We start from the raw sequence: 42084 nt of genomic DNA on the forward strand, positions 1-42084 counted from the left end.
AAACATGGTCGGTTACAGTCTAGCTATTTCCGGTATGGCTTGGATATGATTGCTAATGCTTATCAAAGAGCAGCTTTTAGCATAAGAGATTTTAAGCTCTGCCTTAAGATTTTAAATCGACCATTACAGGAGCTACTCAAATGAAAAAATCATCGTGTACAGAGAAAAAATAATTAAAAATTATGATGATTGAAACCAACCATGTCAAAAATCTTTGATCCTTATATATTACGATTTATCATAAAGGATCACATCATTAAAAAATTGGTAATCTCTAGAAAATTATAATGTCAAAAGTTGATTTAATCGAATGAGTAGGCCCCATAAATTATCTCTCGGGTTTAGATTTTTACCCCACCCATTTGCGCGCATTCATAAATAAGCGCATCCATGGTGAGTATTCAATATCCTTATTTTTCCAGTCTGCTGGATACCATGACATTTGGACTAATCTAAAAGTGCGCTCGGGATGTGGCATCATGATGGTGGCACGTCCATCAAGTGAAGTAAAGCTGGTAAAGCCGCCTTCCGAGCCATTTGGATTTAATGGGTAGTGCTCAGTTGGCTTGCTATGGCTGTCAATATAGCGCATTGCCGTTTGTTCATTGGCAATTAAATGCTTTAAGTCATCCTGGTGCTGATATTGAGCACGTCCTTCGCCATGAGAGACTACAATAGGCATTTTTAGGCCTTCCATATCTTCAAAGATAATCGATGGGGTTTTTAATACTTCAACCATCGATAAGCGTCCTTCGAATTGCTCAGAAAGATTGCGCACAAAACGTGGCCAGTGAGAGGCTCCTGGAATAATCCCTTTTAATTGAGATAGCATCTGACAGCCATTACACATGCCAACGGTAAAGGTGTCAGTGCGCGCAAAAAACTGGGCAAATTGCTCTAAAAGATTTGGATCAAATAAAATGGATTTTGCCCAACCACCACCGGCTCCCAAAACATCCCCATAAGAAAACCCCCCGCATGCGGCAAGACCCTTAAAGTCATTAAGATTAATACGCTTATGCTGTAAATCTGTCATATGCACATCAATAGCATCAAAGCCACTTAAGATAAAGGCTGCGGCCATTTCATTATTACTATTAACCCCTTGTTCACGTAAGATCGCTACCTTGGGTTTACTATCAAGATTTAGAAATGGGCTGACGATATTTTCTTTACAATTAAAGGATACTTGTGCAAAAAGACCATGATCGTTATGTCCATTAATCAGATCATATTCTTGATCAGCACACAGTGCATTATCACGCATGCGTTGAATCTGATATGATGTTTCAGACCAAAGTGTTTGCAGTTTAGCTCGTGTCATACAAAATATTTCATCAATATCGTAACTAATGGATAGCTTGGCATCATCCGTTGACGTATTAGGGCGCCCAATGGTATGTGCTTTTAACTGGAAGCTTGCAAGAACTTGCATTACGATGCTGCGATCGGTGTTTCTCACTTGAATAACAGCACCTAATTCTTCATTAAATAATGAGGCATGAATATCGTCACCAAGGCCATCAATATCAATATCCAGCCCACACTTGGCAGCAAACATCATCTCACATAAGGTAGTAAATAACCCACCATCTGAGCGGTCATGATAAGCGCAAATTTTATCATCTTTAACCAATTGATGAATGGCTGCAAAGAAGTTTTGTAGAAGCTCAGGCGCAATATCAGGTGTTTCATTGCCAAGCTCGTTATAGCTTTGTGCAAATGACGAGCCACCTAAACGATTTTTTCCCAAACCTAGGTCAATCAAAATAAGATCGGTCTCAAATGCTAAGCGTAATTGTGGTGTTAATGTGCGGCGAATATCTTGCACTGGAGCAAAAGCGGTAGCAACAAGAGAAACGGGAGAGGTAACGGATTTTTCTTGATTATCATCATGCCATTTTGTTTTCATCGATAACGAATCTTTACCTACCGGAATTGTTAAATCAAGAGGAGGACAAAATTCCATGCCAGCGGTTTTAACCATTTCATAGAGCCGGGCATCTTCACCAGGATGCGAGCATGCTGCCATCCAGTTGGCTGAAAGCTTGACATCGGATAAATGATAGATATAAGCTGCTGCTATATTGGTAATCGCTTCACCGATAGTGATTCTAGCAGCAGCAGCTGGGTTCATCATTGCCAGTAATGGGCGCTCACCCATTGCCATTGCTTCACCATGATAATCCGTAAAGCTTGTTGCAGTCACGGCAACGTCAGCTACAGGCACTTGCCATGGTCCGACCATTTGATCGCGTTGGGTCATACCACCAACTGTGCGGTCACCAATGGTAATTAAAAACTTCTTACTGCCAACGGCGGGCAAACGTAAAATACGCTCGGCTGCATCTTGTAAATCTATACCACTATAATCCCAGTTACTATAAGCATTGGCAGTCGTTGTCACGTTTTTTAATGTTTTTGGTGCTTTACCTAAAAGTAGTGATAGTGGCATATGAATCGGATCAATGACTGAATTTTCATCTTTTAAAATTAACACCTTTTCTTCAGTGGCTTCACCGACAATGCAATAAGGACAACGCTCGCGTTTGGCAATTTTATCAAATAGGACTAAGTCCTTCTCAGCAATCGCAAGTACATAGCGCTCTTGTGACTCATTACACCAGATCTCTAAGGGAGACAATCCTTTTTCAGCCACTTGAATTTTATTTAGATCAAAAACAGCACCGCGTTCACAATCAGCGACAAGCTCAGGTAATGCATTGGATAAACCACCAGCGCCAACATCGTGGATGCTAATGATTGGATTACTCAGTCCCATTGCCCAACAACTATCGATAACTTCTTGTGCGCGACGTTCAATCTCGGCATTATCACGTTGCACAGAGGCAAAGTCCAAATCTTCATGGGAGTGTCCTGTGTTCACCGAAGAAGCAGCACCACCACCAAGACCAATTAACATGCCCGGCCCGCCAAGCACAATAATCTTAGCACCTACAGGGATTTTACGCTTTTCAATATGTTCTTCTTTGATATTACCATAGCCACCTGCAATCATAATTGGCTTATGATATCCCCATACTTCGCCATTAACGTTTTGTTCAAAACTACGAAAATAACCACATAAGTTTGGACGTCCAAATTCATTGTTAAAAGCAGCGCTACCAAGAGGTGCTTCAATCATAATATCTAATGCTGAGGCAATGCGATTAGGCTTGCCATAAGGAATTTCCCATGGTTGGATATCATGAGGAATATTTAAGTTTGATACAGTATAACCGGTAAGTCCGGCCTTTGGTTTGGCACCACGACCAGTGGCACCTTCATCACGAATCTCACCACCGGCACCAGTGGCGGCTCCTGGATGAGGGGCGATGGCAGTTGGGTGATTATGTGTTTCAACTTTTATCTGAATATGAATCGGTTCGCGTTTGAAATGATAAAGTCCATTATCATTACGTTGTAAACGCTCAGCAGCGTAACCGGCAATGACTGCGGCATTGTCGTGATACGCTGAGAGGATGTTTTCTTTGTGATGTTCATAGGTGTTTTTGATCATGGGGAACAGCCCAAGCGGTTGTGCCTGATCATCAATAATCCAGTCAGCTTTGAAAATTTTATGCCGGCAATGCTCTGAATTAGTTTGTGCAAACATCATAAGCTCAACATCGTTTGGGTCGCGATTGAGCTTAACGAAACCATCATGTAAGTAATCAATTTCATCATCAGATAATGCTAAACCAAGCGCATGATTAATTTTCTCTAGTGCGCCACGGCCTTCACTTAACAATGGAATTGTTTGCAGTTTGCCTGCAGCATGGGTGCTGAGAAATGGATTGGTATCAGCAACCGAGAAACTAACTGTTTGCATCATACGATCATGCAATTTTGCAGCAAGCAAGTTTAAAGCATTTTGATCTAATATGTTTTGACTTTTTAAGTAATAAACAATGCCACGCTCAATACGCATAACTTTATTAAGTCCACAATTATGCGCGATATCCGTTGCTTTTGACGACCACGGTGAGATTGTGCCTAAGCGTGGTGTGATGATAATGGTTTGCCCTTGTTTAGAAGTAAGTTGCCCTTTATCACCATAATCTAACAGTGCTGAGAGCTTATTTAATTCATGATCGTTTAACACATCACTGTACTCAATAAAGTGAAGATATTCCGCTTGAACCGTTTCAATACGAGAATCAATTTCCTGTAATTTGGATAAGATTTTTTGTTGATCGAATAAAGATAATGCATCATTGCCAAAAAGTTGTAACATCTTACTACTCGTGCAGAAGGTTTTTGTGACCATATTCTGATAGATTTGCTGCAAGTTATAAAGTGTAAAATGTGATTTTATTCGCTCTTTGGATTGATAAACAAACAATAACTCTACGTGGTGATAATGAAAAAATAAGTTGTGCTATCTATTACCTTGTCCTTTGAGGGAGAGATTGTGTTTCATAAGCTGCGTGGGTGAAGGAGTTGAAACTCAACTTGTTTTTCAAGTTACAAGGCGATTATACGAAGGTGATTGCGGGAAATAATTACGCCAATTTATTTGAGTTTAAGTTGCTTTTTATAGATAATAGAGAGCTATCTATATAGCAAAATGTTGAAATAAGTATCTACTATGTTGATCCTGGGAAATTACCATCAGAACTATTTATTTTAATTCTATAAAACCTTTTTTATCAAAAAATTTTAATTCCAAGCTCAGGTTAAGTTAAATATATGGGGAGTCTAACAACATGAAAAGTGTAAATGTGAAATACATGCCTGAATTAGATCATTTAAGGCTATATGCAGCAATGATGATTTTATTTTTTCATTTGTTAGGTAGTAATAAGATTATTAACTATTTGCATTTAGATACAGGCGTACCTCTATTTTTCACACTAAGTGGTTTTTTATTCTTTGTTATAGCACGTACAAATGAAAAAGAAATTAACTACTGGAAGTTTATCTATAATCGTTTTTTGAGAATATACCCGATGATTATATTTTTATTCTTTATATCAATTGTATTAATGAAAAAGTTTACTGCTATTGACTATTTAAACCTTTTTGGATTAAATTTTTCCAATACTGAAAAAGTTTCTTGGATAGCTGGTGATTGGGGGTATCAATATTTATCATTTAACTGGTGGACAGTTGGTATTGAGTTTATTTTTTACCTTATATTTCCTTTTTTATACAAATTTTATAAGCTTTATGGGTTAAGGTTTTTAGTGCAATGTTTGCTTCTTATTCTACTGTTTAGGTATGGGCTATACTACAGCATGATAGCTGAGTATGGGTGGGAAAAATTAAGTATCCTATTAAATTATTCTGTATTTGGTAATTTTGACATTTTTATTGTAGGAATGATCGCTGGACATTTTTTTATAAAATATAAAAATTCTCATGTCTTTATTAGGCTTTTTGGCTCAAAAATATTGTGCGTAATTTACATAGCATGTATGTGGTTTTTCTTGATTTATTGTATTAACTATTTTGATCCCACTTCTTACCCAACTATCATTGGTATTTTGTGTTCATTTATGATTATATTTTATGTTAGTTCTTTCGCCTCAATTCAAAGTAGTTTGTTTAGCAAGACGATAGCTTTTCTTGGAAGTTTGAGCTTTTCTGTTTACTTACTACACTCATTTGTGAAAGATGCCTTGGTGTTCATAAATATTGAAGGTTGGGTTAGTAGTTATTTTAATATATCACTAACAACATCGGCTTTCTTAACTTGCTTATTAATATACATTCCAATTATTTTTATAGTTTCATACCTAACTTATAAGACAATAGAGGAGCCGTTTTTAAATATGAGGGTTAAGTATTTTAGGTAGAGCACTCATATAAATCAAAGTATGTGTGTCAAATTGAGCGTGGGCTTTAGCTTTTAATCTTATAAACCTTTTAGTATGATAGGCACATGCTCTATAAGTCCTTGCTGACATGTCTAATTTACCCTTTAAAACAAATATTGAAATTCAAGAATATTATCAAAATCTTTGTGCGGAAATTAACCGTTATAATTATGCTTATCATACTTTAGACGCACCTTTGGTAAGTGATCAAGTGTACGATAAGGCGTATCAAGCACTTGTTGATACAGAGTTGCAATATCAGGATATTTTAGATACCTCGTTATCACCAACGAAGCGTGTCGGCAGTAAGCCATTAACAGCCTTTGAAGTCATTGCCCATAAGGTGCCGATGTTGTCATTATCCAATGGCTTTGATGATGAGGATATTGCTGGGTTTTATAAGCGTTTAACGGAGCTTACACAAACGCATGAATTAAGTTTTGAATGTGAACCAAAGCTTGATGGCTTGGCAATTAGCATTCACTATAAAAATGGTCGCTTAGACTACGCTGTAACGCGTGGCGATGGGGTTGAGGGTGAAAAGGTGACTGAAAATGTCAAAACGATTCGTAATGTACCCTTACAGTTAAAAGGTGATGATCTGCCCAAAGAGATTGAAGTGCGTGGTGAAATCATCATTAATAAACAAGATTTCTTAGCACTTAACCAAGGGGCTGAAGCGCGCGATGAAAAAGTTTTTGCTAATCCCAGAAATGCTGCTGCTGGCAGTATTCGGCAGCTAGATTCGCGAATTGCTGCTAAGCGCAAACTAAAAATGTACGCTTATGGTATTGGTGCATATGATGGATTTACTTTACCACAAACGCAATATGAATTAATGCAACAATTAAAGCTCTGGGGATTTCAATTAACCGATGAGGTTGAAGTGGTTGATGGAGAAGAGGGCTTACTTGATTACTATCAACGTATGAGTCATAAGCGTGCTGATTTACCTTATGATATTGATGGTTTAGTCTATAAATTAAATCGATTGGATTTGCAAACCAAAGCGGGTTTTATTGCCAAAGCACCACGTTGGGCACTGGCGCATAAATTCCCAGCTGAAGAAGTCGAGTCAGAAATTTTAGCCGTTGATTTTCAAGTCGGACGCACGGGCGCGGTGACTCCGGTGGCAAGATTAAAGCCAGTTGCCGTAGGTGGCGTGATTGTTTCAAATGCGACATTACATAATCTTGATGAGATTAAGCGCAAAGATATTAAAGTCCATGATCGCGTGATTGTGCGCCGCGCCGGGGATGTGATCCCAGAGGTAGTGCATTCATTACCTGAATATCGTAATACCAATACAATACAAGAAATTGTGATGCCCAAAGTATGTCCAGTGTGCCAATCAAGTATTGAATATATTAACGACCAGGCAATTGCGCGTTGTATGGGGGGGTGGCATTGCCGGGCACAACGCAAAGAACGTATTAAACACTTTGCCTCGCGCAAGGCGATGGATATTGATGGGATGGGCGATAAAATCGTTGAGCAGTTAGTCGATAAAGAGATGATTAAAACGCCGGCTGATTTGTATGCATTGAGTTTACCCGTTCTAAGCCAGCTGGAGCGTATGGGGCGTAAGTCTTCATTAAATTTATTAGAGGCTTTAGAAAAAAGCAAAACCGTGGCATTACACCGTTTTATCTATGCTTTGGGTATTAAGGATATTGGTGAAGTGAGTGCTAAAGCACTTGCTAATTACTTTGGATCACTAGAGGCGATTAAAAATGCGACACTTGAGGAGCTGATATCGATTTATGATATCGGTGAAGTGATGGCAAATAATGTTAAAGCTTTTTGGCAGGATCCTTTAAATATCCAACTCGTTGACGCACTTATTGCTGAGGGTATTACGATTATTGATCCCAAGAAAATTGAGAATAAAGAAGTCAAAGCTGTAGTCGATAATCCTTTTTTTGGTAAAACCGTAGTGATTACTGGCAGTTTTGCACAATTCACACGTGATGAGCTTAAAGAAAGGCTTGAAGCACTAGGTGCTAAATGTAGTGGTAGTGTATCAAGCAAAACAGATTTTCTAATCGCAGGGGAAAAGGCCGGTTCCAAATTAGTTAAGGCGCAAGCGCTTAATATAAGAGTGATCAATGAAGATGAATTACAAATAAGCTGATCAAAATTTTGAGAAAATTAGGTGAAATTTTATGGAAAAAATGTACTGGAAGATATTTATCAAGCATTACAGCAGTGAGATATCCCCTCACCCGCATTGCTGCGCAATGCGACCTCTCCCACAAGGGGAGAGGTGATCAGATCATTACTTTGTTGCAAAGAAATTAGGACAATAATCGGCTTGAGAATTAAGTAAATATCTGTAAATTGACGTAATAAATAATGTGCACTAGTGGTTGGTATTGTAATGATTAAATTACATTTGTTTAGTTACCGTAGGTCACCTCTCCCCTTGTGGGAGAGGTCGGCAAGCTTTGCTTGACGGGTGAGGGGGTGAATATTAAAGCCTTTCAAAAACATTTAAAAACTTCACAAACCGATGCTGAGGCTACGTTATGGTATCATCTTAGAAATCGGCAATTGTCAGGATATAAGTTTAGGCGTCAAGTGATCATTGGATCTTATATTGTTGATTTTGTTTGTTTTAAAAAAAGATTGATTATTGAATGTGATGGCGCTCAGCACAATGAAATTGACAAGAAGACATATGATGCATCAAGATCAATGTATCTTTGTGAACAAGGGTATCGAGTCTTGCGTTTCTGGAATCATGACATACTAAAAGAGACGGAAAATGTATTGGAAGATATTTATCAAGCATTACAGCAGTGAGATATCCCCTCACCCGCATTGCTGCGCAATGCGACCTCTCCCACAAGGGGAGAGGTGATCAGGTCATTACTTTGTTGCAAAGAAGTTAGGACAATAATCAGCTTGAGAATTAAGTAAATATCTGTAAATTGACGTAAGAAATGATGTGTACTAATGGTTGGTGCTGTAATGATTAAATTATATTTGTCTAGTTATCGAGGTTTACCTCTCCCCTTGTGGGAGAGGTCGGCAAGCTTTGCTTGACGGGTGAGGGGGGTGAATATTAAAGCCTTTCAAAAACATTTAAAAACTTCACAAACCGATGCTGAGGCTACGTTATGGTATCATCTTAGAAATCGGCAATTGTCAGGATATAAGTTTAGGCGTCAAGTGATCATTGGATCTTATATTGTTGATTTTGTTTGTTTTGAAAAAAGATTGATTATTGAATGTGATGGCGCTCAGCACAATGAAATTGACAAGAAGACATATGGTGCATCAAGATCAATGTATCTTTGTGAACAAGGGTATTGAGTCTTGCGTTTCTGGAATCATGACATACTAAAAGAGACGGAAAATGTACTGGAAGATATTTATCAAGCATTACAGCAGTGAGATATCCCCTCACCCGCATTGCTGTGCAATGCGACCTCTCCCACAAGGGGAGAGGTAATTCGATCATTACGTTGTGGAATAAACTTAAGGTAATAAAAAATGAAAATCGCAATATTAGGAAATGGACAGCTCGCTCAGATGCTTATTGAGAGCGCTGAAGATTTGGATGTAAGTATTGACACGTATCCTTTACCAGTCATTGATCGCTATGGTAAGAGTACACCAGAGGAAATAAACCTTTGGCAGGAAAAGCTTCAGCACTATGATGTCGTAACTTATGAGAGTGAAAATATATCAGTTAATCTGTTGCAAGCAGTATCACAAAAAACACGTATCTTTCCAGCAATTAAAGTCTTAAGTGTTGCGCAAGATCGGTTGTTGGAGAAAGATAATTTTAAACAGCTTGAAATCAATACCAATAACTATATGCGTGTTGATTCTTTTTCTGAACTTCAAAAGGCTGCCAAATTATTGAGCTTACCGTTTATTATTAAAACCAGACGTTTTGGCTATGATGGCAAGGGGCAGTATGTTATTAAAACGTCTGAGTGTTTAGAAAAAGCGTGGGAAGCTTTGGGTGAGTATTCACTCATTGCTGAGAGCTTTGTGCCATTTGATTATGAAGTCTCACAGATTGCTTCACGTGATCAGTTTGGGCATATTGCCTTTTATCCTTTGGTTAGAAATGAGCATCGTGATGGCATTTTACGCGAAACACATGTATTGATTAAAAGGAATGAACTATGTCTTGACGCGCAAGAAGCGGTGAAACACTTGCTTGAGTATTTTGATTATGTGGGTACATTTGCGGTTGAGTTTTTTGTTAAAAATAATCAGCTTTTTGCGAATGAAATGGCGCCTCGAGTACATAATTCAGGGCATTGGTCAATCAATGGTGCCAATGTCAGTCAGTTTGAAAACCATATGCGTGCAATCAGTGGTGAAAGTGTTGTTGATATTAAAACTTTAGCACAACATATCTTAATGATTAATCTGATTGCTGAAGATGTGCCAGATATACAACTACCTGTTAATAGCTATGCCAAAAGTTATGGCAAGAGCTTAAGAGCGGGACGCAAGATGGGGCACATTAATATTGTTGATAATGAACTAGAAACATTTATCAATAGTGTTAAGATGATCTATCAAAATATTAAGGCAAAACCATGTTTGGAGGAGTTTTAAGTGTCAGATCAGCTAAATGTTACTTATTTTGCAGGAGGGTGCTTTTGGGGTGTCGAGCATTACTTTGTCAAAGAAAAAGGCGTTGTCAAAACGGCAGTTGGCTATATGGCGGGCAAAACGCTGAATCCTAATTATCATGATGTGAAAACAGGACAGACTGGGCATTTAGAAGTCGTTAAAATTGAATATGATCCCAGAGTTATTAGTTATGAGACATTAGTAAAACTCTTTTTTGAAATTCATGATCCCACACAGCGAGATGGTCAGGGTGTGGATATCGGTTCGCAATATTTAAGTGCTATTTTATATACAAAGGACATGGAAAAAACGACTTGCCAACAAGTAATTAATTACCTTGAAGCGCAAGGTTTAAAGATTGCAACACAATTAATGGATGCTGATCTTCATCAATTTTGGATGGCTGAAGATTACCATCAACAATATTTTAATAAACACACACACTTGCATGTCTGTCATCGGCGTGTAAAACGGTTTGATTAAGCTAAGTGAAAGTAAAGAAAAGTAAAAAAGAAAACGAGAAAGTATATGTTTGAAATAAGTGAAAATATCGAGAATTACTATGATTTAAGCCAAACAGTGCGCGAGAAAATGTGCATGATTGATGATATGGCAGATCAGTTGGGTGAACTTTTGGATTGGAACTTGACTGTTGATTTTCAAATTATCAATCATGACGATAAATCATCATTATATGCTGTATCGATTATTGCTGGAGAGTCGGATGATGATGAGGCGCCAGTGTTTTTCTCAACAGCATCGGCAGATGAGGCATTGATTCGTTTGCAGGTTTATTTGGAGTTAATGGAAAAATTTCAGATCAGTAATTTGGCAAGATCTGAAGAATATTATCAACAATCTTTGGATAGATTAGTGAATTACTATCATGACACTTGTGATGATTTATTACATCAAATTGTGCTGGAGAGCTTTTTTGAATTTAATGAAATATTAGCAGATAACTAAACGCAGAGAGGCATTGTATATAGTAATGATGTATCAATAAGTTGCACCAGCTAGCACCTCTCCCCTTGCGGGAGAGGTCGTGTGGCTTAAGCTGCACGGGTGAGGGGTATGCAGTCCAAATTTGAATTTGCTAATTCCTTCAATTGCACCTAAGCTTAAATCGCAAAAGGAATGGCAAGGATGATGGTGGTATGAAAAGATGGGTTGCTTTTTGTGTATTAATTATAGCTGTAATAAGTGCAAAGTTAGTTTATCCACAAGCGAATAGTTATCAGCAGCTTGAGTCACTTAAATCATGGTCTATGCAACAGCAAGAAAAGTGCAAAAAAGATCAAAGCCAAGAATTAATTACCTTATGTGCTTTGAATAGTTGGTTACCACAGATACTGAAATCGCAAATTGCACAATCTAATATAAGTCTAAATCTTAAAGCATACAATGAAAATAAGGCACAGCTTAAGTTATCTATTATTAAAGAAAATGAACCATATGCCACTATAGATCTACGCTTAGCGCAATTAGGTCTATTGCAACACCCTATGGATTGGCAAGCATATTTAAGGCCGTCAATCCTTCATAAGGGGGTGATTAAAATTTCCTATCCATTAATGATTTCTAGTCGTCAAATTGTTGATTTTATAGGAATGCCTGCAAATACACAGTTTACACAACAACAGTTAGAGAAAATATATCCCTCGCAATTAACGGCAATTCTTACAAAAGCACAACAAACAATAGATATTGATATAACGCTCGATATTGCGCAATTAGCACTTGTACACATGCATTTTGCGGCTCAGGTGGATGGTGTATTATCACTTGGTCCGTTATTATCAAACTTTACGGTGCAAGATTTATCAGATAGTCTTAAAAACAAAGTCTATCCCAGTGAGTTTACGTTGAATTTGACTAATACGGGACTTATTGAAGATATTATACATGAGCTATTAGGTGACCAGGCATTGGTATATTCACCGATACTATTGATGAATCTATCAGAGTATTTTACACAAATCGCTTTATTACAACGTGATCCACTATTTAAAAAAGGATTTATAAGTTTAGCTGATTTTATCCTATTACCCAGAAGTCTAAGTGTAAGGGCCGTGAATAACTATAAGCAGCGGCAAAGCGCTAGATTATGGCAAGATATGCTTGATTGGCTTAATTTTCATTATCAATGGTATATGTTAATGCTTAAGCAGCAAGAAGATAAAAATAGTGCACTGCAGCAAGAGATATTTAAGCTTAATGCCCAAAAAATCAAATATAAAAATAGAGTCTTAGATCTATTTAAGAAAGGCTTTTCTTATCAATTTTTCAGTAATGGTGTCGAAATAAAATAAGATAAAGTTCTTAAATATTACGCACATTGCTCGCAAAAAAATCAATATTCACTATGTTTACAATACTGCTTACTGCTGATTAGTAGTGAGATTGATGAGGAATTTGTTAAAACTTGGAAGTAAAAGAAGTAACAGTAAACGATAAAAGGTGATGATATGCTAGGAAGGTACCCCAAAAATCTATTTGCATTGGTTGCAATTAGTTTCGTTGTATTATTAAGTGCTTGTGGCGGTGGTGGAAGTTCATCAACTGCGGCTGTAGGTACACAGACCGTGAATTGCCCACAAGGGTCAACTTGCGCACCTGAGCAGGTGTCAATGGTTGAAGCACAATCATAATCAAGGAGGATACGATGAAAATCAAACGAGTAAATGTATATTATCTTGCGCTATTAATGGGGGTGTCTGTGTCGGCATCGTATGCTGTGCCGACATCAGGCGATTATGTGAATGATCTGCCTCAGACCTATACCAATAACTTCACGCAAGAGACGATGGATCAAATTAATGGTATTTTGTGCGTGTTTGCGCAAACGAATTACCCTGAGTTTACGAATCAAGGTGCGTATCTTTCTAAAGTTGATATGAACGCGTGCAACATGGGAGATGAGCGTGGTGATAACAGTGTACCAATTCTGTCGGATATTGTCGGGGAGTCAACGAATGTCAATGGTGTGCAAACGGTAACTTTCTGGATTGATGGTTTACAAGTTGGTGATGGTGATACGGTATTGATTGAAGGTAAATTAGTGGCAACAGAGACGCCAACGACACTTAATCCTTATGGTGTGTTTAGCTTAAACTATGTGTCTTATCCTTATGTTAATGGCGTATTAAATCGCACAACCCCGCAGTTTAGAGGATTTATTAGCGCCTCTGAGGCAATCAATGGGCGTGCCTTGGTGAAATACTTTGAAACAGAAGGCAATGGTAATAACAGTCGTAATGTTGCTTTAGCTTTTATTCAAACCGCTGAAAATACGGGTTATGGTCAGATTTCAAGTGTTTTTAATCAAAACTCAATGTTGGCAAAAATTGCTTTTAACAGCAGCCATTTAGAAAATCTGGTCACACGTGCAGATTTAACTAATGGTCAGGCTGAGATTTGTTATGATCGCAATAATTACACCACGAGTGTCTATCGCTATGGTTTATATAATCCTGATGGTAGTCGTGTCAATCGTAACTCTGGGGGCTTCCCTGTTGAAATAACAATTAATAATGAAACAAAGCGTGGTTGGTTGAGCTTTTATGGCTTGTGGCTGCCTGGTAACCCAACGGTTGTCGATGGCACGGCTGCCACGAAAAAAGACATGCAAACCGGAGCATCAACTGCTGGTACCATTGAAGTGGGCCCAGGAAGACTTGAGCTGCAAACCGCCCGTTCAATTACATTGGGTCAATTAGCAGGTACGCGTTTACGCCTACATGCACTTAATCAAAATCAAGCGACAGCGATTGTATTATGGAATTCAACGACTCAACAATTTGACAAAGTGGGAGAAGATAGTTGTAATCAAAATGGTTGTAGCTTCACACCAATTTCTCCTGCCGTAGTCATTTCCAACTCAGATTTACAAAACACTTATCTAGGTCAAAACTATAGTCTAAATGTATCCATTGACGGTGTTGGTGGCGGTGGATTTACCAATATTCCAATGCGTGATCAAAATAATCAAGTCGTGTTACCGACTAATAGTACACAGTTGGTGGTGTGGACAAATGCACTTGTTGCACCAACGGCTGCGGATGACACATTAACACTAAAATGCTATAACAATTGTCCAGTGTGGAATAATGGTTTAACACAATGGGAAACTAAATATCCAGCGTGGGATAGCTCAGGATCTCCTAATCTCTATTTAACCTATACAATTAATAAAAACATTCTTGCAACTAGTAATGCCTATACCTTATTAGATCCAAATGGAGTGCCCGTGACCTCAGAAACCGATAATTTATGGGTGGGTGAGATGATTCCAAGTACGGTTGTTATTGGTAATAATATTGATAGCTTATATAACGGCACGATTACTCAGAAATATACCTGGCAAAGTGGTCCGCAACCTTGGAATAAGTTTTATACTTTCAAAGCAACCAGTGATAACAGCATTAGTAGTTTTGAACCACCGATCAGCTTAACCTACAATGATGGTCAAGGTAGTCGCTTTATCGAATATGAATCCTTTGGGCATTTAAACAGTATTCCTGGTAAATGCTATAGCCGCTTAGATAATACCTTGCAGCCGCAATGTGGTGGTAATGATCAGATCTGGGTCCCTGATTATAATGTACCAACAGGGACAGAGCTTACACAAACGGCAAATGCCAATGTCAGCTACTTTGTGAAGCAGTTGGGCATTGCGCAAAACTTACTTCCTCTTGCAGCCGGTGCCGCAAGAGATGCATGTATCAGTGATCTACAAACATTAATTACCCAAGCAGGTACCGATAGCAATGTTACCTTGCCAACATTGAGTGATTGGGTTGATCCAAATATTGGTACGATGCCAAATGTCGGAGATATTCCTCGGGTAATTGCAGGTGTCACTCAACCGCAAGCATAGTTATTCTGCTTTAAGCGATCTAGTCAGTAGCGCATACGCCGTTGTGCGCATATCTTTGCTTTCATGCAGAATGCTATAGACTGCTTCAACGATCGGCATTGATACATTGTTTTTTTGTGCGAGTTTATAGACAGCATTTGCTGAAGCAATCCCCTCAACGATTTGTTTGACTTCTTCACAAGCCTCATTGATTGTTTTACCTTGACCGATAAGTACGCCAAAACGGCGATTACGCGATTGGTTATCAGTGCAAGTTAACAACAGATCACCAAGTCCGCTTAAGCCGTAAAAGGTTTCAAGCTTTCCACCTAGCGTTAGACCTAACTGAGTGAGCTCATTAAGTCCACGGGTGATTAGGCCCGCACGTGCATTAGCGCCAAAGCCAAGCCCATCAGAAATCCCACATGCAATGGCAAGTGCATTTTTGACGGCACCGCCGATTTCAGCACCAGTGACATCTGTTGAGGTATAACAGCGGAAATTGTCACTATTAAAAAGCATTTGAATATGGTTGGCATAATCACGATTTTTAGCAGCAGCTAAAACAGCAGTAGGTAAGCCTTTAGCAACCTCTTTAGCAAAACTAGGGCCTGTAATTAAACCAAAGGGGTTATCTTTTAAAATATCTTCAGCCATTTGATCTAATAGTTGATAACTACGGTGACAAAAGCCTTTTGTTGCTGAGATTATACCTTGTGTGCTTTTTAAATGTGGTTTGATTTCTTGTAAGGTCTTCACAAAGCCAATACTTGGTGTTGCGATTAAAATATCATCGCATTGGTGAAGAACACTTTGCCAATCGCTTATAGCAATTAGGTTTGTAGGGAAGGTAATATCAGGCAGGTAGTTGTGATTATGTTTATCATGAATCATCTGCATATTATGTGCTTTTTTCCACGAGTGGATATAAACCATATGTCCAACGCGTGCAAGTTGCAAAGCAAGAGCTGTACCCCAGGAACCTGCACCCATTACAAGAATCGTATTATTCATAAAAATATTAACTCCAATTGCTTATGCCAATGGCTTGATGCCAAGTAAGCGATCGCTTTCTTGATAGGCTTTATTGGCAAATTCACCCATCCAGTGTTTAACGTCATTAAATTGCTGACTAAATTCAATTTTCCCATCAGGTGATTTTAATTGCTCGACTTGCTTTAAAATTAATTGCGCATAATCATGAATACTCTTTAATCGCTCATGGTCAGAGGCGATAATATTGGCATATAAGTCGGCATCTTGGCTAAACAGACGCCCGATAATGTTAAGCTCCATTTTGTACACAGGACTTGAGATTGCCATGAGTTCTTCTAGGTGAATGTCATGTTGTTTTAAGAAAATTCCCATGCAAAATACTGAAAAATGTTCAATACCTTGGATAAATGTCATTGCTTGGTCATGTGCACTTGCGGTCATTTTTTTAAGTGTAAACCCTAAGGTGATCAGATCGTTAATAAACCATTGGTAATTTTGAGAGTCGCGCCCATCACAGTAAACAATAACTTGTTTATTGGCATTAGTGACTGTTGGCCCAAAGATTGGGTGGAGTCCAACAACAGCGCCACTATGTGCACTTAGCATTTTAGTCATTGGTGATGATTTAATACTTGTTAGATCAGCTAATATAGTTTCTGAGTCAATATAAGAAGATGCTTTCTCAATGATTTGATCAGTTAGTGCAATCGGCGTACTAATAATAACTATTTCCTGGTTTTTGAGAAGTGTGTTTGCATGTTCCCAATCTTGCTCATCAAAAAGGGTTATTTCATAATGTGTAAGTTGTGAGAGAAAAAACGCTAAACATTGCCCCATGGCACCATGGCCACCGATAATACATAGTCGACGTGTTTGTTTTTTTGTTATTTCTGTCATGGTTTTATACCTTTAACCATAATGTAATAGGTCCATCATTGGTGAGTGATACTTGCATATTGGCACCAAATTGTCCTTGTTGAATGTGCGTATATTTTTGCGTAATTCCAGCATAAAACTCATCAAATTTTTCTTTGGCAATATGTGGTGGACATGCTCCCGAAAAACTCGGACGTAAGCTGCGATCGGTATCGGCAGCCAGTGTGAATTGTGGTACAAGCAAAAGCGCACCATTGATATCAATAAGGCTTCTATTAAGCTTGCCATGATCATCTTCAAAAATGCGTTGATTTAAAAGCTTATGTGCCATCTTGTCATATTCTTTTTGCCCGTCTTTTTCTTCGATACAGATAAGTGCCATAATCCCTTGGGCAATATCGGCAATTTGAGTATTATAAACAGTAACAGATGCTTGAGTGACGCGTTGTATAAGACTTAGCATATTGCTGTATTATCAATTTCAAGTGTCACTAGCATATACCCATCACAACTCATTTTACAGAATTTTTTTGCGTTGTATTTTGCAGCTAAATTCTGCAAAACAATTTACGATGGGTATGGCGATTTTATGATGCGCTGTCATTACTCTTGTGCACTGGGAATGCAGGTTAGCACAAAGAATTGTGTTAACTAACTTCAGGATAAATGAAGCGGTTAGAAAAATTAGATTAATCCAGCTTCTTTGACGATATCGCGCTCATGACGTAATTCATCTAATGTTTTATTAAGCGCTTTTTTTCCAAAGTCATTTTGCGTAATACCTTCAATAACTTTGATTTCACCGTTTTTAACAATGCAAGGCACTGAGAAGATAAGGCCTTTATCTACGCCATATTCACCATTTGAAACTTTTGAAATTGAGACTGTTTCACCCGCTGGCGTGTCAAAAATAATGCCTCTAACACTGGTGATAACTGCATTAGCTGCGGAAGCTGCAGAAGATGCGCCACGTGCTTTAATAACAGCAGCGCCACGTTGTTGAATCATTGGTATAAATTCTTCTTCTAACCATTTGCGATCAGTAATGACATCAGTTGCCGGCTTGCCAGCAATCTCAGCATGTGCAAAATCAGGGAATTGTGTTGCTGAGTGGTTACCCCAAATTATCATTTTTTTCACTTCAGTGATATCAACACCAGCTTTGATTGCAAGCTGCTTGCGTGCACGGTTTTCATCAAGTGAAATCATTGCAAAGAAGCGATCATTAGGTACATTGTGCGCATTCATCATTGTAATTAATGCATTAGTATTACAAGGGTTACCAACGGCCAAAACGCGCACATCTTTAGCAGCATGCTTACTAATAGCTTCACCCATTGGTTTGAAAATCTTACCATTAACACCTAATAAGTCAGAACGCTCCATTCCGGCTTTGCGTGGAACTGCTCCAATCATCAATACCCAGTTCGCATCTTTAACCGCTTCATTGACATCTGCTGTACAAGTTACACTCTTTAGCAATGGAAATGCACAATCATCAAGCTCCATTTTGACACCTTGCAGTGTTGGCAATGCTTGCTCTAATTCCAATAAATTAAGATGTACATCAACATCTTTACCAAACATTTCACCCGCGGCGATTCTAAAAACAACCGCATAACCAATATTACCAGCCGCACCAGTTACGGTAACGCGTACACTTTTATTATTTGAACCATTTGACATGAATTATTTCTCCTTAATGATTTAGCCAGAAGGCCTCTTAGCATTTTACCCGCAAGATGATAACAATTTTGCCTGCTATGGAATAGGGGGCATTAGCATTATTTGTAGCATAAATTAAATTTATTTGCTCTCGTTATTTTGTTTGTAGAATTGATACACACGAACACCTGTTGTCCATAACACTAAAAGTGTGAAAATAATGCCGATGATCATGGCAAAGTGAGTACAGATAATCATTGCGATAAAAAAGATAAAAGCCTCGGCGCGCTCCATAAGGCCAGGACTATAGTAAAAGCTCTTTTCAGATTGTTTTTCGGAAAAAATTCCCACTAATAGAAAACTACTGATACAAACGAGCATTGACATCATCATCAGTAAACAAATAAGTGCTAGGTCAGGGTCACGCATGAAAAGGGCGATAACAATAAAGGACTCAACCAGCCGATCACTTAGAATATCAAGTATGGTACCAAGATTTGTGCTGTTATTTTGTATGCGAGCAACTGAGCCATCAAGAATATCTAGGTAACCTGAAATCAGTAGCAGCAAAATAGCCATGAAGTTGGCATCAGCACTTAAAAAACAAGCGCTGGCAAAGCCTGTGATTAAGGAGGCAAGCGTAATGACATTCGCAGAAAGATGACGTGCACCCATATGCATAAGCGGTTGGATAAAAACTCTTTGGAATAATGGGCGAAGGCTTGATTCAATCATCGTTAAAACCACCGCATTAAAAATCGTATAATTTTGCGTATTTTAACACTATAGAGTTTAGGTGTATAAAAACTACCTGCGACACCTTTATTGATTTCACTTAAGGTCGGATAGGGGATAATAAGACTTGCCATATGTTTAATACGTAAGTTGTTTTTTATTGCCAGTGTCCAGGGTAAAATCAGCTCACCTACATTTTCACCAACAATTGATGCACCTAAAATTTGGCCTTTTTTATTAACGGCAACTTTAATCATCCCTTCAGTTGCCAGAGCAGCTTGTGCGCGATCATTATCTTTAAAGTTTAGTGTTAAAATTTGGGCATTTTGCTCTGAAGCTTTGCTTATCGCAAGACCGGTATGTGCAATCTCTGGTGTGGTATAGACGACCCAGGGGAAATTTGAATAATCAATTTTTGCTGGTAATTTGAATAATATGTTTTGAATGACAATACTGGCATGATAACTTGCCATGTGTGTAAACTGTAATGGGCTTGCAATATCGCCAATGGCATAAATATGTTTATGATTAGTGCGTAAGCGCGCATCAACGGTGATACCACGTGGTGTATGCTTGATATTAGCTTGATCAAGGTGTAACTTTTCAATATTGGGTGTACGTCCGGTAGCGATAAGTATATGCGTTGCAGTGAGTTTGCGATGATGGTCATTATGTTGGTAGTGAATATATTTCAACCCTGCACTATCTTGACGAAAGTTGTCAATTTTAGCTTCAGTAATAATATTAATACCTAGTGCATCAAATGCTTTGATAACAACCGCTTTACAGTCTGTATCAGCAGCACTTAATATTTCACTAGTGGCTTCTAATAAAGTCACTTTAGCACCTAAAAGAGCATAGCTTTGTGCGATTTCGCAACCAATAGGTCCTCCGCCGATGATAACGAGATGTTCAGGTTTCTCAGTAAGATCAAAAATCGTCTCATTCGTTAGATAATCAATTTGTTCCAATCCAGGAATAGGCAAAATACGTGCACGTGAGCCTGTAGCAATGACAACGTATTTGGCATCAATAAGGTGCTCACCTGCTTGTATGATTTTATGATTAATAAAATGTGCATACGATGAAATAACCCTAACACCTAATGACTCAAAACGTGCAATGGAGTCGTGTGGTGCAATAGTCTCAATCACTTGATGGATATGTTGATGTATGGCTTTAAAGTCAATTGTCGTCTGGCTACTAATACCAAACTGTTGTGCTTTTTTAGTGTGTGCTACACTACGCGATGCTTCGATCAATGCTTTTGATGGCACGCACCCCGAGTTTAGGCAATCTCCCCCCATTTTGTTACCCTCGCACAATATGACGCTTGCACCCATTTGCTGAGCTGCTGCGGCAACGGAGAGCCCACCAGATCCACCACCAATAACACAAATATCACATTTTAATAGGTTTGAATATTGAGTATCCGGCATGATCACTCCTTGTGTTGTTTATCTTTTGTCTGACTTTTATTTTTGAATCTTTTGTAAATAATCGGCACTAAAGATAGTAATGCCAAAGCACAAATGGGTAATAATATTTGCGGTGAGAAAATAATTTTAAGATTAAGTGTCTGTCCTTGTTTAAGCGCAAAACCAAGTCCGCTGCCAACCCAGGCGTAGACGAAAGTGCCAGGGATAATACCAAGGAATGTGCCTGCAAAAAAATGGCGTAGGCTCACGCCTAAGACACCGGCGGCAATATTAATAATAAAAAATGGGAAAATAGGCAGAAGCCTTAAGAACAACAAGTAGTTAAATTCATTTTTTTGAAAGCCATCACGCATTTTAGCAATACTGCCAGATGCTTTGTTTTTCAGGCTTGCAGCAAATGCTGTTCGTACTGCCAAATAGGTGATCGTAGCACCAAGGGTGGCAGCAAGTACTGTCCAAATAGCACCAAAGAAAACACCAAAAAGAAATCCCCCTAGCAGGGTCATAATAGTTGCTCCAGGAATTGAAAATGCAACAATGATGATATAAGTGAGCATAAAGATAAGGACACTCAAGATATAATGCAACTGGGTGAATTCTTGCAAATTTTGATAATGCGTAGTTAATGTCTTAAGGGATAGATAATGCTCGCCACCTAAAGCAAAAAATATAATTAAACCGATGATTAAAATGATAATAGGCAACAAACGTTTTAAGGACATCTGTTATTACTTTCCATGTTAAGTGTCTAAAACATACATCAAGGGTAGCAGATAACTAATGAATTTAGTATAAGAGTTTAGTGTGTGCAGCCTTAGAGTTTAGATTTTCTTGAAAACAAGTGTGCCATTGGTGCCACCAAAACCAAACGAGTTGGACATGGCGATATCAATTTTCATTGGCTTTGCTTGATGGGCTGCATAATCCAAGTTACATCCTTCATCAACATTATCCAGGTTGATGGTCGGTGGTGCAACTTGATCACGAATTGCAAGTAGTGAGAAGATTGCTTCAATGGCACCAGCTGCTCCTAACATGTGTCCTGTCATTGATTTTGTTGAACTCATGACAATATTTTTAGCGTGATTGCCCATGAGTTTCTCAGCTGCTTGACTTTCTTTGACATCACCTGCAGGTGTTGAGGTGCCATGTGCATTGATATATTGTACTTGATCTGGGTTGATTGCCGCATCTTTAAGTGCTAGTTGCATACATTCATAACCACCTTCACCACTTGGGCTTGTAATATGGAAAGCATCAGCATTCATACCATAGCCAATGAGCTCACCATATATCTTAGCACCACGCTTTTTAGCATGTTCATATTCTTCTAAAACCACGGCAGCTGCGCCATTGGATAAGACAAAGCCATCGCGATCTTTATCCCAAGGACGTGACGCACCTTTAGGATCATGGTTGCGTTCAGATAACGCACGTGCTGCAGCAAATCCACCGATACCTATGGCAGTGTTGGCTTTATCCGCACCGCCGGCAATCATTACATCGGCATCTCCATAAGCAATCATACGCGCTGCTATCCCAATATTGTGCGCACCTGTTGTGCACGCGGTAACGATCGCGGTATTTGGACCTCTTAGATTGTGCTTTATTGAAAAATTACCAGATATTAGGTTAATAATCGTTGCTGGAATACAAAAAGGTGACATTCGCTTGGGGCCTTTCGTGTCAATAATAACACGTGTTGCTTCAAGCTCACCGAGTCCACCAATGCCTGAAGACATCGACACGCCTATACGACGACAGCTTTCATCGGTTACTGTGATGCCCGCGTCTTGCCATGCTTCTTCGGCAGCAACAAGACCATACTGCATAAATGGATCGTATTTTTTGATTTCTTTCTTATCAAAATGTTGTAAAGGATCAAAGTTTTTAATGGTCCCACCAATCGTGACCTTAAATTCAGAAATAGAAGGCCCATACGCAAGATCAAATTCAGGTAATTGATCAATCCCGCTTTGGCCTTTTAAAATTGCATCCCATGTGCTTTTGACATCATTACCAAGTGGGCTTAATGCGCCAAGACCAGTAACGACAACGCGTCTTGCTGATTTCATGATTTTACTATCCAAATATTGCATAGCTAACCCATCAATTATTATTGTATTATTTTAGTTTTAGGAACTAACTACAATAACATTTACATAAGATGTAGCTATAGTTATACACAAATAAAAAATCAGCATTAACCTCGCGACTAATGCTGATTTATCATAAATTCATCAGTTACTTTAAGGAAGCAACGAGTGATTACTTGTTGTGTGCTTCGATGTAAGTATAAACGTCTTGCACAGTCTTGATCTTTTCAGCTTCTTCGTCTGGAATCTCAGTGTCAAACTCTTCTTCTAAAGCCATCACTAGTTCAACAGTGTCAAGAGAGTCAGCGCCTAAATCATCGATAAAAGATGCTTCTGCTTTTACATCTTCAGGCTTAACACCTAACTGTTCAACGATGATAGCGTTTACTTTTTCTTGAATTGCGCTCATTTTGTTTCCTTAAGTTTTTACTTTGTACCTATTTATTGATATTTAAAAATGTCTTTAAATTTTATGGCATCTGCCAACCGAGTAGACATTGTAGTGAAATGTGCCTTATTTGCAATAAACTTACAACAAAATTCTGCTAAAACTGGCAGCTTAGCTATTTATTGAACAGAAATTTGCTTGTATAAATGACTGATTTTACAATGGGTATGTAGGGATTGATTGTTGTTTTTTATCATCAAATTTTCTCTGCGGCAAAGCACAAAAATTTTCAACCAATAAAGTGCACTGTTTGCAATTGATTCAGCATATTATCGATCTATACTTTGATTTAGGGAAATAAGATCATGGATATCAAATGCAATGTTGGATGTAAATGAAATATTGATTGTCGATGATGAACCGGTTATTTGTGCGCTGATTGAAAGTATTTTACAATCTAAGGGATACATGACCCATAGTGCGTACAATGGCAAAGCGATGCTTGAGTATTTGAGTCAAAAAAATCCTAGTTTGATTATTTTGGATTATCAATTGCCTGATTTCACTGGGCATAGCCTATGCCAGAAAGTACGTCAGCAATCGCAAGTTCCGGTTTTGATGGTAACGGCACATGATAGCCAAGCTAACTTGATACGTGGATTTGAGCTTGGAATAGATGACTTTCTGGCTAAGCCATTTGATCCTAAAGAGCTGTTATTGCGTATAGAGGCGATTTTGCGCCGTAGTTGTAGGGCACAAATGGGGTTGTCGCAATCCATACAGGAAGATCAAATAAACTATCAATTTGATCGTTGGCACTTTGTACCGTCGGCGCTGAACTTGATAGACAAAGATGATGCGAGTAAAAAGCTTAATCTAACCGAATATGAGGTGAAATTATTGAGTCTATTTTGCGCTAATTCTGAGAGGATCATCACACGTGAGCAGATTCACAAAGCTTTAGAAAGTCATGCAGATGATGCATCATTACAGGCAATCAATGTCTATGTTTATCGCTTGCGTAATAAGATTGGCAAAGATCTGATTCAATCCATCCGTTATAAAGGTTATCAATTTTTAGCAGATGTTCAGGTAATTGTATCGTAAATCATTCGTAGTCATGAAAATTATCCTATAAAAGCCCTTTCTATTTAATTTTCCGCGCATTAAACTACCTTTGATTTTAGCCAAATGGAACCATATGATGAAATTATTAGATTTTGAAGTGGGAATGGATAAGCCATTTTTTTTAATTGCAGGACCTTGTGTTATTGAATCGGAAGCTTTAGCAATGGAAACAGCAGGTTATTTAAAAGAATTAACCACTGAGTTAGGTATTTCGTTTATCTATAAATCTTCTTTTGATAAAGCCAATCGTTCATCGATTAATAGCTTTAGAGGGCCTGGAATTGACAAAGGACTTGCCATCTTGGAGAAAGTTAAAAAAGAAATTAATGTGCCCATACTAACTGATGTTCATGAAGATACGCCATTAGCTGAGGTTGCAAGTGTTGTCGATGTATTACAAACACCGGCTTTTTTGTGTCGTCAGACGAATTTTATCGTGCGAGTATGTGAGCAAGGTTTGCCAGTGAATATTAAAAAAGGTCAGTTTTTAGCGCCTTGGGATATGAAGCAGGTGATGGAGAAAGCCAAATCAACAGGAAACACCCAGGTAATGGCGTGCGAGCGTGGGGTGAGTTTTGGCTATAACAATCTGGTTTCAGATATGCGTTCATTAGCTGTTATGCGTGAAACGGGATGTCCTGTTGTGTATGATGCGACACATTCAGTGCAGTTGCCTGGTGGGCAGGGAAATGTTTCTGGTGGGCAGCGTGAGTTTGTCCCAGTACTTGCGCGCGCAGCTGTGGCTTCTGGTATCTCTGGTATATTTATGGAAACGCACCCTAATCCAGCTAAAGCTTTAAGTGATGGGCCAAATGCCTGGCCAATTCAGAAAATGAAGTTACTATTAATACAGCTTCAACAGATTGATCGCATTGTGAAGTCGCAACCATTATTGGAAAATATTGTTTTATAACATTAATCTAAGATGGTGATAATGCGACCTTTATTGGCATATTGAATATGGATTTCCTTGCTCTGACACGGTAAGAAACCTTTGCCCTTTTGTGGCCATTCAATAAGTGATATTGTATCATTGTTGAAATAATCACGAATACCAATCCACTCTAGCTCCTCAGGGTCGCTTAAACGATATAGATCAAAATGCTGAAGGGTAATGCCATTAATAGGGTAAGTTTCAACTAATGTATAAGTAGGGCTCTTCACACTTCCGGTGAAGCCTAAGCCTTGTAAAATACCTTTAGTTAAGGTTGTCTTTCCAGCACCTAAGTCACCATGCAGATAAATCACATCACCCTTATTTAAGCATTGACTTAGCAACTTACCAAACTTAAGCATTTCAAGCTCATTTTTAATTATATGCTGCTTAGCTTTACTTTGTTCTATTGTCATAGTAGTGCTTAAACGATCCAGTTATGGTCATTATTAAGTATATGGCATTATGCGTCAGCTATGTAAAAGCTGCAACAAACGCATTAATATATTTTCAGTAGCTTTTGCTATGACCATATAGCTTGGTGAAGTTTACTAGCCTAACGAAGGGCTACACCTATTAAATTTCCAAAAACAATGTCAGATACAGAGGGGGCTATTGGTTGACAATTGGAAAAGTTGCCATATTTATTGATATCACATTGGCTAATTGTATTTTGATTTGCTATAAATGCCTTTGATCCATCGGCAGTTAAAGCTATTGCAGAGGGGGCATTGATTCCGGTACCATGGGCATCGTGACAATTATAAAAGTCGCCGTTGTTCACACTACATTGGATAATGCTATTGCTAGTATAGTTTGCTATAAATGCTGTTGAGCCATCAGCAGTTAAAGCTATTGCAGAGGGATTATAGAATTTGATATCACCGGTATCTTCACAATTAGCCAATGTGCCTGCTTTAATATTTACATCACATCGACGAATTGTGCTCTGGGCAAAGCTTGCTACAAAAGCCTTTGACCCATCTGCAGTTAATGCGATTGCAGAGGGCGTATCAAATCCGCTACCAGTATTTTGACAATTGGAAAAGGTACCATTTCTCACATCACATCGGCTAACGGTATTGTTACCTGAGTTTGCTATAAATGCCTTAGACCCATCTTTAGTTAATGTTATTGCAGTGGGTTTATCAAATTCGCTACCACCGGTATTTTGACAATTAGAAAACATGCCATCTTTGCTTACATCACATTGGCTAACGGTGTTGTTACCTGAGTTTACTATAAAAGCCTTTGACCCGTCTGCTGTTAATACAAACGCTGATACCGTTGAAGAATTATTAAGCTTAGAGCCAGCAATATAAGTGCAATTGGAAAAAGTCCCTTTGTTGTTTACATCACATCGGCTAACGGTATTGTTACCTGAGTTTGCTATAAATGCCTTTGAGTCATCTGCTGTTAATACTATTCCAAAGGGTTCATAAAACCCAGCACCATTAGTATCATGACAATTCGAAAACGTGCCTGCCAATGTGTTTACATCACATTGAGTAACGGTGTTAGATCCAAAGTTTGTTATAAATGCCTTTGATTCATCTTTAGTTAATATTATTGCAGTGGGCCCATTAAATTTGCTACCACCGGCATCTTGACAATGAGAAAGTACGCCTGTGTCGCTCACATCACATCGACTAACTTTGCCGTTATCACCTTTCTTTATACCTGCATTTGCTATAAATGCCCTTAAGCCATCTGCAGTTAATGTGATTGCAGAAGGCGCATCAAATTTGATATTACCGGTATCTTGGCAATTAGAAAACATGCCGTCTTTGCTTACATCACATTGACTCACTGTGTTGTTACCTGAGTTTACTATAAAAGCCTTTGATCCACCTTTAGTTAATGTTATTCCACTAGGAAGAGATAATCCAGTAGCATGAGCATTGTGACAATTGGAGAATATGCCTGTCATTAGGTTTACATCGCAGTGTATAACTATGCCTTTATCGGTAAGATCAGTATTTATTATAAAAGCCTTTTTACCATCTGCTGTTAATGTGATTGCAGTGGGTAAACTTAATCTGGTAGCACTAGTATTTTTACACTGAGAAAATACGCCGTTGTTTACATCACATTGGATAACAGTGTTATTTCCTAAATTTGTTATAAATGCCTTAGAGCCTTTTGATGTTAGTGCTATGCTCTGAGGTGACACAAAAAGTGTTGATAATTGTGGATTTACCAAAGAGTTATTTTTATCAAGATTATAGTGAATCACTGCTCCGGCGCTTGATAAGATAAATAATCTGGGAGAAACTGTTGTACTGGTGGTTAAGGTAACACTGCTACCTTGTGCATAAGATAGTGTATAAGATAATTGAGCACTTTTTCCAATTTGCGGAGAAAAGTTTCCTTGAATCACGCAAGTGCTATTTGGCGCAAGCGTAGCATTGTCAATTTTGCATGTATTAGTGGTTTCGGTAAAATCAGATGGTGGTGGACTGATTGTGACACCAGTGGCTGAGTGATTTGGATTTGTATTTTTAAACTCAAAGGTAACGGGATATACTGCACCGGCTTGAGTAGAAGGTGGTAAGCCCTTTGCTACTTTTCCTGTGATATATGGCACAACAACATTAATTTCACTAGTGCTTATAGGTTTGTCATTAATAGAGAATGATAACTTGTGCTGACATGGAGCCTCGTCTGGTGCTTTCATAGCAATGCGGTATAACGTATTGGCAACAATGTTATGTTCATAAGTGAGTATTATAGTTTGCTTACAGTTCTTAGCACCTGAGACGCTATCTGTAATTTTTAAAGAATCTAAGTCTTTTGCATTAAAATCATTTAAATTCTTCAATTCGACTGAGCCAGAAACACTGGCATTTTCAGAAATATTTTTTGGTATATTAGCGACAAGAGTAGTGCCAGATGCTTGATTACCACTGCCACCACCGCCACATCCGCTAAATAAAGTAACCAAACATGGTAAGATAATTATAAAAAAATGTTTTTTTCGTGTATACATTTTTGTTCCCCCCTTTGTAGTTATTAAGTATAATATGAGGAAAACATAGCGTCTCCTATATAACTTTTACTTGCATTTTTATAATCATTTAATCTAGATGGATTAAATTTTACACTAAAATCATCACTTACATAAAAGGATAAATTTTCTACGATAGAAGAAAAATATGCAACTTACTGTCTAAAAGCTTATTTTTTCGTAATTTACATAAAAATGAGAAATCATCTCAAACGGTTGAAAATGTTTTAAAGGAAACTTTTAATTTAATGCACATCCAATACAGAGTCAGCTGTTAGAATATGTTTTTACCATCCAGATGAAGGTATTACTATTGTTTGACTATTTGTTAGTGAATTAGCGTTTTTACCAATTCACCAATTAGTACAAATGACCCAAAAACTATAATAAGATCGTCAGCATGAGCATATTTTGTGCTGTAACTAAATGCAGCAGCAGGAGTAGGAAAGAACATGCTATTTGTTGGAAAAAGAGTGCTTTTGTGATGGTCTGTCAATGGAGTGAAGCGCTGGTCAATCGCACTTAAATCGGGAATGAGCCAGTGATCAACAATCCCATGGCCACACTCAAGAATACTTGCTGTATCTTTATGCTGATTGGCGCTAAAAATGGCAAGCACTCGCGCTTTAGGTGTGTGTGTTAATAAGGCGTTAATCTGAGCGAAAAAATGTCCAGCAGCCTGTGGGTTATGTGCAACATCAGCAATGATTAGAGGTTGATCTTGAATTATCTGAAAGCGACCAGCAACGCGATAAGCACCTAAGTCGCTAGGCAGCTTGAGATTGTTATTTAAGCAATCCATGGCGGTTAGCGCACAATCCATACTATTCGGATGAATAAACTCATTAGCAATGTTGGTACAACGTTTAGCATAAATAACATTTGCATTAATATGATTTAAATAACCAAGCGCATTTTTAGGAAAGTTATGACCAAGAATCACTGGTTTGTTGGCTCTGGCAATATGTGCTTTTTCAAGCGCGATTTCTTCAATTGTATTACCAAGTATTTCACAATGATCTAATGCAACAGTAGTAATGATCACGATATCAGCATCAAATAGATTAGCAGGATCTAGTCTGCCACCAACACCAACCTCAAGAATTACCCAATTGGGTTTTTGTGTTTGAATATAAAGCCAGGTGGTGACAAAGCTAATAAAGTAATAATGCAGTCTAATCTTCAACTCTAAGCATAAGTTATAAATTTGTCGTAAGTAGTTTAGTAAGTTGCGATTATTAATTGACTGCTTATTATAACTAATGCGCTCATTAAAAAAGCGAATATGTGGTGAGGTATGGCAAATATGATCAATAGCATTATGTTGTAATATATGCGACAAAATAGCAACAGTTGAGCCCTTGCCATTGGTACCTGTCACCGTGATAATATGTGGCACATAGGTGATATTTAAGCGATCAAGAAAAAGCTTTAAGTCGCCGAGTGTCGCTTGCGGAAAATCTAAAGAAGTGATCTGATCAATGGTTTTGCTAATAATAGATGATAAATCAGTGGCTGACAGTTCGTTATGCACTATTAGCCTACATGTTTATGTTGCTTTGGCAGCAATAATTTATCTAATAAGTGGCTGATATCTTGGGGCAAATGATGACGATGGACAATGCGATCAATCATCCCTTTTTCAAGCAGAAACTCACTGCGCTGGAAGCCTTCAGGTAGTTTCTCACGAACAGTTTGCTCGATAACTCTGGGCCCGGCAAAACCAATCAATGCATTGGGTTCAGCAATATGGATATCACCAAGCATTGCCAAAGAGGCAGAAACACCACCGGTGGTCGGATCAGTTAATACGACGATATAAGGCAATTTGTGTGCGGCTAATTTAGCAAGAGCAGCACTTGTCTTTGCCATTTGCATTAGTGAAAATAATGACTCTTGCATGCGCGCACCACCACTGGCGGTAAAGCAGATAAGTGGCTCACTTTTCTCAATTGCAAGATCAACAGCGCGTACAAATTTCTCACCAACGACCGAGCCCATTGAACCGCCTAAGAAGCTGAAGTCAAAAATAGCAGCAACGACAGCTTTACCTTGAACTAAGCCTTCAAATACCAACAGTGCGTCATTTTCTTTGGTTTTCTTTTGTGCTGCAGATAAGCGATCCTTGTAGGATTTGGTGTCTTTGAACTTTAAAACATCTTTGGGTTTAACATCATTGAAATACTCAACCGCACTATCTTTATCAAAAAAATAGCTAGCGCGTTGACGCGCATTTAAACGCATATGATGTTCGCAGTTAGAGCAAACCAACATGTTCTCAACCAAATCGGGTAAATATAAAACGGCATTACAAGAAGGACATTTATGCCATACGCCTTCAGGTAGCTCTTTTTTTTGTGAATCTGAGCGTAATTGTGGAATAATTTTCGTTAGCCAACTCATGGTGTGGTTTATTACCTTGGTGCTTACACATAACGCATTATTCTATACTACAGTTATGCGAATTTACCAGTGTTTCTTTAGCTTGTGCATCGTTTTCTGTTACACTAGTGCCTCATTTTAGTGTTTAGTTATAGAAAATATGAATAAAGTAAATAATCAATCAAAAAAGATCGTTTTAACAGGTATTACGCCATCGGGAACACCTCACATTGGTAATTATATCGGAGCGATTAAACCAGCCCTTAAGATGGCAAAAAATTCTGATTTGAATGCCTACTTTTTTATTGCTGATTATCATTCACTGATTAAATTATGGGATAGTAAATTAAGACAGCAATATATCTATGAAATAGCAGCTACATGGCTAGCTTTGGGATTAGACCCTGAACAGGTGATGTTTTATCGTCAGTCAGATATTCCTGAGATTATGGAGCTTAATTGGATATTAACTTCAGTGACTGCCAAGGGGTTATTGAATCGTGCGCATGCTTATAAGGCAGCAGTAGATGCTAATATTGCTGAAGGAGAAAAAGATGAAGAAGCCGGTATCACCATGGGGCTTTTTAATTATCCGATGTTAATGGCAGCAGATATTATTATGTTTAATGCTGATTTTGTACCCGTAGGTAAAGATCAGATTCAGCATATTGAAATTGCGCGTGATATTGCTAATCGCTTGAACCATATCTATAAATGCAATTTGCTGAAAGTGCCCAAGGCAATGGTTGATAAGGAAACACAAACGATTCCAGGTTTGGATGGGCGTAAGATGTCCAAAAGTTATAACAACACGATTCAACTTTTTGCTCCAAGCAAGCAATTAAGAAAACAAGTAATGAAGATTGTGACTAATTCGCAATTGCCTGAAGAGCCTAAAGACACGACAGAGTGTACGGTGTTTGCACTATACAAGCATTTTGCAAATGAATCTGAAGTGGTGGCATTGGCTAAACGCTACCAGCAAGGTATTGGTTGGGGCGAGGCCAAGCAAACATTGTTCGAGAAAATGGATGAAGTGTTAACCCCCATGCGTGAGAAATATGAGTATTTATTGGCAAATAAGCATATTATTGACGAGCATTTAGCACATGGTGCTGACAAAGCGCGTGTTAAAGCAAGACAATTATTGAATCAACTGAAGCAACAAATTGGTATATGATGAAGCATATGCATTGTCTTATTGCAAACTTTGGCGATGATAGTGTAGCACTCATTCAACATGTATATGAGATTGGCTTGGAAGAGGTGATTGTCTTATCGGTTGATACCGGTTGGCAGGCAAGTGCTTGGCAAGCACGCATTGATAGTGCAAGATCATGGATTAAAACACTAGGATTTCAGTCTGTGCACTTGAAATCTGAACATGATTTTAGTGCGCTTGTTAAGGCACGCAAGCAATTTCCATCGCAACAATTTCACTGGTGCGCGGGCTTTCTAAAGGGGATGGCGATTTTAAACTGGCTTGAGGAACATGATGAGGATCTTGACGCTGTTGTTTTGTTGGCAAATCGTCGCCCAATGAGTAAAGCACAAACTGATTTGCCTGATAGTATCCCAGAGTCTGAACGCTATGATGATCGAGAAGTGCTTTATTTATTAGCAGATTGTGATGAGATTAAGCGTAATCATTTGATTGCTAAGACACCTTTTAAAATACCGTTAAATCATCGATCACTTGAGTGTCAGCCATGCATCCATTTAACCAAAAGAGATATGCTCACTTTGTCAGAAAATGATATCCAACGCACGGTTGATCTTGAGCATGAGATTGGACAGACGATGTTTGATAAAAACTTTATTGAATACCTAAAGACTCTAGAAAAAAACACGAACTATTATGATGAGTTTGCCAAAACCTGCAGTTGGGATTATGGCTGTGGGTTATAGGTGTTTACCACGCAGGGATCGCTGCATCATCAGGGTAAAGCTTCTTAGCAAGTTTTGCTACCTGTGGTGATTGGTATGCTTTAACAAACTTTAGTAATAGTGGATTATTTTTGTCACTATCTCGAACAACAATAATATTGGCAAAAGGAGAGTCTTTTGGTTCAACAAATAATGCTTGTTTTAAGGTCAGATGCGCTTTAGGTAAGAAATCATTGTTAATTACTGCAAGGGTGACACTACCCAGATTATTAGGAATCTGATCAGCTTGCAGTGGGATAATTTGTAGTTTAAGTGGATTGTCAATGACATCATTTAATGTTGCTTTCCAAGTGACACCCTGTTTTAGTTTAATAAGACCTGCATCCGCTAAAATCATCAAAGCACGCCCGCGATTGGTTGGGTCATTTGGAATTGCAACCTTGGCACCAACAGGGGTTTCGTTAAGAGACTTGATTTTAGTTGAGAAAACACCCATAGGGTAAATAAAGGTTTTACCTATTTCCATGATTTTATAGCCAAACTCTTTGATTTGGTTTTCTAAAAATGGAATATGTTGGAAAACATTGGCATCGATGTCGCCATTGTTTAGCGCACGATTTGGTAGGTTATAATCACCAAAGGATACTAACTTAACATTCAGTCCATATTTTTCTTTGGCAACTTCTTTTGCCATTTGCATAATTTTCTGCTGTTCAGGCGATTGGGTATATCCAACGGTAATCATATTGGTATTTTGACTCGCTTCATAGGCATTGTAGGTCACTTGTGCCACGGAGCCTGCAACTAAAATAACCACCAATGCCCAAATGCTGGTGATCTTTTTACTGCCACTTAAATATTTACCATATGACTGGCATAGTTGTACCAATATAATTAATAGCACAACGCCACCATAAAGTAGGAAGTAGTTACCATTGTTATAGCCTTGAAAGTAGGTCAAATCGCCCAAACCACCACCACCAACAATACCTGCCATTGCTGAATAGCCAATAAGTCCTATTGTGGTTAAGGTCGCAGCATCCACTAATAATGTTTTGGCTTCAGGTAACAATACTTTAAAGATAATCTGCAACTTTGTCGCACCCATGGCATTGGCTGCTTCAATTAAGCCTTTATCAACTTCTGAGATTGCTGATTCAGCAAGACGTGCGTAAAAAGGTAAAGCAGCAATGGCAAGTGGCACGATTGACGCAGTTGTGCCGATGGTTGTGCCTACGAGAATTTTAGTCAGTGGATACAGTAAAATCAGCAAGATAATATAGGGAATGGATCGTGTGACATTGACAATAAAGCCGACGATCTGATTAAAAAGGCGTATGCCAAGGTTCTTTTGGTTATGAGATAGATGTAATAACACCCCTAAGATCAATCCACCAATTACCGCAATAACTGTTGCAATAAATACCATGTAAATTGTTTGCCATGTGGCAAGGGCTAGATTAGAAAGCATCGATTGCAGCATAACCGATCACCTCAATTTTGATTTGTTGTTGATGTAAGAAGCTCAATGCTTTTTCCCAATATTCCTTCTCGCCGAGCATGTGACAGATGGTCACACCTACTGATTGCGACTGAATGCGTTCGATATTCGCTTGGATAATATTACAAGCGATTTTGAATTTACTATTAAGCTCAGCAATAACAGGTGTGGTAATACTATCACCTAAAAAAGTCATTTTGATGACTGGTGTCAGATCAAGCGCAGCATAAGGGTCTTTATGCAATTTATCTTTGATTTCATCTGGCAAATTTAAGTGCATACTTTTTTCAGTAAAGCTCTTGGCAATGGCGGTTTTTGGATTTAAAAATAACTCAGTAACTGTGCCTGTTTCTTGAATTGAACCATCGTCGATAATCGCTACCTGATCACAAATTTTACGAATAACATCCATCTCATGGGTGATGAGAATAATTGTTAAATTGAGCTTGTGATTAAGCTCTTTTAATAACTGCAATATCTGGTCAGTAGTTTCAGGATCAAGCGCTGAGGTTGCCTCATCACATAGTAAAGCCACAGGGTCACAAGCCAAGGCGCGCGCAATAGCTACACGCTGCTTTTGTCCGCCACTTAATTCATCAGGATAGGCTTGTGCTTTTTGCTCTAATCCGACAAGGTTTAATAGCTCATTGACTTTAGCGTGGATTTTGGCTTTGCTGACATGTTGCAACTCCAGAGGGAAAGCAATGTTGTCAAAAACCGTACGCGATGATAATAAATTGAAATGCTGGAAAATCATGCCAATTTTCTGGCGTGCCTTTCTTAACTTATCTTGAGAGAGTTTGGTAATATCTTCATCATTAATGAAAATATGTCCTTCTGTTGGTTGTTCCAGTAAATTAATGCAGCGAATAAGTGTGCTTTTACCAGCGCCACTTTTGCCGATGATGCCAAAGATTTCGCCATCTTTAATTGAAAGATTGACGTTCTTTAGGGCAATATGGCGAGCATACTTTGATAGATACTCTTTTTTGAGGTTCTGAATCTCAATCATGTTGTTGTTTCCACTCCTAGTGCAATAGTGCATTGGCGCATCAGAAAAAATATATTAACAATATTCGGTGTCTTTCGTAAATCACTTTGCTTAGGTTAATTGATATCATTAAAAAAATTGTCCATCTACTTTGTCTGTATAATTAACAATCTGAATTCATCATAATCCTGAGCTTTTTTGGGAGAATATTTTATCGTATCTCCATTGCAGAATGATTTACGAGCGGCATAGTCTAAAAAACAATTCTTTGATTTGCTTTTGTGGCTTATATGATAGAATTTTTGCTCTATTTCCTATCAAAATGAGTTATTAGATGTTAGTTGCAGCGTTATTAAGTTTACTGTTGTTACAATTATTAGGGTTGATGTTACCTGGTCCTGATTTCTTTATGGTGCTTAGATCATCTATTCGTTATGGGCGTAACCCCGCCGTACTTGTTGCACTGGGTATTGCTACGGGTGTTTTATTTTATGCTACACTCGTCGTGCTTTTACTGGATTATCTGAGTGATAACTTTCTGATTATAGTGCATTGGATTGCCTTATTTGGCGGATGCTATTTGTTATATATTGCCTATAATTGTTTTAAGGCCTCCAGAGGTAAACACGCGTTAGAAGCAAACGCGCGTGAAGTCATTAAAATATCAAAACGCCATTTGTGGCTAACTGGTTTTTTGTGTAATTTATCTAATCCCAAAGTAATTGTATTCTTCGTAAGTTTATTGCCATTTTTTGTTTTAAAATCCTCGGCTGTTTGGTACCACTTAAGTATTCTTATTGTCATGTTTTTAAGTACTTGGATTTGGTTTAGTTTTGTCGCTTATGTGATGGGCTCTCAACGCGTAAGAAATGTATTTGTTAGGCAAATGCCAAAGCTTGAAATTATTTTTTCGGTGATTCTAACAATTTTCGCCTTATTGCTTATTTATTCATTTGTGGAGTCAGTGATTTTGTAGTAGTGATATACAATAAGTAAAATATATATTCATATTAATTACGTTATTTAGCTGTTTCGCTTTGGCATATATGGCATGGATACGTTAGAATTTATGTGTATTGAGAAACAAGTTTGGACTAAGTACTGAAATTACGTGCCTTTACCTGTCTGTCCTGCACCACAAGCGTGGCATCACTATGCTCACGAAAGGGTGGATATGCAGAAACGAAGTAGTTTTTATGAAAAGTTTTAATGTACGTAACTTCAGTAAGTAAAAGATAAATGGGGTTTGCATGTCACCAGAACATATTGCACTAATTCAACAATGGGGCTATTGGCTTATGTTTGGTGCAGCAATTATTGAAGGTGAAACTTTTTTAGTATTAGGTGGTGTGGCTGCTTCCTCTGGTATGCTTGATCTGGGGTGGATTATTATCTTATCAGTGATTGGCTGTTTGGTTCATGATTGTTTTTTATTTTATTTAGGGCGCTATGTGGGACCTAAGATGTTAAAGCGTAAGCCAAACTGGCAACCAAAGGTCGATCGTATTAGCTTGATGATTGATAAATATAACTTCTGGCTAATTTTGTGCTTTCGCTTTGCCTATGGCTTAAGAACGATTATTCCTTTTGCATTAGGCATGAGTAAGATTAGTAATATCAAATTTATGATTTGTGATACGATTGGTGCAATTGTATGGGTGTTGGTATTTTTATTAGGGGGATATTATTTTGGTAATGCGCTTGAGATTATATTGCACAAACTATCCCTTACACATTTAGTTAAAGAATATTGGCATATTTCAATGGTTATCTTATTCTTAGTCATATTCACAATCAGTTTTTTATTGGTAAGATTCATAAAGAGGCGTGCGCGTAAGAAGCAAAAAAAGCGATTAAAATTAGATATGGAAACATAATATGGAAGTAATTGAAATTACCCTGACATCAAAACAAGCAGCATTGGAAAGCTATTTACCTTTTGTTAAACAAGGTGCGTTGACCCTTTACCATAGCGATGAACTGAACTTTGGTCAGGAGGCTGAACTTTTGGTGCGCTTACCTGAGCTAAAACAAGAGCTAAACTGTAAATCAAAAGTTATCTGGATTTCCGCTGATGACTATCAAAATGAGAAAAAATATGGCTTTCAGCTATTAGGAGACGAGGGCTTTGAAATCAACCAGATACTGGAGAATTATTTAGTTGGTTTGATCAAGCATGATGAATAAATAAAGGTGCGTGCATGGCGAAGCTAAAATCAAATTATGTATGTCAATCTTGTGGTGCGATATCAACTAAGTGGCAAGGGCAATGTCCTGATTGCTTAGAATGGAATACACTAGTTGAAACTCAGATACGTGCGGTTAAATCAACAACAGGTAAAGTAGGATACGCTGCTACTGAGGCAAAAGTGCAAAAGCTCAATGAAGTGGCTTTAGCGGATTATCCACGTATTCATAGTTCATTTACGGAATTTGATCGCGTAATGGGTGGCGGTATCGTGCCGGGTTCAGTGACCTTAATTGGAGGTGATCCAGGGATTGGAAAGTCTTCGATTTTATTACAAATTATGACGGTGTTATCACAAGACCACAGTGCACTTTATATCACCGGTGAAGAGTCACTAGAGCAAGTTGCATTACGCGCACAACGTATGCAATTACCTAATGATAAATTACTGTTGATGAGCGAAACCAATGTTGAAGTGATTTGTCAGTATATCCAGACACATCGTCCGCAATTAGTCGTTGTTGACTCAATTCAAACCATGCAGATTGAAGTCTTACAATCAGCAGCAGGGGGTGTGGCGCAAGTGCGTGAATCAGCAAGTTTGTTAACACAAACGGCTAAACACCTTAATTGCGCAGTTTTTCTAGTTGGACATGTGACTAAATCAGGTGAGGTTGCCGGCCCCAGAGTGCTTGAGCACATCGTTGATAGCGTGATTTTTATCGAAGGGCAAACCGATGGACGCTATCGTATGGTCAGAGCAATGAAAAATCGCTTTGGTGCAGTAAATGAGCTGGGTGTTTTTGCGATGACTGATAAAGGGATGCGTGAGGTTAGAAATCCATCGGCAATCTTTCTTAATCGTGCTGAGGATGATATATCAGGTAGCGTTATTATCTCGATATGGGAGGGTTCACGTCCAATACTTGTCGAAGTTCAGGCATTGGTTAGCGAAAATGGTTATGCCCAGCCAAAACGCTTGGCATTAGGACTTGATCCCAATCGTTTGGCAATGTTATTGGCGATTATACAGCGTCATTTAAGCGTGCAATTAAGTGATCATGATGTATTTATTAACATTGTTGGCGGCATTAAGGTAAATGAGACAAGTATTGATTTGGCTATTATTGCGGTGATCCTCTCAAGCTTATATAATCGCCCAATTCCTAAAGATTGGATTATCTTAGGTGAAGTAGGTCTTTCAGGTGAAATACGTGCGATTCCCTATGGGCAAGAGCGTTTAAGTGAGGCGCAAAAACATGGCTTTAAACAAGCAATTGTGCCACAAGGCAATATGCCAAAGAAGGATATGGGTATTCAAGTTCAAGCGATTAAAAAGCTTGATGAGTTGAAGACAATTTTGTTATAAATGTCTATTAGACTTTTTAAAGCATTTTTTTTACTATACTGTTTTCTGCATATAAATGGAAAATCGCCAATGATGAGGTGGTGTAGATGTTAGTAGTGCTAAGTATAATCGCTTTAATTATTATAGTTGTGTTGGGTTCGTTATATGTTTGGCCAAATAAAACTTTGATTGCCGTTATGCAGTTAAAAGAGCGCCAGCGCTATATGTGTAACTTTTACCATGTTAACTATGTGCCAAATTTTAAGCCTGCAGTGGTCATTAGTAATAATGTTAATTTGTTTTTAGCTGTTTTATTGCAGCGAATTGCGCGTCAAACAGTGACAGTGGTGATGGAGTGCCAAAATCCGCCGTCAAAGTTGGTAGATTACTTGCTCAAAAGAACGGGTGTTATAATTATTTCACAATCATTTTTGGCATCGTGGAATAAAGAAGGAGTGCTGCTTGCACCTCAAGAGCTTTATACGGATGTGGTAAAGCTTAACAATGAAATTATCCCCATGCAGGTTTGTGGTTTTGAGTGTATTAAATATACGCGTGGGCGCAATGTGCCACAGTGGCTACACTTGAGCTTTTTCGAGCCAATTGGTATTGCCTTGACTAAAAAGGAGCTATCGGACCTCTTGGCAGAGAAGAATATCTATGCCTGGGAGCGTTATATCTCGCTTATGCCATCAATTCCAGAGGTTTGGATTAAACAAGCTAAAGCACGAAAAGGTAAAAAAGTTATCGCTGATTCCACAGGTGTTGAGTTAAGCTCTGAGCGCTTACTTGTTGCAACCCTTGCACTATCGAAATTACTTGAACCAATTTTACGTGGACAGGAGCGTGTTGGTATTTGTTTGCCACCTAGTGTTGGAGGGGCGATGGCACTTATGAGTGGCTTTGTGCTGGGGAAAACACTAGTGAATTTAAACTATACTGCATCTAAATCAGCTCTTGATGCTGCAATTTCGGAGTCCAATATTAAAACGATTATTACCTCAGGGCGTTTTATTGAGCAATTGAAGAAAAAAGGATTTTTCTTAGAGGAAGTATTTAGTAATTCAAAGATTATTCTTTTAGAGGATATGCGTCAGCAACTGGATAAGTTTACTTTATTAAAAACTTTATTGCATGTGAAGCTATCCTCGGCTGAGCAATTGATTAATCACTATGTCACACGCGTTGCAACAGACCATACCGCAGCGATTTTGTTTAGCAGTGGTAGTGAAGGTAAGCCAAAAGGTGTCGTGTTAAGTCACAAAAACATTCTAGGCAATGTCAAGCAATCAATGATTATCTTGGGTGCTAAATCAGATGATTCTATCTTAAGTATTTTGCCGATTTTTCATGCTTTTGGCTTAACGGCAACGACGATTTTGCCTTTGCTTGAGGGTGTGTTTATGGTCTGTCACCCAGATCCTACAGATGCGGCGATGTTGGGTGAGTTAGCGGATAAATATAAACCAACGATTTTATGTGGAACATCAACATTCTTTAGGATTTATTCCAAAGCACGTCAACTGACAGCCAAGCAATTCTCATCATTAAATTTCGTTGTTGCAGGCGCTGAAAAATTGCTTCCTGAAGTCAGAGCAATGTTTGAGAAGAAGTTTGACAAGATTATTTACGAAGGCTATGGTACAACTGAGCTTAGTCCCGTGGCAAGTGTCAACCAGCCTAATGAGGGAGATAAAATTAATAATAAGATTGGTACCGTTGGTAGCTCGGTGCCTGGTGGACGTTTTATGATCATTGATCCTGAGTCTAAAGAGGAGTTGCCGACTGGTGAGGCTGGGATGATTACCTTTGGTGGGGTTAATGTCATGGAGGGTTACTTACATAATCCACAGAAAACGGCGGAAGTTATCTTTAAGCGTCATCGCATTCGTTGGTATCAAACAGGTGACAAAGGGATGCTTGATGAAGATGGTTATTTAACGATTCTGGATCGCTATTCACGTTTTGCAAAATTAGCTGGCGAAATGGTGAGTTTATCTGCGGTTGAAGAAGAGATTATGGCATTGTTAGGCGAAGATAACGAAGAAAATGAAATATTAGCTGTGGCAACGCCTGATCAGAAAAAAGGGGAATGTATATCACTTTTATATACAATGGCAATGGAGGTTGATGATATTAAGCAGCAAGTGAATAGTTCTAAAATAAATAATTTATTGAAGCCACAAAACTATTTTAAAGTTGATGCAATTCCAAAATTAGGATCAGGAAAAACCGATTTTAGTGCAGCAAAACACAAAGTGTTGGAGCTATTAGAGCAGTAATTATAGAAAGTTTCCAGTCTAACAACTAAGTAGTGGTTCAACACGTATCTTATAGATTAGGTTGATGTTTATTGAGTGCTTAATAATTAATTGTTCTTAAAAACTTTACGCACGGTTTGACGCATGGGTTGGTATGGGGATAAAATCAAATTAAGTGACCTACTTTACAATATCTGGTGTTTACCCTATGCATAGTGAATTTATTGAATTAACCGAAGATGATAAGATTAGCTATGACATCAAATATAGTTATGAGGATAATATCATAGGAAGGCGCATAGCAGGTTATTATGCGAATAAGTGCCTAATGACGAAGGTCTGTTACAATGCACTGCAACAAGTCGCTAAGCGTGTTGCTAGGTACGAGCTTAATCTGTTGATTTGGGATGCATACCGTCCTTTAAAAGCAGTTGAAGATTTTTGGCAGTGGTCTGAAGATACTCATGATAATCATACACAATGTCAATATTACCCTAGATTAAGCAAAGCGGATTTGTTTGAGCAGGGATACTTTAATAAAACCTCAAGTCATTGTAGTGGTAGCACCGTTGATTTAACATTAATTGATCGACAAGGTCGGTTACTTGATATGGGGACAATCTTTGATTATATGGATCCCTTATCTCACCCTGGTAATCAAGACGTTTCAGCAAAAGTAATTGCTCATAGAACATTGCTGCGTCAAGAAATGCTAAACGCTGGATTTGCGCCAGTAGCTACGGAATGGTGGCATTTTCAACTGATCGATGAACCTTTTGCTAACCAAATGTTTGATTTCGATATTGTATAGTGATTCCAGTATATAACCGATTAACTGCGACCTTGATGACCTCTTGTTAATATAGGTTAAAGATGTATGGGTATTTATTAGAATGACTATATAATTTAATGTAGCGTAATCATTTAATAAATTAACGCCATGTTCAACTTTTTTAAGTGGTAGATATTGCATAGCATAA

General features: G+C 38.3%; 35 protein-coding genes and 1 pseudogene. 20 read left to right on the top strand and 16 right to left on the bottom strand.

Features of this window, described 5'->3' with window-relative positions:
• Nucleotides 1–349 precede the first annotated feature (349 nt).
• On the bottom strand, nt 350–4237 hold the full coding sequence (purL, locus tag DNK85_RS04055; protein ID WP_119328327.1) for a phosphoribosylformylglycinamidine synthase: 3888 nt from the start codon (nt 4235–4237) through the stop codon (nt 350–352).
• Between the two features lie 496 nt (nt 4238–4733).
• Here purL and DNK85_RS04060 point away from each other — a divergent pair, with 496 nt between their 5' ends.
• From DNK85_RS04060 to DNK85_RS04105, 10 genes and pseudogenes are all read left to right on the top strand, one after another.
• A complete protein-coding gene (locus DNK85_RS04060) occupies nt 4734–5801 on the top strand; it encodes an acyltransferase family protein (RefSeq protein WP_162896516.1) in 1068 nt (355 codons plus the stop codon).
• A 109-nt stretch (nt 5802–5910) separates the two neighbouring features.
• Nucleotides 5911–7956, top strand: coding sequence for an NAD-dependent DNA ligase LigA (gene ligA, locus DNK85_RS04065; RefSeq protein ID WP_119328297.1), 2046 nt, complete (start codon nt 5911–5913; stop codon nt 7954–7956).
• 332 nt (nt 7957–8288) lie between these two features.
• Nucleotides 8289–8627, top strand: a complete 339-nt coding sequence (locus DNK85_RS04070; RefSeq protein WP_119328328.1) for an endonuclease domain-containing protein — start codon at nt 8289–8291, stop codon at nt 8625–8627.
• 255 nt (nt 8628–8882) lie between these two features.
• Nucleotides 8883–9221: pseudogene (locus DNK85_RS04075) on the top strand (endonuclease domain-containing protein).
• A 99-nt stretch (nt 9222–9320) separates the two neighbouring features.
• Nucleotides 9321–10406 (top strand): 5-(carboxyamino)imidazole ribonucleotide synthase, encoded by a 1086-nt coding sequence (locus DNK85_RS04080; protein WP_119328298.1) that lies wholly within the window; start codon nt 9321–9323, stop codon nt 10404–10406.
• Nucleotides 10407–10907, top strand: a complete 501-nt coding sequence (gene msrA / locus DNK85_RS04085; RefSeq protein ID WP_119328299.1) for a peptide-methionine (S)-S-oxide reductase MsrA — start codon at nt 10407–10409, stop codon at nt 10905–10907.
• Nucleotides 10908–10952: 45 nt separating this feature from the next.
• Complete coding sequence (locus tag DNK85_RS04090; protein ID WP_119328300.1) at nt 10953–11390, top strand: hypothetical protein; 438 nt, start codon at nt 10953–10955, stop codon at nt 11388–11390.
• A 191-nt stretch (nt 11391–11581) separates the two neighbouring features.
• Complete coding sequence (locus DNK85_RS04095) at nt 11582–12736, top strand: hypothetical protein (protein ID WP_119328301.1); 1155 nt, start codon at nt 11582–11584, stop codon at nt 12734–12736.
• A 156-nt stretch (nt 12737–12892) separates the two neighbouring features.
• Nucleotides 12893–13075 (top strand): hypothetical protein, encoded by a 183-nt coding sequence (locus DNK85_RS04100; RefSeq protein WP_119328302.1) that lies wholly within the window; start codon nt 12893–12895, stop codon nt 13073–13075.
• A 14-nt stretch (nt 13076–13089) separates the two neighbouring features.
• Complete coding sequence (locus DNK85_RS04105) at nt 13090–15303, top strand: hypothetical protein (RefSeq protein WP_119328303.1); 2214 nt, start codon at nt 13090–13092, stop codon at nt 15301–15303.
• On the opposite strand, the gene DNK85_RS04110 is transcribed toward DNK85_RS04105, so the two are convergent.
• The 9 genes from DNK85_RS04110 to acpP form a co-directional block, all read right to left on the bottom strand.
• On the bottom strand, nt 15304–16296 hold the full coding sequence (locus DNK85_RS04110) for an NAD(P)H-dependent glycerol-3-phosphate dehydrogenase (RefSeq protein WP_119328304.1): 993 nt from the start codon (nt 16294–16296) through the stop codon (nt 15304–15306).
• A 21-nt stretch (nt 16297–16317) separates the two neighbouring features.
• Nucleotides 16318–17175 (bottom strand): bifunctional chorismate mutase/prephenate dehydrogenase, encoded by an 858-nt coding sequence (gene tyrA, locus DNK85_RS04115; RefSeq protein WP_119328305.1) that lies wholly within the window; start codon nt 17173–17175, stop codon nt 16318–16320.
• Between the two features lie 4 nt (nt 17176–17179).
• The gene (gene dtd, locus DNK85_RS04120) at nt 17180–17617 is read right to left on the bottom strand and encodes a D-aminoacyl-tRNA deacylase (RefSeq protein ID WP_119328306.1); all 438 of its coding nucleotides are present in this window, start codon (nt 17615–17617) and stop codon (nt 17180–17182) included.
• A 221-nt stretch (nt 17618–17838) separates the two neighbouring features.
• Nucleotides 17839–18840 (bottom strand): malate dehydrogenase, encoded by a 1002-nt coding sequence (locus DNK85_RS04125; RefSeq protein WP_119328307.1) that lies wholly within the window; start codon nt 18838–18840, stop codon nt 17839–17841.
• Between the two features lie 120 nt (nt 18841–18960).
• Complete coding sequence (locus tag DNK85_RS04130; RefSeq protein WP_119328308.1) at nt 18961–19554, bottom strand: CDP-alcohol phosphatidyltransferase family protein; 594 nt, start codon at nt 19552–19554, stop codon at nt 18961–18963.
• A 2-nt stretch (nt 19555–19556) separates the two neighbouring features.
• Nucleotides 19557–20993 carry a dihydrolipoyl dehydrogenase family protein gene (locus tag DNK85_RS04135; RefSeq protein ID WP_119328309.1) on the bottom strand — a complete coding sequence of 479 codons (1437 nt, stop codon included), beginning with the start codon at nt 20991–20993 and terminating at the stop codon, nt 19557–19559.
• Nucleotides 20994–20995: 2 nt separating this feature from the next.
• Nucleotides 20996–21715: a TVP38/TMEM64 family protein gene (locus tag DNK85_RS04140; protein ID WP_119328310.1), complete on the bottom strand. Its 720-nt coding sequence runs from the start codon at nt 21713–21715 to the stop codon at nt 20996–20998.
• Between the two features lie 99 nt (nt 21716–21814).
• Nucleotides 21815–23068, bottom strand: a complete 1254-nt coding sequence (gene fabF / locus DNK85_RS04145) for a beta-ketoacyl-ACP synthase II (protein WP_119328329.1) — start codon at nt 23066–23068, stop codon at nt 21815–21817.
• A gap of 193 nt (nt 23069–23261) precedes the next feature.
• Nucleotides 23262–23498, bottom strand: coding sequence for an acyl carrier protein (acpP, locus tag DNK85_RS04150; RefSeq protein WP_117003414.1), 237 nt, complete (start codon nt 23496–23498; stop codon nt 23262–23264).
• A 360-nt stretch (nt 23499–23858) separates the two neighbouring features.
• Here acpP and DNK85_RS04155 point away from each other — a divergent pair, with 360 nt between their 5' ends.
• On the top strand, nt 23859–24584 hold the full coding sequence (locus tag DNK85_RS04155) for a response regulator transcription factor (protein ID WP_119328311.1): 726 nt from the start codon (nt 23859–23861) through the stop codon (nt 24582–24584).
• A gap of 97 nt (nt 24585–24681) precedes the next feature.
• Entirely contained in the window at nt 24682–25518 is an 837-nt protein-coding gene (gene kdsA, locus DNK85_RS04160; RefSeq protein WP_119328312.1) for a 3-deoxy-8-phosphooctulonate synthase, read from the top strand.
• 2 nt (nt 25519–25520) lie between these two features.
• Here the strand turns inward: kdsA and tsaE are convergent, their stop codons facing one another.
• The 4 genes from tsaE to accD all read right to left on the bottom strand — a co-directional run bounded on the left by tsaE (nt 25521) and on the right by accD (nt 30949).
• On the bottom strand, nt 25521–25955 hold the full coding sequence (gene tsaE, locus DNK85_RS04165) for a tRNA (adenosine(37)-N6)-threonylcarbamoyltransferase complex ATPase subunit type 1 TsaE (protein ID WP_119328313.1): 435 nt from the start codon (nt 25953–25955) through the stop codon (nt 25521–25523).
• Nucleotides 25956–26095: 140 nt separating this feature from the next.
• On the bottom strand, nt 26096–28528 hold the full coding sequence (locus DNK85_RS04170) for a beta-propeller fold lactonase family protein (protein WP_119328314.1): 2433 nt from the start codon (nt 28526–28528) through the stop codon (nt 26096–26098).
• Between the two features lie 346 nt (nt 28529–28874).
• Nucleotides 28875–30080, bottom strand: coding sequence for a bifunctional folylpolyglutamate synthase/dihydrofolate synthase (locus tag DNK85_RS04175; RefSeq protein ID WP_162896517.1), 1206 nt, complete (start codon nt 30078–30080; stop codon nt 28875–28877).
• 2 nt (nt 30081–30082) lie between these two features.
• Complete coding sequence (gene accD, locus DNK85_RS04180) at nt 30083–30949, bottom strand: acetyl-CoA carboxylase, carboxyltransferase subunit beta (protein ID WP_119328316.1); 867 nt, start codon at nt 30947–30949, stop codon at nt 30083–30085.
• 139 nt (nt 30950–31088) lie between these two features.
• Between accD and DNK85_RS04185 the strand changes: the two genes are divergently transcribed.
• Together DNK85_RS04185 and DNK85_RS04190 are read left to right on the top strand one after the other, a co-directional pair.
• Nucleotides 31089–32108, top strand: a complete 1020-nt coding sequence (locus DNK85_RS04185; protein WP_119328317.1) for a tryptophan--tRNA ligase — start codon at nt 31089–31091, stop codon at nt 32106–32108.
• Nucleotides 32105–32836, top strand: a complete 732-nt coding sequence (locus tag DNK85_RS04190; RefSeq protein WP_119328318.1) for a hypothetical protein — start codon at nt 32105–32107, stop codon at nt 32834–32836. The genes DNK85_RS04185 and DNK85_RS04190 overlap by 4 nt, the downstream gene beginning before the upstream one ends.
• Nucleotides 32837–32840: 4 nt before the next feature.
• Here DNK85_RS04190 and DNK85_RS04195 read toward each other — a convergent pair whose 3' ends face one another.
• Both DNK85_RS04195 and DNK85_RS04200 read right to left on the bottom strand, forming a co-directional pair.
• On the bottom strand, nt 32841–34298 hold the full coding sequence (locus DNK85_RS04195; protein ID WP_119328319.1) for a MetQ/NlpA family ABC transporter substrate-binding protein: 1458 nt from the start codon (nt 34296–34298) through the stop codon (nt 32841–32843).
• Nucleotides 34276–35328 carry a methionine ABC transporter ATP-binding protein gene (locus tag DNK85_RS04200; protein ID WP_119328320.1) on the bottom strand — a complete coding sequence of 351 codons (1053 nt, stop codon included), beginning with the start codon at nt 35326–35328 and terminating at the stop codon, nt 34276–34278. The genes DNK85_RS04195 and DNK85_RS04200 overlap by 23 nt, the downstream gene beginning before the upstream one ends.
• Nucleotides 35329–35641: 313 nt before the next feature.
• Between DNK85_RS04200 and DNK85_RS04205 the strand changes: the two genes are divergently transcribed.
• From DNK85_RS04205 to DNK85_RS04230, 6 genes are all read left to right on the top strand, one after another.
• Nucleotides 35642–36283 (top strand): LysE family translocator, encoded by a 642-nt coding sequence (locus DNK85_RS04205; RefSeq protein ID WP_119328321.1) that lies wholly within the window; start codon nt 35642–35644, stop codon nt 36281–36283.
• A 274-nt stretch (nt 36284–36557) separates the two neighbouring features.
• Nucleotides 36558–37184: a DedA family protein gene (locus DNK85_RS04210; RefSeq protein WP_119328322.1), complete on the top strand. Its 627-nt coding sequence runs from the start codon at nt 36558–36560 to the stop codon at nt 37182–37184.
• Between the two features lies 1 nt (nt 37185).
• The gene (locus DNK85_RS04215) at nt 37186–37494 is read left to right on the top strand and encodes a PilZ domain-containing protein (protein ID WP_119328323.1); all 309 of its coding nucleotides are present in this window, start codon (nt 37186–37188) and stop codon (nt 37492–37494) included.
• Between the two features lie 14 nt (nt 37495–37508).
• Nucleotides 37509–38864, top strand: a complete 1356-nt coding sequence (gene radA, locus DNK85_RS04220) for a DNA repair protein RadA (RefSeq protein WP_119328324.1) — start codon at nt 37509–37511, stop codon at nt 38862–38864.
• 86 nt (nt 38865–38950) lie between these two features.
• Nucleotides 38951–41125 carry an AMP-binding protein gene (locus tag DNK85_RS04225; protein WP_119328325.1) on the top strand — a complete coding sequence of 725 codons (2175 nt, stop codon included), beginning with the start codon at nt 38951–38953 and terminating at the stop codon, nt 41123–41125.
• 187 nt (nt 41126–41312) lie between these two features.
• Complete coding sequence (locus DNK85_RS04230; protein WP_119328326.1) at nt 41313–41915, top strand: M15 family metallopeptidase; 603 nt, start codon at nt 41313–41315, stop codon at nt 41913–41915.
• The last annotated feature ends 169 nt before the right edge of the window (nt 41916–42084 follow it).

Source organism: Cysteiniphilum halobium (assembly GCF_003574425.1).
Classification (GTDB): Bacteria; Pseudomonadota; Gammaproteobacteria; order Francisellales; family Francisellaceae; genus Caedibacter; species Caedibacter halobius.

Excerpts from the sequence above, each read along its gene's own strand:
- DNK85_RS04170 (WP_119328314.1), bottom strand. The coding sequence starts at position 28,528 with ATGTATACACGAAAAAAACATTTTTTTATAATTATCTTACCATGTTTG.
- DNK85_RS04135 (WP_119328309.1), bottom strand. The coding sequence starts at position 20,993 with ATGCCGGATACTCAATATTCAAACCTATTAAAATGTGATATTTGTGTT.
- DNK85_RS04155 (WP_119328311.1), top strand. The coding sequence starts at position 23,859 with ATGTTGGATGTAAATGAAATATTGATTGTCGATGATGAACCGGTTATT.
- DNK85_RS04095 (WP_119328301.1), top strand. The coding sequence starts at position 11,582 with ATGAAAAGATGGGTTGCTTTTTGTGTATTAATTATAGCTGTAATAAGT.
- DNK85_RS04125 (WP_119328307.1), bottom strand. The coding sequence starts at position 18,840 with ATGTCAAATGGTTCAAATAATAAAAGTGTACGCGTTACCGTAACTGGT.
- DNK85_RS04100 (WP_119328302.1), top strand. The coding sequence starts at position 12,893 with ATGCTAGGAAGGTACCCCAAAAATCTATTTGCATTGGTTGCAATTAGT.
- DNK85_RS04110 (WP_119328304.1), bottom strand. The coding sequence starts at position 16,296 with ATGAATAATACGATTCTTGTAATGGGTGCAGGTTCCTGGGGTACAGCT.
- DNK85_RS04215 (WP_119328323.1), top strand. The coding sequence starts at position 37,186 with ATGGAAGTAATTGAAATTACCCTGACATCAAAACAAGCAGCATTGGAA.
- tsaE (WP_119328313.1), bottom strand. The coding sequence starts at position 25,955 with ATGACAATAGAACAAAGTAAAGCTAAGCAGCATATAATTAAAAATGAG.
- radA (WP_119328324.1), top strand. The coding sequence starts at position 37,509 with ATGGCGAAGCTAAAATCAAATTATGTATGTCAATCTTGTGGTGCGATA.
- dtd (WP_119328306.1), bottom strand. The coding sequence starts at position 17,617 with ATGCTAAGTCTTATACAACGCGTCACTCAAGCATCTGTTACTGTTTAT.
- DNK85_RS04130 (WP_119328308.1), bottom strand. The coding sequence starts at position 19,554 with ATGATTGAATCAAGCCTTCGCCCATTATTCCAAAGAGTTTTTATCCAA.
- purL (WP_119328327.1), bottom strand. The coding sequence starts at position 4,237 with ATGTTACAACTTTTTGGCAATGATGCATTATCTTTATTCGATCAACAA.
- DNK85_RS04105 (WP_119328303.1), top strand. The coding sequence starts at position 13,090 with ATGAAAATCAAACGAGTAAATGTATATTATCTTGCGCTATTAATGGGG.
- DNK85_RS04080 (WP_119328298.1), top strand. The coding sequence starts at position 9,321 with ATGAAAATCGCAATATTAGGAAATGGACAGCTCGCTCAGATGCTTATT.
- DNK85_RS04230 (WP_119328326.1), top strand. The coding sequence starts at position 41,313 with ATGCATAGTGAATTTATTGAATTAACCGAAGATGATAAGATTAGCTAT.
- DNK85_RS04190 (WP_119328318.1), top strand. The coding sequence starts at position 32,105 with ATGATGAAGCATATGCATTGTCTTATTGCAAACTTTGGCGATGATAGT.
- DNK85_RS04195 (WP_119328319.1), bottom strand. The coding sequence starts at position 34,298 with ATGCTGCAATCGATGCTTTCTAATCTAGCCCTTGCCACATGGCAAACA.
- DNK85_RS04225 (WP_119328325.1), top strand. The coding sequence starts at position 38,951 with ATGTTAGTAGTGCTAAGTATAATCGCTTTAATTATTATAGTTGTGTTG.
- ligA (WP_119328297.1), top strand. The coding sequence starts at position 5,911 with ATGTCTAATTTACCCTTTAAAACAAATATTGAAATTCAAGAATATTAT.
- DNK85_RS04210 (WP_119328322.1), top strand. The coding sequence starts at position 36,558 with ATGTCACCAGAACATATTGCACTAATTCAACAATGGGGCTATTGGCTT.
- fabF (WP_119328329.1), bottom strand. The coding sequence starts at position 23,068 with ATGAAATCAGCAAGACGCGTTGTCGTTACTGGTCTTGGCGCATTAAGC.
- DNK85_RS04185 (WP_119328317.1), top strand. The coding sequence starts at position 31,089 with ATGAATAAAGTAAATAATCAATCAAAAAAGATCGTTTTAACAGGTATT.
- DNK85_RS04060 (WP_162896516.1), top strand. The coding sequence starts at position 4,734 with ATGCCTGAATTAGATCATTTAAGGCTATATGCAGCAATGATGATTTTA.
- acpP (WP_117003414.1), bottom strand. The coding sequence starts at position 23,498 with ATGAGCGCAATTCAAGAAAAAGTAAACGCTATCATCGTTGAACAGTTA.
- DNK85_RS04140 (WP_119328310.1), bottom strand. The coding sequence starts at position 21,715 with ATGTCCTTAAAACGTTTGTTGCCTATTATCATTTTAATCATCGGTTTA.
- DNK85_RS04090 (WP_119328300.1), top strand. The coding sequence starts at position 10,953 with ATGTTTGAAATAAGTGAAAATATCGAGAATTACTATGATTTAAGCCAA.
- DNK85_RS04205 (WP_119328321.1), top strand. The coding sequence starts at position 35,642 with ATGTTAGTTGCAGCGTTATTAAGTTTACTGTTGTTACAATTATTAGGG.
- tyrA (WP_119328305.1), bottom strand. The coding sequence starts at position 17,175 with ATGACAGAAATAACAAAAAAACAAACACGTCGACTATGTATTATCGGT.
- DNK85_RS04200 (WP_119328320.1), bottom strand. The coding sequence starts at position 35,328 with ATGATTGAGATTCAGAACCTCAAAAAAGAGTATCTATCAAAGTATGCT.
- kdsA (WP_119328312.1), top strand. The coding sequence starts at position 24,682 with ATGAAATTATTAGATTTTGAAGTGGGAATGGATAAGCCATTTTTTTTA.
- accD (WP_119328316.1), bottom strand. The coding sequence starts at position 30,949 with ATGAGTTGGCTAACGAAAATTATTCCACAATTACGCTCAGATTCACAA.